At 61.4% G+C, this 57,671-nt stretch carries 44 protein-coding genes (2 of these 44 only partly in view); 21 read left to right on the plus strand and 23 right to left on the minus strand.

Going from position 1 to position 57,671, the window contains the following annotated elements; all coding sequences use genetic code 11:
- Together ACVWVP_RS06015 and ACVWVP_RS06020 are read left to right on the plus strand one after the other, a co-directional pair.
- Positions 1–706 carry the 3' portion of a PP2C family protein-serine/threonine phosphatase gene (locus ACVWVP_RS06015; protein ID WP_178922408.1) on the plus strand. It extends 11 nt beyond the left edge of the window, so the window shows 706 of its 717 coding nt (coding positions 12–717); the start codon falls outside the window, past its left edge; it ends in the stop codon at positions 704–706.
- Entirely contained in the window at positions 703–1,542 is an 840-nt protein-coding gene (locus ACVWVP_RS06020; RefSeq protein ID WP_457404707.1) for a serine/threonine-protein kinase, read from the plus strand. Before ACVWVP_RS06015 ends, ACVWVP_RS06020 begins: the two co-directional genes overlap by 4 nt.
- Here the strand turns inward: ACVWVP_RS06020 and ACVWVP_RS06025 are convergent.
- The gene (locus tag ACVWVP_RS06025; RefSeq protein ID WP_178922418.1) at positions 1,535–1,867 is read right to left on the minus strand and encodes a DUF6388 family protein; all 333 of its coding nucleotides are present in this window, start codon (positions 1,865–1,867) and stop codon (positions 1,535–1,537) included. The genes ACVWVP_RS06020 and ACVWVP_RS06025 overlap by 8 nt on opposite strands.
- Positions 1,868–2,135: 268 nt before the next feature.
- On the opposite strand from ACVWVP_RS06025, the gene ACVWVP_RS06030 reads away from it, so the two are divergent.
- Positions 2,136–4,208, plus strand: a complete 2,073-nt coding sequence (locus ACVWVP_RS06030) for a PTS sugar transporter subunit IIC/EAL domain-containing protein (RefSeq protein ID WP_178922420.1) — start codon at positions 2,136–2,138, stop codon at positions 4,206–4,208.
- Here the strand turns inward: ACVWVP_RS06030 and ACVWVP_RS06035 are convergent.
- The 3 genes from ACVWVP_RS06035 to ACVWVP_RS06045 are packed head-to-tail and all read right to left on the minus strand — an operon-like array spanning position 4,205 to position 7,494.
- Positions 4,205–5,053: a metal-dependent hydrolase gene (locus tag ACVWVP_RS06035; protein ID WP_457404711.1), complete on the minus strand. Its 849-nt coding sequence runs from the start codon at positions 5,051–5,053 to the stop codon at positions 4,205–4,207. The two genes, ACVWVP_RS06030 and ACVWVP_RS06035, sit on opposite strands and share 4 nt — an antisense overlap.
- Before the next feature lie 15 nt (positions 5,054–5,068).
- Entirely contained in the window at positions 5,069–5,959 is an 891-nt protein-coding gene (locus ACVWVP_RS06040) for an SDR family NAD(P)-dependent oxidoreductase (RefSeq protein ID WP_457404713.1), read from the minus strand.
- Positions 5,956–7,494, minus strand: a complete 1,539-nt coding sequence (locus tag ACVWVP_RS06045; RefSeq protein WP_178922426.1) for a flavin-containing monooxygenase — start codon at positions 7,492–7,494, stop codon at positions 5,956–5,958. The genes ACVWVP_RS06040 and ACVWVP_RS06045 overlap by 4 nt, the downstream gene beginning before the upstream one ends.
- A gap of 277 nt (positions 7,495–7,771) precedes the next feature.
- Here ACVWVP_RS06045 and ACVWVP_RS06050 point away from each other — a divergent pair, with 277 nt between their 5' ends.
- From ACVWVP_RS06050 to ACVWVP_RS06100, 11 genes are all read left to right on the plus strand, one after another.
- A complete protein-coding gene (locus tag ACVWVP_RS06050; RefSeq protein ID WP_178922428.1) occupies positions 7,772–8,770 on the plus strand; it encodes an alpha/beta fold hydrolase in 999 nt (332 codons plus the stop codon).
- Positions 8,771–9,088: 318 nt separating this feature from the next.
- Positions 9,089–10,369 (plus strand): alkane 1-monooxygenase, encoded by a 1,281-nt coding sequence (locus ACVWVP_RS06055; RefSeq protein WP_178922430.1) that lies wholly within the window; start codon positions 9,089–9,091, stop codon positions 10,367–10,369.
- A gap of 133 nt (positions 10,370–10,502) precedes the next feature.
- On the plus strand, positions 10,503–10,997 hold the full coding sequence (praA, locus tag ACVWVP_RS06060; protein WP_176995769.1) for an alkane oxidation protein activator PraA: 495 nt from the start codon (positions 10,503–10,505) through the stop codon (positions 10,995–10,997).
- Positions 10,998–11,133: 136 nt separating this feature from the next.
- A complete protein-coding gene (gene praB / locus ACVWVP_RS06065) occupies positions 11,134–11,640 on the plus strand; it encodes an alkane oxidation protein activator PraB (RefSeq protein WP_178922432.1) in 507 nt (168 codons plus the stop codon).
- 140 nt (positions 11,641–11,780) lie between these two features.
- On the plus strand, positions 11,781–12,299 hold the full coding sequence (gene praB / locus ACVWVP_RS06070) for an alkane oxidation protein activator PraB (RefSeq protein WP_457404717.1): 519 nt from the start codon (positions 11,781–11,783) through the stop codon (positions 12,297–12,299).
- Between the two features lie 107 nt (positions 12,300–12,406).
- The gene (locus ACVWVP_RS06075) at positions 12,407–13,864 is read left to right on the plus strand and encodes an outer membrane protein transport protein (protein WP_178922436.1); all 1,458 of its coding nucleotides are present in this window, start codon (positions 12,407–12,409) and stop codon (positions 13,862–13,864) included.
- A 279-nt stretch (positions 13,865–14,143) separates the two neighbouring features.
- Positions 14,144–16,669 carry an acyl-CoA dehydrogenase gene (locus tag ACVWVP_RS06080; RefSeq protein WP_259171644.1) on the plus strand — a complete coding sequence of 842 codons (2,526 nt, stop codon included), beginning with the start codon at positions 14,144–14,146 and terminating at the stop codon, positions 16,667–16,669.
- Between the two features lie 73 nt (positions 16,670–16,742).
- On the plus strand, positions 16,743–18,086 hold the full coding sequence (locus ACVWVP_RS06085; protein WP_259171643.1) for a 3-oxoacyl-ACP reductase: 1,344 nt from the start codon (positions 16,743–16,745) through the stop codon (positions 18,084–18,086).
- Between the two features lie 3 nt (positions 18,087–18,089).
- Positions 18,090–18,980 carry a MaoC/PaaZ C-terminal domain-containing protein gene (locus ACVWVP_RS06090; protein WP_457404719.1) on the plus strand — a complete coding sequence of 297 codons (891 nt, stop codon included), beginning with the start codon at positions 18,090–18,092 and terminating at the stop codon, positions 18,978–18,980.
- The gene (locus ACVWVP_RS06095) at positions 18,977–20,275 is read left to right on the plus strand and encodes an acetyl-CoA C-acetyltransferase (RefSeq protein ID WP_457404721.1); all 1,299 of its coding nucleotides are present in this window, start codon (positions 18,977–18,979) and stop codon (positions 20,273–20,275) included. The genes ACVWVP_RS06090 and ACVWVP_RS06095 overlap by 4 nt, the downstream gene beginning before the upstream one ends.
- Before the next feature lie 31 nt (positions 20,276–20,306).
- Positions 20,307–22,010: an AMP-binding protein gene (locus ACVWVP_RS06100; RefSeq protein WP_178922446.1), complete on the plus strand. Its 1,704-nt coding sequence runs from the start codon at positions 20,307–20,309 to the stop codon at positions 22,008–22,010.
- Positions 22,011–22,059: 49 nt separating this feature from the next.
- Here the strand turns inward: ACVWVP_RS06100 and ACVWVP_RS06105 are convergent, their stop codons facing one another.
- Together ACVWVP_RS06105 and ACVWVP_RS06110 are read right to left on the minus strand one after the other, a co-directional pair.
- Positions 22,060–26,871 (minus strand): dermonecrotic toxin domain-containing protein, encoded by a 4,812-nt coding sequence (locus tag ACVWVP_RS06105; RefSeq protein ID WP_457404724.1) that lies wholly within the window; start codon positions 26,869–26,871, stop codon positions 22,060–22,062.
- Positions 26,872–27,016: 145 nt separating this feature from the next.
- Positions 27,017–28,132 (minus strand): Gfo/Idh/MocA family protein, encoded by a 1,116-nt coding sequence (locus ACVWVP_RS06110; RefSeq protein WP_259171638.1) that lies wholly within the window; start codon positions 28,130–28,132, stop codon positions 27,017–27,019.
- 306 nt (positions 28,133–28,438) lie between these two features.
- Between ACVWVP_RS06110 and ACVWVP_RS06115 the strand changes: the two genes are divergently transcribed.
- The 5 genes from ACVWVP_RS06115 to ACVWVP_RS06135 all read left to right on the plus strand — a co-directional run bounded on the left by ACVWVP_RS06115 (position 28,439) and on the right by ACVWVP_RS06135 (position 33,744).
- Entirely contained in the window at positions 28,439–29,479 is a 1,041-nt protein-coding gene (locus ACVWVP_RS06115; protein WP_457404781.1) for a WD40/YVTN/BNR-like repeat-containing protein, read from the plus strand.
- Between the two features lie 15 nt (positions 29,480–29,494).
- Positions 29,495–31,870, plus strand: a complete 2,376-nt coding sequence (locus ACVWVP_RS06120) for an efflux RND transporter permease subunit (protein ID WP_457404726.1) — start codon at positions 29,495–29,497, stop codon at positions 31,868–31,870.
- Between the two features lie 79 nt (positions 31,871–31,949).
- Positions 31,950–32,246 (plus strand): DUF5629 family protein, encoded by a 297-nt coding sequence (locus tag ACVWVP_RS06125; RefSeq protein ID WP_259171637.1) that lies wholly within the window; start codon positions 31,950–31,952, stop codon positions 32,244–32,246.
- Positions 32,233–33,408: a lactonase family protein gene (locus ACVWVP_RS06130; RefSeq protein ID WP_457404729.1), complete on the plus strand. Its 1,176-nt coding sequence runs from the start codon at positions 32,233–32,235 to the stop codon at positions 33,406–33,408. The genes ACVWVP_RS06125 and ACVWVP_RS06130 overlap by 14 nt, the downstream gene beginning before the upstream one ends.
- A 156-nt stretch (positions 33,409–33,564) precedes the next feature.
- Positions 33,565–33,744 carry a hypothetical protein gene (locus ACVWVP_RS06135; RefSeq protein WP_010210027.1) on the plus strand — a complete coding sequence of 60 codons (180 nt, stop codon included), beginning with the start codon at positions 33,565–33,567 and terminating at the stop codon, positions 33,742–33,744.
- Between the two features lie 128 nt (positions 33,745–33,872).
- On the opposite strand, the gene ACVWVP_RS06140 is transcribed toward ACVWVP_RS06135, so the two are convergent.
- From ACVWVP_RS06140 to ACVWVP_RS06190, 11 genes are all read right to left on the minus strand, one after another.
- Entirely contained in the window at positions 33,873–34,466 is a 594-nt protein-coding gene (locus ACVWVP_RS06140) for a glutathione S-transferase (RefSeq protein ID WP_178922458.1), read from the minus strand.
- Complete coding sequence (locus ACVWVP_RS06145; protein WP_457404731.1) at positions 34,463–38,101, minus strand: AAA family ATPase; 3,639 nt, start codon at positions 38,099–38,101, stop codon at positions 34,463–34,465. The genes ACVWVP_RS06140 and ACVWVP_RS06145 overlap by 4 nt, the downstream gene beginning before the upstream one ends.
- Positions 38,098–39,339: an exonuclease SbcCD subunit D C-terminal domain-containing protein gene (locus ACVWVP_RS06150; RefSeq protein ID WP_178922462.1), complete on the minus strand. Its 1,242-nt coding sequence runs from the start codon at positions 39,337–39,339 to the stop codon at positions 38,098–38,100. The genes ACVWVP_RS06145 and ACVWVP_RS06150 overlap by 4 nt, the downstream gene beginning before the upstream one ends.
- A 137-nt stretch (positions 39,340–39,476) precedes the next feature.
- On the minus strand, positions 39,477–39,692 hold the full coding sequence (locus tag ACVWVP_RS06155) for a DUF6124 family protein (protein WP_457404735.1): 216 nt from the start codon (positions 39,690–39,692) through the stop codon (positions 39,477–39,479).
- A 149-nt stretch (positions 39,693–39,841) separates the two neighbouring features.
- The gene (locus tag ACVWVP_RS06160; RefSeq protein ID WP_178922464.1) at positions 39,842–41,482 is read right to left on the minus strand and encodes a BatD family protein; all 1,641 of its coding nucleotides are present in this window, start codon (positions 41,480–41,482) and stop codon (positions 39,842–39,844) included.
- A complete protein-coding gene (locus ACVWVP_RS06165) occupies positions 41,479–43,218 on the minus strand; it encodes a tetratricopeptide repeat protein (protein WP_178922466.1) in 1,740 nt (579 codons plus the stop codon). Before ACVWVP_RS06165 ends, ACVWVP_RS06160 begins: the two co-directional genes overlap by 4 nt.
- Complete coding sequence (locus ACVWVP_RS06170; RefSeq protein ID WP_457404739.1) at positions 43,215–44,303, minus strand: vWA domain-containing protein; 1,089 nt, start codon at positions 44,301–44,303, stop codon at positions 43,215–43,217. The genes ACVWVP_RS06165 and ACVWVP_RS06170 overlap by 4 nt, the downstream gene beginning before the upstream one ends.
- Positions 44,296–44,790 (minus strand): DUF4381 domain-containing protein, encoded by a 495-nt coding sequence (locus tag ACVWVP_RS06175; protein WP_178922472.1) that lies wholly within the window; start codon positions 44,788–44,790, stop codon positions 44,296–44,298. Before ACVWVP_RS06175 ends, ACVWVP_RS06170 begins: the two co-directional genes overlap by 8 nt.
- Positions 44,787–45,719 (minus strand): DUF58 domain-containing protein, encoded by a 933-nt coding sequence (locus tag ACVWVP_RS06180; RefSeq protein WP_178922474.1) that lies wholly within the window; start codon positions 45,717–45,719, stop codon positions 44,787–44,789. Before ACVWVP_RS06180 ends, ACVWVP_RS06175 begins: the two co-directional genes overlap by 4 nt.
- A gap of 5 nt (positions 45,720–45,724) precedes the next feature.
- Complete coding sequence (locus ACVWVP_RS06185) at positions 45,725–46,684, minus strand: AAA family ATPase (protein WP_123718598.1); 960 nt, start codon at positions 46,682–46,684, stop codon at positions 45,725–45,727.
- A gap of 301 nt (positions 46,685–46,985) precedes the next feature.
- Complete coding sequence (locus ACVWVP_RS06190; protein WP_178922476.1) at positions 46,986–47,339, minus strand: hypothetical protein; 354 nt, start codon at positions 47,337–47,339, stop codon at positions 46,986–46,988.
- A gap of 481 nt (positions 47,340–47,820) precedes the next feature.
- Between ACVWVP_RS06190 and ACVWVP_RS06195 the strand changes: the two genes are divergently transcribed.
- On the plus strand, positions 47,821–52,680 hold the full coding sequence (locus ACVWVP_RS06195) for an NAD-glutamate dehydrogenase (protein ID WP_259171629.1): 4,860 nt from the start codon (positions 47,821–47,823) through the stop codon (positions 52,678–52,680).
- Positions 52,681–52,888: 208 nt separating this feature from the next.
- On the opposite strand, the gene ACVWVP_RS06200 is transcribed toward ACVWVP_RS06195, so the two are convergent.
- From ACVWVP_RS06200 to ACVWVP_RS06210, 3 genes are all read right to left on the minus strand, one after another.
- Positions 52,889–53,575, minus strand: coding sequence for a GntR family transcriptional regulator (locus ACVWVP_RS06200; RefSeq protein WP_259171628.1), 687 nt, complete (start codon positions 53,573–53,575; stop codon positions 52,889–52,891).
- Between the two features lie 17 nt (positions 53,576–53,592).
- Positions 53,593–54,294 carry a FadR/GntR family transcriptional regulator gene (locus ACVWVP_RS06205; protein WP_178922481.1) on the minus strand — a complete coding sequence of 234 codons (702 nt, stop codon included), beginning with the start codon at positions 54,292–54,294 and terminating at the stop codon, positions 53,593–53,595.
- 109 nt (positions 54,295–54,403) lie between these two features.
- Entirely contained in the window at positions 54,404–55,729 is a 1,326-nt protein-coding gene (locus ACVWVP_RS06210) for a C4-dicarboxylate transporter DctA (protein ID WP_178922494.1), read from the minus strand.
- Positions 55,730–55,946: 217 nt separating this feature from the next.
- Between ACVWVP_RS06210 and ACVWVP_RS06215 the strand changes: the two genes are divergently transcribed.
- On the plus strand, positions 55,947–56,576 hold the full coding sequence (locus ACVWVP_RS06215; protein WP_178922483.1) for a DNA-3-methyladenine glycosylase I: 630 nt from the start codon (positions 55,947–55,949) through the stop codon (positions 56,574–56,576).
- Between the two features lie 124 nt (positions 56,577–56,700).
- On the opposite strand, the gene ACVWVP_RS06220 is transcribed toward ACVWVP_RS06215, so the two are convergent.
- The 3 genes from ACVWVP_RS06220 to pdxR form a co-directional block, all read right to left on the minus strand.
- Positions 56,701–57,102 (minus strand): cupin domain-containing protein, encoded by a 402-nt coding sequence (locus tag ACVWVP_RS06220; RefSeq protein ID WP_259171627.1) that lies wholly within the window; start codon positions 57,100–57,102, stop codon positions 56,701–56,703.
- Between the two features lie 96 nt (positions 57,103–57,198).
- On the minus strand, positions 57,199–57,480 hold the full coding sequence (locus tag ACVWVP_RS06225) for a putative quinol monooxygenase (protein WP_259171626.1): 282 nt from the start codon (positions 57,478–57,480) through the stop codon (positions 57,199–57,201).
- An 85-nt stretch (positions 57,481–57,565) separates the two neighbouring features.
- A protein-coding gene (pdxR, locus tag ACVWVP_RS06230; RefSeq protein ID WP_457404746.1) for a MocR-like pyridoxine biosynthesis transcription factor PdxR crosses the window boundary here: on the minus strand, positions 57,566–57,671 show its final stretch. Its footprint extends 1,328 nt past the window's final position; the window shows 106 of its 1,434 coding nt (coding positions 1,329–1,434); its start codon lies beyond the right edge, outside the window — the gene reads right to left on this strand; the stop codon is at positions 57,566–57,568.

Here is a 57,671-nt window from a genome sequence, read left to right on the forward strand (position 1 = left end):
CGAACAGGCCTGGCACAGTGCTGCACGCACTGAGCAAGGCAAGGGGCGGGCGCGCAACGAAGATGCGTTCCTTGACCGTGGGCAAAGCGGTTGTTGGGCGGTGGCGGATGGAATGGGAGGGCATGGGGCCGGGCATGTGGCCAGTCGCTCGGTGGTCGACAGCCTTGCTGCGCTGCCCGGCGAGGGCAATCTTGACCAACGGATAGACGCTGTCCGACGGTGTTTGCAACGGTTGAACCGGCGCCTGAGCGACTGCGACGCGCACGATGTCATGGGCAGCACCGTGATGGTGTTGTTGCTCGATGACCGTCGTGCGGCGTGCCTGTGGGCGGGGGATAGCCGTTGCTACCTGTGGCGTGGGCAACGCCTGTACCAGTTGTCGCAGGACCACTCCCTGCTGCGCCAATTGATGGAAGAGCAACGGATGAGCCAAGAGCAGGCCCAGGCCCATCCAGATGCCAGGGCCCTGACCCGCGCTGTGGGGGCAGGGCACTCGCTGCGTCTTGAGGTGCTGGAGCTCAGCACCCGGCCGGGTGATGTGTTTCTACTGTGCAGCGATGGCGTTTACCAGGGGCTTAGCCATGCTGAACTGGGCAACGCCCTGGGCAGGGGCACGCCGCACCAGGTGCTGGATCAGTTGTTTGCAGCCGCCTTGCGCGGGCCTTGTCGGGACGACCTGACGGCCGTGGTGGTGCAGCCGCGATGACGGCTGCCGAGACACCGGCGCTGCTGGCTGGGCGTTACTACCTGGAACGTGTATTGGGCTCGGGCGGGATGGGGGTGGTTTACCGCGCGCGCGACCTGTTGCACGAACAGTTTGGTGAGCCAAACTCGGCGGTGGCCCTCAAGGTGTTGGGCGAGCCCCTCTCCCAGGTGCCCGACGCACCTGCATTGCTCTACAGTGAATTTGCCCTGACGCGTGGGTTGCTGCACCCGCATGTCGTGCGGGTGTTTTCGTTTGAAGTCGACACCCGCAACCAAACCGCATTTTTCACCATGGAATTGATGCACGGGCTCACACTCGACCAACTGTTGAAGGAACGTTCAGGCGGCCTGCCCTGGCAAGCCTTGCAACCGATCGCAGTGCAATTGCTCGATGCGTTGGCCTATGTCCATCGACAAGGCGTACTGCATGGCGATGTAAAACCGGTGAACATCATGATGGGCGAAGGCGGGGTGCGTTTGTTCGATTTTGGCCTCGGCCATTGCCAGGCGCAGGCCGAGGCCGGGTTGCCGTGTTTGAGCCGTGATCGCCTCAACGCCTGGACCCCGGCCTACGCGGCCCCGGAGTTGCTGGCCGGAAGTGCCTTGACGGCCAGTGCCGACCTTTACGCCGTCGCCTGTGTGTTGTTCGAGTTGGCCCACGGCAAGCGCCTGGGCGAGCGTCGACCGACCGAGCGGCTGCCTCGGCCCCGGCAATTGCCCAGGCATTGTTGGGCTGCGTTACGTTCGGCATTGGCCGTGGACCCCGGGCAGCGAACCCTCTGTGTGGCGGAGCTGGGAGAGGCCATGGCGCGTTCCGGGCGGCGCTGGTTCAGGTAGCGGGCAGGTCATGCAATTGGCAGTATTCGGCCCAACTCAAGCCGGCCATCTGTGCGACTTCCCTGTGCACTTCAAGGCGTTGGGCCTCGAAGGCGTGTGGCGATTCCGCGGTGAGCTTGAGAGTCAGCTCCCAGGCGAACAACCCCTGGCTCTCGGCTTCGGCTTCAAAGGCTTCATGCAGGCGTTCGGCACGGTAGTGTGCCAGGGTTTCGCCTTTGGCCTGGGCGGCCAAGGGGTTCAGCGAGTCCAGTTCGGTGGCAACGTCCGGGTGCTCTTTAAGGAATCTGTCGAGGGCCAGTTGGTGGTTATCGCCAGGTGGGGTCAAAGGTAGGCTCCAAGTAGTGTTAAGGGCATTGTTTAAGCGCTGGATGATGCCTGTTGAGGTTAGCCCACGAAGCGCCGCGAATCACGAAATCTGAAGAGGGGCAGCCCCCAGGCCCTGAGGCGGGCAACCAAACAGGCGCCGGCTATTGAAAAATTGCCTGTGGCGCGGCAAAAGCCTTTCGCTCCTGGTGCCAGGACGTGTAGCGTTACCCAGGATTTGCGGGGGGAGTGCCTGATGGGGCACAGAGCGATGGGCAGAGGGATGGGTCATGGCGAAAACGCTGTTCAAACTGTTCCTGACTCAACGCCTGGCGGCCTTGGCCAGCACGGAGTCGCTGCGCGCTATCCGTGAGGGGCTGTTGTGGATCTTGCCCTGCCTGCTGGTGTCGGCCGGTTTTCTGATCCTGTCCGAGTGCGCCAAGGTCCTGGGTTTCGACCCGCAGGTGGTGGCGTTCCTGGCCGGGCTGCACAACCAGATCAGTTCGGTGATTCCGCTGCTGGTGGCGGCTTCGATTGGCTACATGCTCGCGATTCAACACCGCCTGCCGCAGTTGCCGGTCGCCTTTCTGTGCCTGGCCCATGTGGTGGTCGCCACCTTTGTATTGCGTGAATACCCCCGGGCCTCGGCCACCTTCGTGTTGTTTATCGCCATTGCCTCGCCGCTGATCAATGTGCCGGCGGTTGCCTGGCTGCACCGCTTTCGCTGGACTCGCCTGGTCAACGAAGACCTGGTAGGGCACAACTTGCGGGGCACCATCAACATGGTGGTGCCGGGTGCGATCACCGCGTTGTGCCTGGTGATGGTGTTGTCGATGCTGTTGCAGATTCCGTATGTGGCGCAACTGCAGGGGCCGCAGGTGCTTGATGCGCTGCAAGCGCCCTATGGCAGTGGTTTGTTCGTGACCCTGATGAACTCGCTGCTGTGGTTTTTTGGCATCCACGGCGTGTATGCCATGCAGCCGTTGTTCGATGTGCTGGACCAGGCCGTGGTGCTCAACGGTGCGTCGTTGGCGGCGGGTGAACCGATCAAGTACCTGCTCAACAGTGGCCTGCTGGGCTGTTTCGCCTTCATTGGTGGCTCGGGCGGCGCGTTGTGCCTGTTGCTGGCGATCCTGCTGTTTTCAAAGAGCCAATCCATGCGCCTGATGGCGATGGCCAGCCTGCCGCTGTCGTTGTTCAACGTCAGCGAAGTGCTGCTGTTTGGCTTGCCCATCATCCTGAACCCGCGGTTGTTCATCCCGTTTCTGTTGGTGCCGGCGATCAACGCCATGGTGGCGCTGACGGTGGTGCAGTTGGGCTGGGTGTCGCCTGCGGTGGCAAGTGTGCCGTTCACCGCGCCGGTGTTGCTAAACGCGTATTTGAGCACTCATGGGGACGTGGCTGCAGTGGTGCTGCAAATGGCGCTCCTGGGCGTCGGCACGTTGGTTTACGCCCCCTACGTTAGAGCGATTCACCGCCAATCCACCGAAGGCGGCACGGTGTACCTCAAGTCACTGGACATGACCTTCCGCGGTCTCGAAGAGAAAGGTCGCCTGTTGGAGTTGGACCCGGTGTTGGCGTCCCACAAGACCCTGGCGCGCCAGGCGGTGGAGCTGAGCCGCATCCAGCAGATCAGCGATTACGAGTTCTACCTCGAATTCCAGCCTCAGGTTTCCACGCGTACTGGCCTGTGCACCGGCTGCGAAGCGTTGATGCGTGCCCGTGACAACCAGGGCACGGTGCACTCACCCTGGGAGTTCCTGCAATGGCTGGCCCAGGCCCGGTTGATGCCCGATGTGGATGTGTGGGTGGCGTCCCAGGCGGTGCGCCAATACCAGAAGTGGCAGAAGATCGGCTTTGCCTTGCCGATGACCATCAACATCTCCAGCGCCACCCTGACGGACGCCGCTTATGGGGATCGCCTGGTGGAAATCCTCACCCAGGCCCACGGCCAAGTGTCGGTGGAAATCACCGAAGACGCGCTGGTCAGCGACATCCAGGTCACGCGCCGGACCATCCAGAAACTGCAGGCGATTGGCGCCAAGGTGTATATCGATGACTTTGGCACTGGGTTCTCCGCCTTGAGCTACTTGCACCAATTTCCGGTGGACTTCATCAAGATCGACCGCAGCTTTGTGGTGGCACAGCACGACCCCAAGGGCGCCCAGGTGCTCACCGGCATGCTGCGCTTTTGTGAGGCGCTGAACCTGGGCGTGGTGGTCGAGGGCGTGGAGACGGCCGAGCAGTTGGCGTTCCTCAATACCGGCACTGAGCTCTTCATCCAGGGCTGGTATTTCAGCAAGGCACTGCCCGGCGATCAGTTGCAGGGGTTTGTGCGTGCGCGTGCGGCGGCGCAGGCTTAGGCCTGGGCCGACGCGTAGTCGCGCTGGGTCTGTTCGATTTCTTCGACCAGCCCATCGATGCGCGCCAGGCGTGCGCGGTTGTCGTGGTCCCACGGGTGAAAGCCCGGTTTGAAGTAGTGCAGCCAGGGGCGCAGCATGCGTGGGAACACGCCTTTGGGGCCATACAGGAACTTGAGCATGCGCCAGAAGCCCTTCAGAAACCCGACCGATTTGCGGTCGGCAATCAACAACCGCACGTGAAAGTCGAACACCACCAGCCAGAAGAACACCGTGGTGGTCAGCATGGTGCCGGTGCGCAGCAGATAGCGCTTTGGCCCGGGCGCGATCACCGTGTTCCACACATCGAAGGCCACGGCTTTGTGCTCGGTTTCTTCGAGGGCATGCCAGTACCACATTTGCTGGTAGCCCTTGAGCGAATCGCCGAAACGCGACGGGTCGCTGAGCAGGATTTCCGCGAGCATGGCGGTGTAGTGCTCAAGGGCGATGGTCACCGCCAGGTTGAACGACGGCGGCAGGTGTTTTTTCTGCAGGTCGAGGATGAACTTGAGGCGCCGGTCCAGGGTGTGCGCCGGCAAGCCCGCCGCTTGCAGCAGGTCGTTGTAGGCCACGTGTTCGCGGCTGTGCATGGCCTCCTGGCCGATGAAACCCTGAATCTCCTTTTTCAATTGCGGGTCGTCGATGCGCTGGCGGTAGTGGCGCACGCTGTCCATGAAAAACAGCTCGCCCTGGGGAAACAACAGTGACAAGGCGTTGAAGAAATGCGTGATGAACGGGCCCTGTTCGTGCCAGTTCTTGATGCGCTCGGCGGGCAAGGCAAAACGAATATCGCGACGGATCGGCAGCATGGCGCGTGCTCCTGTTCAGAGACGGGGTTCGTCGTTGGTTTCAAACACCGGCGTGCGTTGTTTGGGCGCCATGCGCTTGCTGGCGAACACCACCAGGACTTGATACGCAGCGGGCAGGCAACGGGCGAGCAGGTCGAGGAAATAGGCATCGCGGCCGATCAACACGCGGCGTTTGTTTTTGCGCACGCCTTGCAGGATGACCTTGGCGGCTCTGTCGGCATCGGTGATGAACAGCTTTTCGAAGTCGGCGCGGGCCTGTTGCTCGCTGTGGATCAGAAACCCGGTCATGTTCGCGTCGATACGGCTGCTGCGACAGATATCGGTGCGAATGCCACCGGGGTGTACGCAGGTGGCCGAGACACCGCTGCGTTGCAGGTCGAGTTCCTGGCGCAGGGATTCGGTGAAGCCGCGCACGGCAAACTTGGTGGCGTTGTAGCCGCTCATGCCCGGTTGGGCGAACAGCCCGAACACGCTGGAGGTGTTGACCACATGGCCTTCGCCACTGGCTTTGAGGTAGGGCAGGAACGCCTTGGTACCGTGCACCACCCCCCAGAAATTGATGCCGACGATCCATTCGAGGTCGGCGTACTCCACACCTTCCACGGTACTCGACAGCGCCACGCCAGCATTGTTGAAGATCAGGTTGACGCGACCGTGGTCGGCCACACAGCGTGCGGCCCAGGCTTCCATGGCCTGGCGATCGGACACGTCCAGCACCTGGGTGGTGATGGTGACCGGCGACAGCGTCGAGGTCTTGATCAAGTCGAGTGTCTGCTCCAGCCCCTGGCTGTTCTTGTCGGCCAGGGCCAGGTGGCAACCTTCCCGCGCCAGGGCCAATGCCAGGGCACGGCCCATGCCGGACGCCGCACCGGTAATCGCCGCCACGCGGCCGTTGAATGACTTCATGACAGGCTGCCTTCTGTGGTGGAGTGGGGCGCCGGGGCAGGGCGTGGGGCCGGGCTGACGGGCAGCAGGTCTGCCACATAGTCTTTGAGCGCGAACTGCCGGGTGACCTGTTTGAAGCGCCAGGTGGAGCCGGGCCACAGGGTGGTGTTCTTGCCGGTGCGCGGGTCGAGGTACCAGCTCTGGCAACCCCCGGTGTTCCAGATGGTGCGCTTGAGTTTGTCTTGCAGTTGCCGGTTGTAGGCCAGCTCAACGGCGGGTTTGACGTCTACGGTGGCGATGCGGTGCCGCTGCATCTGCTGCAGTGCATCGAGGATGTAGGTGACTTGGGCTTCGATCATCAAGATCATCGAGTTGTGCCCCAGGCCCGTGTTGGGGCCGACGATCAGGAACAGGTTCGGGTACCCCGGCACCGTGGTGCCTTTATAGGCATGGGCGCCGTCGTGCCAGGTGTCCATCAGGTCGATACCGTCGCGCCCGATGATGCAGTCCCGGGGCAGTGGGTCGGTGGCCTGGAAGCCGGTGCCGAAGATCAGGCAGTCGGCCGGGTGCTTGATGCCATCGGCGGTAATCACGCCATCGGCCTCGATGCGCAGTACCTTGTCGGTCACCACCTCCACATTGCTGCGCGAGAGGGCCGGGTAATAGTCGTTGGAGATCAGCACGCGTTTGCAGCCGATGGTGTAGTCCGGCGTCAGGGTCTTGCGCAGGGAAGGCCGGGCCACCTGTTTATGCAGATGGCGTTGGGCAATCTTTTGCACCATTTTCATCAGGCGAGGGTGCAGGGCAAAGCCCACCACACGGCCTTCCAACGCCCAATAGAAAGCGCCGCGCACCAGGCGCTGGGTGAACGGCAGGTGTTTGAAAGCCCAGCGTTCAAAAGACGAAATCGGCCGGTCGGGCTTGGGCATGATCCAAGGCGGCGTGCGCTGGAACAGATCCAGGTGCGCCACCTGCGGTGCAATCTGCGGCACGAACTGGATGGCGCTGGCACCGGTGCCGATCACCGCCACGCGTTTGCCTTTCAGTGAATAGTCATGGTCCCACTGCTGGGAATGGAAGCGCTTGCCCTTGAAGGTGTCGAGCCCCGGAATATCCGGCAGTGCCGGGCGCGACAGCCCGCCCATGCCCGACACCAGCACCCGCGCACTGACCTGGCGGCCATTGTTGAAGGTCAGTTGCCAACGCTGTTGCAGCTCATCGAACACCGCGCGCTGCAAGCCCATGCCGAAACGCAGGAAGGGGGCCAGCCCGAAACGCGCCGCACATTGCTCAAGGTAGGCGCGGATCTCCGCCTGCGGTGCGAACTGCCGGGTCCAGTTCGGGTTGGGCGCAAACGAAAACGAATACACGTGGGATTGCACGTCGCAGGCACAACCTGGGTAGTGGTTGTCTCGCCACGTGCCGCCGAGGCTGTCGGCCTGTTCGGCAATGAAGAAGTCGGTGAGGCCGGCTTCCTTGAGTTTGATCGCCATGCACAGGCCGGCAAAGCCTGAGCCGATGATGGCGATGTCGATTGAATCACTGTGGGCATTCATAGGCTGTCCTTCGTGGGCATCAGATGTGCTCCTGTTTTTTGTTTTGTCTTTTAGATAGAACACCATTGCAAAGGAAAATTGAATTATTTATTTTAAAAAAGATTTTAAATAATCTACCTGAAAATATCGCCTACGCTAGGACCTTGTTCCGCATGTGCGACTTGTCCGACGGACGAGCACGGTATGCATGAAGTTTAGGTCCAGGGTGTGGACGATGGCTGAGGCCTTGATCAATACCGATCAGGTCGCCAGCAGCAGGGAAGCAGAGGACCGAGCTATGGCTGTTGAATGGGTTATTGCTGCGGCTGTGTTGATAGGCGCGAGCGCCGTGTTGTGGGGCTTCAGTGCCTGGATGACACGGCGCATCGAAGCGGCTGTTGCGATCAACGGGCGTTTCGTCGAGGTCGATGGCGAGCGTTTTCATTATGTAGAAGAGGGCAAGGGCCCACCGCTGGTGATGATCCACGGGCTGATGGGCAGCAGTCGCAACCTGACGTATGCCTTGTCTGCCCAATTGCGCGAGCACTTCCGGGTGATCACGCTGGATCGTCCGGGCTCCGGCTATTCCACCCGGCATGCCGGCACGGCGGCGGACCTGCCCGCCCAGGCCCGGCAAATCGCCGCGTTCATCAAGACACTGGACCTGGACAAACCGCTGGTATTGGGACACTCCCTCGGTGGGGCAATCTCCCTGGCGCTGGCGCTTGATCACCCGCACGCCGTTTCCGGGTTGGTCCTGGTGGCGCCGCTGACTCACCCCCAGCGCATGCTCCCGCTGGTGTTCCTGTCTCTGGCGGTGCGCCCGGCCTGGCTACGGCGCTGGATGTCCCACACCTTGACCATGCCCGTCGGGCTGCTGACTAAAGGTTCGGTGGTCAAGGGCGTGTTCGCCCCCGATGCCGCGCCCGCCGACTTCGCCACCCGGGGTGGCGGGTTGCTCGGAATGCGGCCTGACAACTTCTATGCCGCCTCCACCGAGATCAACCTGGTCAACGATGCCTTGCCCGAGATGGTCAAGCGCTACCCCCAATTGACCCTGCCGATCGGCCTGATCTATGGGGCAAAAGACCGGGTGCTGGATTTCCAGAAACACGGCCAGGCTCTGGCCAGCAAGGTGCCAGGGTTGAAGATGCAGGTGGTGGAAGGGCGTGGGCATATGTTGCCGATCACTGCCACAGAGCGCGTCGCCGCGCTGGTGCAGCAGGTGGCCAAGCGTGCTCGGCCGCCTGAAAGCGCCACGGTGTTGCACCCGCCGTTTGCGTTGGCGAGTAAATAATTTTGTGGTTCGGTTCGCGGTTCAACGGCGTCGATGCCTGCTTTAGACACCTGACCAAACGGCTGAAAAAGAGACTGTTCGGTCACGTGAAAAAGGCTCCGAAAAAGTAGTTGACGACCTAACGATTCCGCGCTATTTATTTAAAAAAATTATTTGAATGTCTTATTTGAAATAATTTTTGAAATGCCTAAGAGCGAATAAAATAATGAAAAAAACGTCTTTTATCGCATGGTTGATTTCTCGGGGCAGTCAGCGCTCCGTGTACCTGTTTACTGCTCACATTCATTCCCTGCCAACCCGCTGCGTACGGTGGCTGCCATGAACCAGACCCTGGCCGCACCGCACGTCTGGACCGACGGCAAACGTCACCTCTGGTGGCTTGGCATCATGCCCCTGGCAACCCCGTTGCTCTCCGGCGCTCTGGCAATCACCACCGGCGTACAGCAACTGTGGTGGGTTGGTGTGCTGGTGATCTTCGGCTTGATCCCCTTGATCGATGGCCTGCTGGGCGAAGACGTCAGCAACCCGCCCGAGTCCGCTGTCAGCAACCTCGAATCCCAACGCTACTACCGCTGGATCGTCTACACCGGTGTGCTGTTCGTCATCTCTTCGGTGGTGATCACTGGCTGGTTGGCGGCAGGCGGCATCGACTGGATCATCAACGGTGGCCTGCTGCACGCCACGGCTGCGCTCGATCCTGCCAGCTGGGGGGCGAAAACCGCCGCCTTCATTACCGCCCGCACCGAACTGCACGGCGAAATCAGTTGGTTCACCTATCTGGGCATGGCCATGTCCACCGGAGCGGCTACGGGGATTGCCATCAACACTGCCCATGAACTGGGCCACAAGCCCAACCCGCTGGAAGTGTTCCTGGCCAAGGTCACCCTGGCGCCTACTTTCTACGGACACTTCTACACCGAACACAACCGGGGTCATCACGTACGTGTGGCCACGCCGGAAGATCCTGCCAGCTCGCGCCTGGGTGAGAGTTTCTGGGCGTTCCTGCCACGCTCGGTATGGTTCAGCGCACGCTCGGCCTGGAATCTGGAGCGCGAACGCCTGCGCAAACTCGGCCTGCCGGCCCTGCACTGGAAGAACGCCGTGCTCACCGCCTGGATGTACAGCGTGGTGTTGTGGGGCGCGATGATCCTGTGGCTGGGGGCGGCGGTGATTCCGTTCCTGATCATCCAGGGCATATACGGTTTCTCGCTGCTGGAAGTGGTCAACTATGTCGAGCACTACGGTCTCAAACGCCAGAAGTTGCCCAACGGTCGTTATGAACGTTGTTCGCCACGGCACTCCTGGAACAGCAACCGTATTGTCACCAATATCTTCCTGTTCCAACTGCAGCGGCACTCTGATCATCACGCAAACCCGACACGCAGTTATCAGTCGCTGCGTCACTTTGATGAATCGCCACAACTGCCGTATGGCTACGCGAGCATGATTGTCTGGGCCTATGTGCCGTACTTGTGGCGACGTCGCATGGACCACCGGGTGCTTAACCATTATGCCGGCGATATCACCCTGACCAATCTTCAGCCGTCACAACGTTTGAAGTACCTGGAGAAATACGGCAACAGCGCCAGGCCGTTCTGATGTGAATTTAAAAGTTGTGGGCGTACTCGGGGTCTGTGTATCGCGCAGGTCTCTTACGCCCAAGGTTTACCGGTTTCGTGGCAAGCAAGTTGTTTGACCCTACAACAATAATTTCAAGGGAAGGACGTACACCATGCAAAACCCTGCCAAGTTCACCACGCACATTGTATTGGCCGCCTTGGGCCTGATCGTTTACCACCAGGCCCAGGCTGCCCGTATCGAACCGGCCGGCAGTGCCTTCACCGCCCAGGGGCCGATCAGCTTTTCCAAGGGTGCCCTGATCAGCGCCGACTGCACCATCAAAGTGGCCGGCAAAGTGGCGGCCGATGGCTCATCGGTCAATGTCGATAAAGTTGAATTCGACGGTGGCCTTAAGTGCAGCCGGGTCGAAGCCACCAACTTGCCGTGGATATTAGTGGCCAAAGATACCAAGAGCGGTTCCATGTCGAAGATCAGCGTAGATGTTCACGCCTTCGGCCTGGGCGGCAAGTGCGGCCCTTCCACCGCTGACGGTACGTGGGATAACGCCACCGGCAAGTTGGAAGCGGCCAATGTACCGATTGGCGAAGACTGCAAGATCAAGACGGTGTCGATCAAGATGCCGCCTAACTTCAAAGTTGTCGAATAAGACTGTCCGACTGTTGTAAGCGGTAGTTGAATTGAGATTTGGCTGGAAAGGGAAGTTCTGCAGTTTCACCGTGACCTCTCGATCATGGCCATTACCCCTGGCGAAATGAATTCGCCATAACATGTGAGGAAAAACAATGAAAAGCTTGAAAACTCTCGTGTCGTTGACTGCTTTGGCTGTTTGCATGGGCGCTGCTTCCATGGCTTCCGCACAAAGTTTCAGCCCCGCTAACCAGTCGTTCACGACTAACTCGGGTGGCACGATTACAGTCAAGTCACCTTCTTCATTTGGTGCAGCGGTAACTTGTAATATCTCGTTCACCGGTAAAGTGCGTGCCGATGGTTCGGCGGCAGATATTACTGCTGCTACTGTCAGCGGCTCTAACCAACTCTGCTCCCTGCCTCACCTGACCAACTTGCCATGGGTGCTGTCGCCAGCCGGTACCGTGACCAATGTGGGTTACACCATTGCAGCCATTCCGCCACTGATCCCTGCCACCAACTGCGGTCCATCCACTATTGCCGTGGCGCTGTCCAACGTGACCGGTGGCGCAGCACTGAGCGCTACCAACCAACCGCTCTCGGGTAGCTGCACCGTGGTGACCCTGAGTGTCACCGCTCCAGGCGTCAGCATCGTTCCTTGATAGACGTACTCCGTAAAAAGGGCTGATCACCCGTTGCAGGGCAGGCGCCTCTGATGAGGCGCCTGTTTACGGCAGATGAGTTGGGCCTACGAGCTGAGGCTCCTGGCGAAATGGATCGCCATGAATGTGAGGAAGGAATAATGAAGCGCTTGAATGCCTTCGTTTTTATCGGCTCATTGGCGCTGTGCTTCGGTACTGCATCGATGGCCCATGCTGGAGTTTTCAGCCCTGGGGGAGTGGCATTTACCTCCAGTCCGGGCGGCACCGTTACGATCAAATCGCCCAGTACGTTTGGTGCGCCGATTACCTGCAATATTCAATTGTCCGGCCTGGTGCGCGGTGATGGTTCAGCTGCCGACGTTCTCAGCGCAACCCTTTCGGGCAGCAATGCTTTGTGCAGGCTGCCAACCCTGAATAACTTGCCTTGGGTGCTGACGCCTCCCGCTTCATCGGGTGGCACCGGAGGCCTGGCTAACGTGGGTTACACCATTGCGGCCAGTTCTCTTCCTGCTACGAATTGCGGCCCTTCATCGATTGTCGGTGTGTTGGCCAATGGCGCAGGCGGCGTCGACTTCTCTGCAGCGAACCAGCCGCTTTCCGGCTTTTGCACGGTGGTTTCGCTGAGTGCTCATATTCCCAACATCACCATTGTTCCTTGAGGTGCGTGTCGCACGGTAAGGAGTGTTTTTGCCTTTTAAAAGGCAAGCCAAGTCGCAAGACGAGCCGGCTGGGGCCGGTTCAGTGAGATAACAATAAGGAGTGCCGCATGAATAATAAAAAACAACAGGTACAGGTTCTGCTGGGCTTGGCATTAATGGGGGGGGTGATGATTGCCGCGCCGGTCCAGGCCGGTGGTTTTTCCACACCGACCTATGGCGCCCCGGGCTGGGGTCGTGCTTTTGGTGGTGGTTCGCTGTTCAAGAATGACCCCAGTTCGGCGTACAACAACCCGGCAGCGATGGCATTCGTAGAACACAATGTGGCGCAATTTACGGTCGACTATGCCCGTATCAAAATCAAGTACAAAGGCGAGGCGAACGATTATCTCGGGCAGCCGATTACCAATACACCGGTAGCGCCCGATGGGAGTTTCGATCCGGGTAACCGCATTGCCAACAACAATGACGGCGGCCAAGGTGGCTTCACGGCGTGGTTGCCGACGGGGTTCATGGTGATGCCACTGGGCGACAGGTTTGCTTTCGGGTTGTCGCAGGTTGTGCCACAGGGCATGCGCTCAACCTGGAATGAAGACTCCAAGCTGCGGGATTTTGCCGTCGATACCAAAATTGAAACCGTGGGGCTGACAGGGTCGCTTTCGTTCAAGGTCCGCGACGACTTCTCCATTGGTGGCGGGATCATCGTTCAGCACAGTAAGGGTTTTGTCAGCCAGAACATCGATTTGCTGTCTGCCGCGTCCAACTCGCAATCGCCGCTGCTGGGGAGCATCGATTTCCCATCGGGGGTGGGTGGCGCGCTGATGCGGGTCAAGGTCGACAATATCTCCACGGGCTGGTTTACCGGTGTCGTCTGGAAACCGACCGCGCAAGACAGTCTTGGCCTCAATTACCACGCCAAGATCAAAAACAAAATGACCGGCAAGTACAACATCCGTGCCGATCAGTTCTCCTACAACCTGATGACTCAGCCCAGCCCATTCGGTGGCAGCGGGACCCTTGTAGAAGAAGCCTACCCTGGACTGAAACTGTTCCCGGACGGAGCACATGCCAGCACCCAATTGGATATCCCGGCCACTGCGGCCTTTGACTGGGTCCACCAGTTCAATGACCGTTTCACACTCGGTGTCAGTGCTGTGTGGACTCAATGGTCATCCTTCAAGGATCTGACGCTCAAGTCCGGTGACATTCAGATCGTCTCCATTCCCTACAACTATCGTGATTCCTGGATGTATTCGGTGGGCGGTGACTTCAAAGCCACCGACGAGTTGACGTTGCGAGCCGGTGTCGCTTCCGACCAGACGCCAACCCGCAACTCCACCCGGGACCCACGGATTCCGGACGGTGATCGCTACTTCCTGTCGCTGGGTGCAGGTTATGAGGTCAAGGCCATTCCTGGCTTGTCGCTCGATCTCGCGTACTCCCATCAATTTGTGCAGGAGGTCAACTTGAAGACCAAGAACGTGGATCGACTCGGTGGCGCCAGCCTGAACGGCAAAGCTGAGTCGTCGGGGGATGTGGTGGCTGTTTCGGCGACCTACGCGTTCTGAACCAATAACGCACTATCGAGGATGAAGCGCTAAGCGCATCTTGGCGCTTTTATCCGCGTTTACCTGCGCCGACGGGGCGCTCCGCGTCCCGTCATTCTCCTTTTCAACGTGATGAGCAAGGCTGACCGGGTCGGCCAACTTTTTTGCCTACGCATTAAATAAAAATTTCAAAACAAAATTTGAATTTAGTTTTCCAAGTTTGTAGTGTGGCTTTACACCGCAGCGCATTTCGATCTGCCTGCGCATTGGCCGTACCCTGAATCGAGTAGAGGTATCCCCATGGTTATCTGGTTATTGGTGGGTTTCGCAGCCGCGATTGCCCTGGCGTATCGACAAGCAGCCGCCACCCTGTGGCTGGGCGCTGGCCTGATCTGGCTGGCGGTGGGCTATCTGTTCAATGTGATCGCCACGCTTGGCATCACGCTAACGGCGGTGCTGGTCATCGCACCGGCCTTGTTGATGGCCATCAAGCCCCTGCGCCGTGCGTTGGTGACGAGCAAGGCGTTGGGCCTGTTTCGCACCATCATGCCGGCCATGTCCGACACCGAACGCGCGGCCATCGAGTCCGGCACCGTGTGGTGGGACGCCGAGCTGTTCAGCGGCAAGCCCGATTGGCAGCGCCTGTTGCAAGCGGCTCCGGCCAGCCTCAGCGCCGAAGAGCAAGCCTTCCTCGACAACGAAGTGGAAACCCTGTGCGACATCGCCAACGACTGGGAAACCACCCAGGTCTGGCAGGACATGTCCCCCGAGGGCTGGCAGTACACCAAGGACGCCGGTTTCCTCGGCATGATCATTCCCAAGCAGTACGGCGGCAAAGGCTTCTCCCACTACGCGCACTCCCAAGTGGTGATGAAGCTGTCGACGCGCTGCTCGGCGGCGGCGATTTCGGTGATGGTGCCCAACTCCCTGGGCCCGGCCGAGTTGCTGTTGCACTACGGCACCGATGCCCAGCGTAACTATTACTTGCCGCGCCTGGCCCGGGGTGAAGACATCCCGTGCTTTGCCTTGACCAGCCCGTATGCCGGCTCGGATGCGGGCGCGATCCCGGACCTGGGCATCGTCTGCAAAGGCACCCACGAAGGCGAAGAAGTGCTGGGCTTCAAGGTGACCTGGGACAAGCGCTACATCACCCTCGGTCCGATTGCCACGGTGCTCGGCCTGGCCTTCCGTGCCGAAGACCCGGACGGTTTGCTTGGCGCACCCGGTTCACTGGGCATCACCTGCGCGCTGATTCCAACGTCCCATCCGGGCGTCAACAGCGGCCGTCGTCATTGGCCACTGAATGCGGTGTTCCAGAACGGCCCGACCACCGGCAAGGATGTGTTCATTCCGTTGGAATGGGTGATCGGTGGCCGTGAACAGGTGGGCAACGGCTGGCGCATGCTGATGGAATGCCTGGCGGCGGGCCGCGCGATTTCCCTGCCATCGGCCAACGTCGGCCTGGGCAAGGTGGCGGTACGCGGGACCACGGCCTACGCAGCGATGCGTAAGCAGTTCGGCCTGCCCATCGGCAAGTTCGAAGGGGTACAGGCGCCGCTGGCGCGCATGGCCGGGCATTTGTACGCCTGCGACGCGGTGCGCAAGGTGTCGGTGGCGTCCCTGGATGCCGGTGAAAAACCGTCGGTGATCTCGGCGATCGCCAAGTACCACGTCACGGAACGCGCGCGCATCATCGTCAATGACGGCATGGACATCGTTGCCGGCAAAGGCATTTGCATGGGGCCCAACAACTTCCTGGCCCGTGCCTACCAGCAAAGCCCCATCGCGATCACGGTGGAAGGCGCGAACATCATGACCCGCTGCCTGATCATCTTTGGCCAGGGCCTGATCCGTTGCCATCCCTATGTGTTCCGCGAAATGGAAGCGGCGCGCAACCCGGATCGGCGCAAGGCGCTGGAAGCCTTCGACAGTGCGATGTTCGGCCACGTGAGCTTTGTGCTGGCCAATACCGTCCGCGCTGCGGTGCATTCGCTGACCGGTGGGCGGCTGATTTCGGCACCGGCCAAGACCGACCCGGCGCTGGCGTCCTACTACCGCCAGGCCAATCGGCTGTCGGTGGTGCTGGCATTGATCTCGGACGTGTCCATGGGCGTGCTGGGCGGTGCGCTTAAGCGCAAGGAAAGTATCACCGGACGGCTGGGGGACATTCTGTCACAGCTGTACATTGTGTCCTGCGTGCTCAAGCGTTTTGAAGATGACGGCCGGCCCCAGGCCGACCTGCCGCTGGTGCACTGGTCGGCCCAGGATGCGCTGTTGCGTGCCCATGAAGCCTTGGCCGAAGTACTCGACAACTACCCTTCGAAAGCCGCAGCAGCGGTGGTGCGCGGCTTGAGCTTCCCGCTGGGTATTCCCCTGCGCAAACCGTCGGACCGCTTGCTGGCCCAGGTGGCGGACGTGGTGCAGACCCCGGGTGAGACCCGCGACCGCCTGCTGGCCAATTCCTACATCCCGCGTCCGGAAATCGACAAGCTGGCTTACGGCGAATTGGGTTTCCGCCTGCTGCCGCAGGTGGAACTGATCGACGCGCGGCTCAAGTCTGCCGTGAAGCAGGGCCTGATCGAACCGATGCCGATTTCCGCCACTGCGTTTACCGCCTGGCGCGTCAAGGCGCGGGCGCTGGACCTGATCAGCGACGACGAAGACGCCTTGCTGGGGCGCTACGTGGAGTACGCCGACCATGGCATCCAGGTCGACGACTTCCCGCAGGATTTCGGTTTGCTGGAAGCGTTGCAGCAGCGCAAGCAAGCCTTGGAACCAGCGGTAAAACGTCGCAACAGCCAGAGCGAAAATGCCTCGGTCAATTGAGTGGTACTGAATGAACACGGTCACTGTGGGACCGGGTTTACATGGTCAGCATGCGTTGTGAGTGAATGTCTTTATGAGTGACAGCTACCTTTCCTTCGTCAATTCCCCCTGGGGCCGACGCCTGGCCCAGGCCGTGGGCCTGCCGCAACCGCTGCCGCTGCAACGCCATCGCAGCGGCCAGCAAGGGCTGGTCAACCCGGTGATCATCGCCGGGGCAGGGCGCCTGGTCGATCAGGTACAACAGGTGTTCAAGGCCACCGACACCGTGGCCGCCACCCCGGCGACCCTCAAGGCGCCGTCCACGGTCAAGGTGCAGGGCGCGGTGTTCGATGCCAGTGGCGTCACCGATTTGCAGCAACTCGACGAGCTCTACGTGTTCTTCCACGCCAACGCCAAGCGAATTGGCCACCATGGACGTGTGGTAGTGCTCGGCACGGCGCCGGAACAGTGCAAGGATTTGCCCCAAGCCATCGCACAGCGCGCCCTGGAAGGCTTGGTGCGGTCGCTGGCCAAGGAACTGCGCCGGGCGATCACCGTGCAATTGATCTACGTGGCGCCGGGCGCCGAATCAGCGCTGGACAGCAGCCTGCGCTTCTTCCTGTCGCGCCGTTCGGCCTACGTGTCCGGGCAAGTGGTGCGCCTGGAAAAAGCCGTGGACGGCAACAGCGCGATCAACTGGGAAAAACCCTTTGTCGGTCGCCGTGCCTTGGTCACGGGTGCGTCCCGTGGCATCGGCCTGGCCATCGCCCAGGTGCTGGCACGCGAGGGTGCCCACGTGGTCTGTGTGGACGTGCCCCAAGCCCAAGAGGCCTTGCAGCAGGCGGCCAGCAGTGTCGGCGGTTCGGCGTTGCCGCTGGACATCACCGCCGCCGACGCGGCTTCGCTGCTGCAAGCCCATGTCAGCCAATACGGCGCGTTTGATGTGGTGGTGCACAATGCGGGTATCACCCGTGACAAGACCATCGCCAAAATGACCGAAGCGGCCTGGCGCAGCGTGCTGGCGGTGAACCTGGAGGCGCCGCTGCACTTGAGCAACGCCTTGCTGGACAGCCAGGGGCTGAACCCGGGTGGGCGCATCGTGTGCGTATCGTCGATTTCCGGTATCGCCGGCAACCTGGGGCAAAGCAACTACGCCACCTCCAAGGCCGGCGTGATCGGCCTGGTGCAAGGCCTGGCGCCGAAGGCGGCCGCGCAGCAGGTGACGGTCAACGCGGTGGCGCCCGGGTTTATCGAGACCCAGATGACCGCGAAGATCCCGCTGATGATCCGCGAGGCGGGGCGGCGCATGAACTCGCTGTCCCAGGGTGGCCAGCCGATCGACGTGGCCGAGACCATCGCCTGGTTGGCGCACCCGGCGTCCGGCGGAGTCAATGGCCAAGTCGTACGCGTATGCGGCCAAAGCCTGCTGGGAGCCTGAGCCATGGACTACGTGACCCAGATCATCGACCCACCGCCGTCGCGAACGCGCTTGCTGCTTGATGGTGTACGCGCCCTGCGCAAGCCCAAGCTCGACGGTGCACCGGTATTGCCTAAGGAGCGCCTGGTGCGTTCGGCGGTGGAGCTGTCATCTGGCGATATTGCCGCCTATGGCCGCGCTTGCGGGTTTCGCCGCGAGCAGGGCGTGCCGCTGTCCTATCCCCATGTGTTGGCGTTCCCGCTGCACTTGATGTTGCTCACTTGCCCGAGCTTTCCGTACCCGGCCAGCGGCATGGTGCACCTGGCCAATCGGATTCGGCAGCACCAGCGTTTGCACGAAGGCCAGACGTTGCGCCTGGAGGTGTATTGCGAGCGCTGGGTTGCCCATCCGAAGGGGCAGGCATTGAGCATCGCCACCCGAGCCTACGGCGCTGACGCCCTGGTGTGGGAAAGCGACAGCCTGTACCTGCGCCGTGACGTCAAGGCGCCGGTCGGCGAGCCGTGGGACGACGTGTTGCCGTTGCAGGAGGAGGGCCTGTTGCGCACCCAGCGCTGGGTGCTGCCGGCCGACCTGGGCCGGCGCTTTGCCAAGGTGTCGGGGGATTTCAACCCGATCCACACCTCGGTGATCGGCGCCAAGATCTTCGGCTTTCGCCGCGCCATCGCCCACGGCATGTGGACTCTGGGCCGCGCACTCGCCGCCCAGCAACCCCCCGGCGGGCTGGAGCAGGCCGAGGCTCATTGCGACTTCAAGCTGCCGATCTTCCTGCCCGGCCAGGTGGCGCTTTGGAGCCGCCCCGTGACGGGCCCGCGCCGCGAGTTCGAAGTGCGCAATTTTGCTGGCGACAAACCCCATATGCGCGGCCTCTTTATCTGGAATGAGACCTGTCGATGAGTGACTACAGCTTCAACCCGGCCCCGGTGCGTCGCGTCGCGATTATCGGCGGCAACCGTATTCCCTTTGCCCGCTCCAACACGGTGTATGCGAACGACAGCAACCAGGATCTGCTGGTGGCGGCCTTGCAGGGCCTGGTCGACCGCTACAACCTGCATGGCCAACGCCTGGGGGAATTTGCCGCGGGTGCGGTGATCAAGCACTCGCGGGATTTCAACCTGGCGCGAGAATCCCTGCTGTCGACCACCTTGTCTCCCGATACACCCGCCTACGATGTGCAACAAGCCTGCGGCACGGGGTTGGAAGCCGCGTTGCTGGTGGCCAACAAAATCGCCCTGGGCCAGATCGACGTGGGCATCGCCGGCGGTTCCGATACCACCTCCGATGCACCCATCGGAATCAACGAATCCCTGCGCCATACGTTGCTGTCGGCCAACCGTGCCAAGGGCATGGGCGACAAGTTGAAGGCACTGCTGAAGGTGCGTCCCGGGATGTTTTTCAAACCGCTGCTGCCGCGCAACGGTGAGCCACGTACCGGCCTGTCCATGGGCGAGCACTGCGAAGAAATGGCCAAGCGCTGGAAAATCAAGCGCCTGGCCCAGGATGAGCTGACCCTCACCAGCCACCAACGCCTGGCAGCGGCCTACGCCCGGGGTTTCTTTGATGACTTGATCAGCCCCCATCGCGGCCTGGCCCGTGACAATAACCTGCGTGCCGACGCCAGCCTGGAAAAGCTCGCCGGCTTGTCCCCGGCCTATGACCGGCAGAACGGCACGCTCACTGCGGGCAATTCCACGCCGCTGACCGATGGCGCGTCAGTGGTGCTGTTGGCCAGCGAAGAGTGGGCGGCCGAGAACGGCTGGCCGGTGCTGGCCTACCTGCGCACGGGCGAAACGGCGGCAGTGAACTTCGTCGACGGCACCGAAGGCCTGTTAATGGCCCCGGCCTATGCGGTGCCGCGCATGCTCAAGCGCGAAGGCCTGAGCTTTGCGGATTTTGATTTCTTCGAGATCCATGAAGCGTTTGCCGCGCAGGTGCTGTGCACGCTCAAGGCCTGGGAAGACGCCGATTATTGCCGGGAGCGTCTAGGCTTGGACGCACCCCTGGGCGCTATCGAGCGCAGCAAGATGAACGTCAACGGGGGCTCGCTCGGTTGCGGCCATCCCTTTGCTGCCACCGGTGGCCGGCAATTGGCTGCCTTGGCCAAGACCATCCACGAGAACGGCGGTGGCCGTGGCCTGATTTCAATTTGCGCGGCCGGCGGCTTGGGCATTACCGCCATCGTCGAAAAGTAGCTCTATCAAAAACAACAACAAGGAGACTGCCATGAACGCTGTAAGCCTGGAACAAACCGAACGGATCTGGTTGAACGCTTACTTGCCAGGCGTTCCGGCCGACATTGATGCCGGTATCGAGGACTACCCGTCGTTGCGCGAGGTGTTCCTGGAGCACCTGGAGAAGTTTCGCGAGCGGGTCGCCTACGTCAGCATCGGCACCGAAATGACCTACGCCGACTGGAAAGTGCAGGGCGTTGCCTTTGCTGCCTGGCTGCAGGGCCAGGGCGTGAAGAAGGGCGACCGTGTGGCGTTGATGATGCCCAACTGCTTGCAGTACCCAATCTGCCTGTTGGGCACGATCATGGCCGGTGCGGTGGTGGTCAACGTCAACCCGTTGTACACCGCCCATGAGCTCAAGCATTTGCTCAAGGACAGCGGTGCCGAAACGGTGGTGATCTTCGAGAACTTCGCGCACACCCTGGAAAAAGTCGTGGCCGGCAGCAGCGTCAAGCGCGTGGTGGTGGCGGCCATCGGCGACTTGCTGGGCACCTTCAAGGGCGCGGCGATGAACTTCATCCTGCGCCGGGTGCAAAAGCAGGTGCCGGCCTTCAACCTGCGCGGTTCGGTGCGCTTCAATCAGGTACTGAAAGAGGGGCGCGCGCTCAACCATTTTCCGGTGGCCATGGCCCTGGATGACCTGGCCTTCTTGCAATACACCGGCGGCACCACCGGCGATGCCAAGGGGGTGATGCTCAGCCACCGCAACATCATCGCCAACCTGCTGCAAGCCAAGGCCTGGGTCGGTGACCAACTGGACCAGGACCAGCAGGAAACCAACGTCACCTTACTGCCGCTGTACCACATCTTTTCCCTGACGGTGAATTGCCTGATGTTCATGTGCCTGGGCGGGCGCAACATCCTGATCGCCAATCCGCGAGACGTGAAGCGCGTACAGATGATCCTGCGCAAGGAACGCTTCAACGGCATCGCCGGGGTCAACACCTTGTTCAACGGGCTGCTGGAAAACAAGGAATTCTGTGCGCGGGACTTTTCGGCGTTGCGCATGGTCATCGCGGGCGGCATGGCGACCCACACGGCAGTGGCCAAGCGTTGGAAGGAAGTCACGGGGTTGCCGATCATCGAAGGCTACGGCCTCACCGAGTGCTCGCCTGTGGTGAGCATCAGCCCGATCAACATTGCGCGCATGCGCGAGATGGAATTCACCGGCAGCATTGGCGTGCCCTTGCCGTCGACCTGGGTGCGCTTTGTGCGCGAGGACGGCGAACTGGCCGAGATTGGCGAGCAGGGCGAGCTGCAAGTGCGTGGCCCGCAGGTGATGCAGGGCTACTGGAAACGCCCGGAAGCCACCGCCGAGGTGCTGGATGCCGAGGGCTGGTTGTCCACGGGGGATATCGGGGTGATGGACGAGCGCGGGTTCATTCGCCTGGTGGACCGCAAGAAGGACATGATCCTGGTCTCCGGTTTCAACGTGTACCCCAACGAGATCGAAGACGTGGTGGCGTTGCACCCGGGGGTGGGTGAAGTGGCGGCGATTGGCGTGGAAGATGCGGTGACCGGCGAGAAGGTCAAGATTATCGTGGTGCGCAAGGACCCGAACCTGACCCAGGAACAGATCCTCGCCCATTGTCGGGAATACCTGACAGGGTACAAGTTGCCCAAGTATGTGGAGTTTCGCACGACCGAGTTGCCCAAGACGACCGTGGGCAAGGTGTTGAGAAGAGCCCTGCGCTGATAGACCGCGTCAATGTCTCGAGAGATTGACGCGGCGTTGCCCACGGGTATCAGTCCCTATAAAAGAACAACCTGTGGGCCATGGCGGATGGGATTTTGCTTCGCCAGACGGCGATCACCTTGGCGCTGTTGTTCCGGTATTGCGCCAACTGTGCCTTGAACCCGATATTACGTTGATCGGCGCGTTTCAAATGCCCACTGGTATAGGCGGTTTTTGCAACCGTCAAGCTGGTGTAGTGAAAGTGGGCATACCACAGCACGTATCCGGTATCGCTGTCGCGGATTGCATATTCGCTGAGAAAGTCTTTGGCGTTTGTCGGTTCGCGTTCCTTTACCAGCCCGATGTTCACCGCTTTTTCGTGCCACAAATAGTCCACGATAGCCACCGTAGGCGCCTGCTTTTTGTAGCCCGTGATGCGGTATTGCTTGCCGGCAGCCTTCATTTGCACTGCTAGGGTTCGCCATTGATTGGCCGTAAGGGTCGTTTGATTGGAGGGGGCGGTGTGTTCCAGTTCTGTGGCCAGCGCCTCAAGCTTATCTGCCTCTGTCGTCAGCATGAATTCCCAATCTTTCGGCACCTTTTCGTCCCGCAGGATTTCGTCACGGTCCATTTGATTGAGTTCACGCTGTATCGTGCTTTCAATGCTCTCGCGCTTGGCTGCGACATCCTGTGCTGCGCTGGTGATTGCCCTGGCCGAACGAGCCAGTCTGGGCGGCGGCGTTTGAGTCGGGCCCTCTTCGATTTCCACGTAAACACCTTCTTCGGCATGTTCGTGGAATCGCTCGATCACTTCGCCGTTGGAGGGGTCGACAATTTCGATGAGTTGCGCGGTATCTCCTGGTGCAGCCTCTCGCAGATCGCCGACCAACGTGCCGCGGCTGCGCGTTTTGAATACCCGCTTGGTGGCGGGCTTTTGCCTGATGGCTTTGGGCGGTTGGTAGATAACCTTGTCTTCTTCGCTGTCTATGATCAGTGTTTTCAGGTCATTTTCGGCGCTTGCTCGGCCTTGCGTGATGTTGTCCAGAAAATCATCCAGGTACTGCGTACGAATGCAGGTCGGGTTCAGCCGCTTGAGGTTCTGCCCAATATGCTCGGCAGCGGTATAGCGGTCCACGACGGACCCGAGCACATCGATTCGCTCGGTCGTGCTGTAGCCGCGGCTGGTGGTCATCTCTATGTGAGCCGAAATGGTCGGGCGTAAGCGTATTTGCTCAAATAGATGGAAGAACAACGCTTCGATACTGTTTTGTGCGAGAGGAACACTGCGGTCAAGGCTGAGTTCTTGAACAATATCGATGCCCATTAAGCGTGTATTGTCCGGCAGATATTTTTCCGGCTGCGATAGCCGTGCAACCAGGTCGTCCCGGAAGCTCTTGCCGAAGGCTGATGCTCGGGCCATCTCGTCGAGGAGTTGTTCCTGGATGATTGACACGGCAACGATTTGATCATGGTAGGCGCGTGAGGTTTTCAGATCTTCCATCAACGCCTTGTAGTCTTCAGGCTCTCCCTGTTCGAGTTTGTCGTAAGCGATCGTGAATCGTTGTGTTGCGCTCATTCCACGACTGAACACCCCCGAACCCAGGCCGAAATGGGCCAGTTGGGTTCGCAGCGTGTCTTGCTGATCCCACAGGGCAAAAAAGTGAGTCGTGTGCTCGCGGTCATTGTTGGTTTGATGGTCGACAGCCTTGATGTCGTTAATCACACTGATGACGTCCCTGTACGCCTGGGTCGCCTTGGCCGACTTCTCCCGGTAATTGATCAGGCTGATGCTGTAGAACGATCGCTGTTCCTGTGTCCTGTTCAGCTCCAACTGATAAGTGGGCGCTATCCGGGATTTCTGCTCAGTGGTTGCCGCATTCCAGATCGCCCAAGTACGCGTCAGCTTGCCGTTTTGTGTGGTGTATTGGGTTCTCGCGGTGTTTAAGGTGGCCAACGCGACAGTTTCATCGGTCACGCATTGCACAAGTGTTTGTTGCAGCTCGGCCTTACGGCTATTCAGCGCAGCGACCCTTTCGGCGTTGGCCTTACGCGCCTCGGCCACGCGGTTCTTTCGTCCACCGCCTATCAGTCGCAACCCTTCGTCGAGCGTCCAGTGCCCTTGGCCGTCGGTCCTAAGCTTGATCCCCGGGCGGTCAGAGTGCTCAGGGTGAACCACATACGCCTCGCCAAAACCGGGCACCACACTGACTTGAAACAGCCGGCCCCTGACGCTGGCGTGCCAGGTTGCGCCGATACGGTAAAGGCCTTTGAACGGACCGGTTGCTGTCGGCGGGGGTGGGTTTTCGGGCCAGTTGACGCGTATCTTGAGCAACTGCTCAAACAGCCGCGCTCGTGAGGCTTCGCGGGCGGTGGACAGGTTGAAGTCAATCAGCGTGTGACCACTGCCGGGTGGCTGTGAAGGCAGGCCGACAGAACCTTGCCGAACACGGGGTGGCGTGGCCTGCTGCGTTTGCGAGGTGCGGCGCAGGGGGGCAAGTGCCACCGGGCGTTGTCGGGTCTCACTCAGAGGGCGACTCGTTACGCTCGCGCCGGCATGTACCAACACCAGGCCGAGATTCAATAAAAGGTCGACCCATGCGAGTTCCCGCGCTTGCGGATCACTGCTTTCCAACGCCGGAATATCCTGCGCCAGCCCTGAGGCGATTTGCAGCATCCAACCCACCAGCATGGCGGGGCCCCTCAATAAAGGCAGCAGCAACGTATTGAACAGTAGGCCGGCGCCTTCCAGGAGGCTGGCCCAGCGGCTTTCGCGGTTGGACACCGATTGGCGGTCAGCCACTTCAACCAAGGTCCTGGCGTAGCTGCCGAACAGATACTGCATCAGGTTTCCCCTGCTCAGCGATTGCAACACCTCGGACTGCGTCCCGCATTTTGCCAAGGTCACAGGCTCGGGGATTTCCGGGGTATCGAACTCCATGCCGATGCCGATTCGCACGTAATGGGGTTGCTGAAACCCGCCGTTGTCGTACACCGCCCGGGCACCGTCCGATAGCCACGTCAGCGCGCTTGCCTGCAGTGCTCCGGGTAAGGCGATGGCTTGCATCAACGCCTCGCGGGTGCTGAATTGCATGAGTACCGGTAAATACTGTGGGCGATAGAGAATCACCGGGCCGGTGGTACAGCCTTGCTCTTCGATCAAGAACATATCGGTCACGTGATCGGGCGCCGCGCCTGGCTTTCTCAAGAACCCCAGCGTGTGGATGACGATGTCTTTGTCGTCCACTCTACGGTCCGCCGCCGTGCTTTTGACCACCGCCGCCACCCTTCGATAACCTTCCCATGTCATCCCCGACTGCTGCCTTACGGCCAACTCCAGCGCGGTCATCGGCAAGTGAACGCGCAGCTGTTGGGCAAACAGGTTTTCGCGCTCACGCGACTCCTTTTCGTCGTTAAAAAATAGACGTTCAAGCAAGGCCGGGTAGACCGCTCCGATGTCAGCCCGAGTAACCAGGCCTTCGACATACTCGGGCGTGAGCCACGTAGCGAGTGCCTGGCCGTCCAGACTGCGCAGGGTCAGGCGACCGTTGGGTTTTCCTGACAGATTTTTCAGTGCCAGGTCCGTCAGCGTCATCCTCACGTGTTCGATGTAGCTGCTACCGATGTCTCCCACCGGTACCGCATAGGTCAGCTCCAACGCGTCAACGTTGTAGGTTGGCCCGGCGGGGTGATCCGCAACCATCAACGCCTGCAGCGTTTTGGCCGCAAAGGAACGAAGCCCGTCAATGCCCTCGAGGAAGCTGCGACCGTGGGTGCGCTTCTTGATGTTGGCTAATTCCACCAGATGACGGGAGTACGCACTGCGTTCGGCGGGTGTACCTTGCGCAAGCCAGTCGGGTAACGCCGCTTGCAGTTGGGTGAGTGGCAGCGATGCACCGATAGGTACATTGAGTAATAGCGGGGCGGGGTCCATGACTCGGTCGTAAAGCGCCTCCAGTGCCTCTATGCCAACCTTGGCCGGCAGCTGCAGGGCTGTCAGGTTTTCAAGTTGCTGATTTAAAATCAGTGCTGCTTGGGTGTCGAAAATATTGCCGTCAGGTTCGAAGCGTTTCCACACGATCTGTTCAGCTTGATAGCGGCTTTTTATGGCGTTCGACCAGGCGCCGCCGAATGCATCGACGGTCGGGTAGGTACGGATGTTGCCTGATACGCCGCAAGAAACTACGCAGGTGCCTTGGACGAGCAGCAATTCGCTTGCCTGAACGCTGACCCGCAGGTCGCCCTGAATAAGCGTGGTTTCCAGGGTGTACGCATGAATGGTTTCACCCGATAGGTTGAGCGTGCCGCGCTCGCGATTGTCGGGGTAATCCAGCACGTTGTTGAGGAGTTGCAGGTGTTCGTCGGTCAGGTCACTGCTGCGCTGGACGCTGTTGCGCAATGAGGTGCGCAGCAGGTCGCCCATCCACTGCCAGCGACTGATTCCTGTGCTGCCGTTTTGTTGCCAGAAGTCCGCCAGCGCGCTCTGCAATTCAATGAATAGAACGACGGGGAGTTCGTTGATCAGCGCGCCGATCACGTGGATGTCGATTGGCACGTTGTTGACGGTGATGCGTTTTTGCGGTGTGCCGCTGTTGCACAGGTAATACTCAGACGCGTGCTTGTCCGAGAAATCGGCGGGCACACCGGTTGCCAGAAAATCAAGGGCAACGTCGATCAAAGGTTTGAGGTTCCAGGCTCCAGGGCGGCTGGGTTCCGCCACGCGCAAGGTGGCGGTGTCTACTGGCAGGGCCGGGAATTTTTCCTGAATACTCTCGTGCAACCGCTGGGACACGACTGAGCGAAGCGTCGGTCGCGCGGTGAATTGGGTATTGACCGCTTGGGCCAGTACCTTGCTCCAAAGGAGCGGGGAGGGAATGGTAGCCACAGGTTTAGTCCTTCTGAGGGAGGTGTTCAGGCCATGCCTGATCGCACCCTCAGAAAACCCTATGTTCGTACCCGGGAGGCGGTACTGGAGTAGTTCGTCTTGCCGGCGCACTCAAATGCTTTCAAGTGCGCCAAAGCAAGCGCGTTTAGAGCGAGTCCACGCTGACCCAGCGCTCTTCCTTCGCGGCGACACGAATCGCCGTCGCCAATCGCTCCACCGCCCAGGCGACTTCAAAGTCAGTGCCATCCCTGCCTTGCCCCGCCAGCGCCATGATCAATTCCTGAACCTCCAGGGTCTTCAATTCGTTGTAACCCAACTGATGCCCCGCCGCCGGGCTGAACGCCGCGTAGCCGGGCAGGGCGGGACCGGCGAGCAGGCGCTGGAAGCCGTCTTGGCCGACACGGCACAGGCGCAGTTCATTCAAGCGCTCCTGATCGAAGGCCAAGGTGCCCCGGGTGCCGCTGATCTCGAAACTCAGGTGGTTCTTGTAGCCATGCTTGAGCCAACTGCTGCTCACCGTGCCGCGGGCGCCATTGGCGAAGCGCAGCAAGGCGTGCACTTGGTCGTCCACGGCGATGGACTTAAGCTCGGCGCTGCCTTTAACGGCCGGGCGTTGGGCATGCACGGTTTGTGTATCGGCGCACACGCTGACCACATCTCCCACCAGGTAACGCGCCATCGACAGTAAGTGGCTGCCCAAGTCTGCAAGAGCGCCGCCGGCGTGTCCGACTTCGCAACGCCACGACCAAGGTGAGGCAGGGTCGGCCATGAAGTCTTCGCTGAACTCACCCTGGAAGCTGATGATTTCGCCCAGGTCGCCGTTGGCGATCATTTGCTTGGCCAATACGATCATCGGGTTGTGCTGATAGTTGTAACCCACCCGCGTGACCACCCCGGCTGCGCTGGCGGCGCGGCGCATGGCGTCGGCTTGTTCCAGGCTGACGGCCAGGGGTTTTTCGCAGTACACCGCTTTGCCCGCGGCAATGGCGGCCATGGCCATGGGGTAGTGCAAATGGTTGGGCGTGGTAATGGCCACGACGTCTACAGTAGGGTCGTTGACCAACGCTTGCCAGTCGCCATGGGCCTGGGCAAACCCCCAGGCTGTGGCGCAGCGCTGGGCGCGCTCGGTGTCGGCATCGGCCAGGGCGGCCAGCCTGAGGGATACTGGCAGTTCGAACACCGCCCGGGCGTTGTTGAACGCCAACGCATGGGCGCGGCCCATGAAGCCTGTACCGATCAGGCCGATTCCGAGTTCACGCATAGCCGTGGTCCTTTGAATTATTGTTTTCAAGAACGCTATTAATGGAATAAAAATTCCCATAATTCAATAGATAGAATAAAAATTCATTTGTGTGCGCTGATCAGCGTGACGAATGCCGCTATATTCAGCTGCGGATGAATTGCCATCAGTTAACAAAAGATAACGTAGCGCCGATTGTCAGACGATTCCAAAGCCCGATAGGATGGCCGCAGCTTCCTCCAGGCGCTCTAGGTTGCAGGTTTCACGGCCCAGGAAGGCAGGCAATAACAATAATAAATGGGAGAAAGGTCTATGAGTGAGCCTGTCATGGGTTGGGTTGTTTGCCGCCCACGCGCCGCACGCAGGGTTGCGTTGCTGGCCACAGCGCTCTCGCTGCTTGGCGCCGTCGCGTTGCCGACCGCCGTCCAGGCCGCCAGCGATACCCCCGCCGCAGCTGTGTTTGCGATTGAATCCCCCAAGGCCGCCAAGGGCCTGATGATCGACGTGGTCCACGCAGGCAAGCGCCTGGTGGCGGTCGGTGATCGCGGGCATATCCTCTATTCCGATGACCAGGGCGCTACCTGGACCCAAGCCAAGGTGCCCACCCGCCAACTGCTCACCGCCGTGTTCTTTGTCGATGACAAACAAGGCTGGGCCGTGGGCCATGATGCGCAAATCCTTGCCAGCACCGACGGCGGCGCCACCTGGACCCAGCAATACCAAGACCTCAAGCGCGAAGCCCCCTTGCTCGATGTCTGGTTCAACGATGCCAGCCATGGCCTGGCGGTCGGCGCCTACGGTGCGTTGATCGAAACCACCGATGGCGGCAAGACCTGGGAAGACGTCAGCGACCGCCTCGACAACGAAGACCAGTTCCACCTCAACGCCATCGCTCACATCAAGGACGCCGGCCTGTTTATCGTGGGCGAGCAGGGCAGCATGTTCCGCTCCCGCGACGACGGCCAGACCTGGGAAAAACTCGAAGGCCCCTACGAGGGCTCGTTGTTTGGCGTGATCGGCACGGCGCAAGCGCAAACCCTGCTGGCGTATGGCTTGCGCGGCAACCTCTACCGTTCCACGGATTTCGGCAGCACCTGGGAGCAAGTTGAGCTGAACGCGGCGCGGGGAGCGCTGGAGTTTGGCTTGTCGGGCGCCACGTTGTTGGATGACGGCGCCATTGTCGTCGTCGGCAACGGCGGCAGTGTGGTGGTCAGCCACGACGACGGGGTGACGTTCAGCGTGTTCAACCGGCCGGACCGCATTTCACTTTCGTCCGTTACGGCGGCAGGCAATGGCAACTTGATTCTGGCCGGGCAGGGTGGCGTTCGCGTGGCCACGCCGACCGGCGCCGAACCGACAAAACAATAAGAAGGCGGGGAAAGAATGAGCAGTCATCACAACGATAAAGCGACCTTTCTTGAGCGCCTGATCTTCAACAACCGCCCGGCAGTGATCGTGATCTGCCTGCTGGTGAGTATCTTTCTGTTCTGGCAGGCGACGTTGATTCGCCCGTCCACCAGCTTTGAAAAGATGATCCCCCTCAAGCACCCCTTCATCGAGAAGATGATGGAGCACCGCAATGACCTGGCGAACCTGGGCAACACCGTGCGCATCTCGGTGGAGGCCAAGGACGGCGACATCTTCACCAAGGAGTACATGGAGACCCTGCGTCAGATCAACGACGAGGTGTTCTACATCAACGGCGTCGACCGCTCGGGTCTCAAGTCACTGTGGAGCCCCAGCGTGCGCTGGACCGAAGTGACCGAAGAAGGCTTCGCGGGTGGCGAGGTGATCCCGCAGAGCTACAACGGTTCGCCGGAAAGCCTCGATCAACTGCGCAACAACGTGCTTAAGTCCGGCCAGGTCGGGCGCCTGGTGGCCAACGACTTCAAGTCGAGCATCGTCGATATCCCACTGCTGGAGTCCTACCCGGACCCGCAGGACCAGGGCAAGTTGCTCGCCCTGGACTATCAGAAGTTTTCCCACGAGCTTGAGGACAAGATCCGCACCAAGTTCCAGGAACAGAACCCCAACGTACAGATCCACATCGTCGGTTTTGCCAAGAAAGTCGGCGACCTGATCGATGGCCTGATCATGGTGGTGCTGTTTTTTGGCGTTGCTTTCGTGATCACCCTGGTGCTGCTGTACTGGTTCACCTGGTGCATCCGCAGCACCATCGCCGTATTGATCACCACACTGGTGGCGGTGGTCTGGCAACTGGGGCTGATGCACGCTGCCGGTTTCGGGCTGGACCCGTACTCGATGCTGGTGCCGTTCCTGATCTTCGCCATCGGTATCTCCCACGGCGTGCAGAAGATCAACGGTATCGCCCTGCAATCCAGTGACGCCGATAACGCGTTGACGGCTGCGCGGCGCACATTCCGCCAGTTGTTCCTGCCCGGGATGATCGCGATCCTGGCCGATGCCGTGGGTTTTATCACCCTGCTGATCATCGACATCGGCGTGATCCGCGAACTGGCCATCGGCGCCTCCATCGGTGTGGCGGTGATCGTGTTCACCAACCTGATCCTGCTGCCAGTGGCGATTTCCTACGTCGGCATCAGCAAACGCGCCATCGAGCGCAGCAAGAAGGACGCACACCGCGAACACGGCTTCTGGCGCCTGTTGTCGAAGTTTGCCAGCCCGAAAGTCGCCCCGGTCTCGATCCTCCTGGCCCTGATCGCTTTCGGCGGCGGCCTCTGGTACAGCCAGAACCTCAAGATCGGCGACCTCGACCAGGGCGCGCCGGAACTGCGCCCGGACTCGCGCTACAACAAGGACAACAACTTCATCATCAGCAACTACTCCACCAGTTCCGACGTGCTGGTGGTGATGGTCAAGACCAAGGCTGAAGGCTGCTCGCGCTATGAGGCCATGGCGCCCATCGATCAGTTGATGTGGAAGATGCAGAACACCGAGGGTGTGCAGTCGGCCATCTCGCTGGTGACCGTGTCCAAGCAGATGATCAAGGGCATGAACGAGGGCAACCTGAAATGGGAAACGCTGTCGCGCAACCCTGATGTGCTGAACAACTCCATCGCTCGCGCTGACGGCCTTTACAACAACAATTGTTCGCTGGCGCCGGTGCTGGTGTTCCTCAACGACCACAAGGCCGAAACCCTCGACCGCGCGGTGCACGCGGTGCAGGACTTCGCCAAGGAGAACAACAAGGACGGCCTGGAATTCATCCTGGCTGCCGGCAACGCCGGGATTGAAGCGGCCACCAACGAGGTGATCAAGGAATCGGAACTGACCATTCTGATCCTGGTGTACCTGTGCGTGGCCACCATGTGCATGATCACCTTCCGTTCCTGGGCGGCCACCCTGTGCATCGTGCTGCCATTGGTGCTGACCTCGGTGCTGGGCAACGCACTGATGGCGTTCATGGGCATCGGCGTCAAGGTGGCGACCTTGCCGGTGGTGGCCCTGGGCGTGGGGATTGGCGTGGACTACGGCATCTACATCTACAGTCGCCTGGAAAGCTTCCTGCGTGCCGGTCTGCCGCTGCAAGAGGCGTACTACCAGACGCTCAAGTCCACCGGTAAAGCCGTATTGTTCACGGGCCTGTGCCTGGCGATCGGCGTGTGCACCTGGATCTTCTCGGCCATCAAGTTCCAGGCTGACATGGGCCTGATGCTGACCTTCATGTTGCTGTGGAACATGTTCGGTGCGCTGTGGCTGCTGCCGGCACTGGCGCGGTTCCTGATCAAGCCGGAGAAGTTGGCGGGGCAGAAGGGCAATTCGCTCTTCGCGCACTGATCGATTTAGACCATTGCCGCAAGGCACGGCGGGGGAATTGACCTATCATGTGTCTTTTCCCCCGCAGTGACTTCACATCATGACCGACGCAGCACCAGACCTGAGCAAAGCCCTCAACGACAGCGACATGCTGATCATCAACGGGCTGCACGCCTTCGACTTCACGTTTGACCAGCATCTGCTGATCGAAAGCATGGATGGCCGGGAACTCAAGCGTTGGAAGTTCAGTCCAGAACAACTGAATGCCGCCACCTTTGACGACAGCTTGCAGAGCTGGCTCTTGAACAACGAAGACGGGGAGCACCGTCTAGTCTGTTTGAGCGCGATCAAGGGCGACAATAACAACGACGAGGACGAAGCGGATGATGATGCGTAAATTCTGGCCCCTGCTGATGGCGGGCAGTGTCGGTGCCATGTCGGTGCAAGCAGCCCCGGCTGACACCTACGAATTGCTGGTAGGCAGCTACACCGCCGGTACCAGCGAAGGGATCTACCGCCTGCAATTCGACAGCCGCACCGGGCAGTTCAGCGGCAAGCCGGTGCTGGCGGCCAAGGCGGCCAACCCGTCGTGGCTGACGATCTCCAAGGACCAGAAGCACCTGTTTGTGGTCAACGAGAACGGCCCGGGCCAGAAAGACCCGGTGGGGCGCGTCAGCAGTTACAGCATCGACCCGCAGAACCACCAACTCACCTTGATCAACCAGGTGCAGAGCCTGGGCAACGAACCGACGCACTCCAGCGTGGCTCCCGATGGGCGTTACCTGTTCGTCGCCAACTATTCGGTACTGGAAGACCCGGGCGGCAGCCTGGCGATCCTGCCGCTCGACGCCAATGGCAAGTTGTCGGCGCCGGTGCAGTTGAGCGGGCACCCGGCCAGCCGCGTGAACCCTGAGCGCCAGGCGTCCAACCATGTGCACTCGGTGGTGTCTTCGCCAGACGGCAAGTACGTGTTTGTGCAGGACCTGGGCGCGGACAAGGTGTTTGCCTACCGTTACGACCCCAAGGCCAACCATGAACTGCCGCTGACCCCGGCCAACCCGGCGTCGGTTCAACTGCCTCCAGGCAGCGGCCCTCGTCATCTGTTGTTCAGCGCCGATGGCAAGCATGCCTGGTTGACCACCGAGATGAGCGCGCAGGTGGCGGTGTTCGACTACAACGACGGCAAGCTCAGCCAGACCCAACTGGTGGACTTCGCCGCTGGCCAGCCGGTGTCCGACAAGGCCGGTGCGGCGTTGCATGCCTCCAGTGACGGCAAGTTCCTGTACGTGAGCAACCGTGGCACCGCCAACCAGATGCTGGTGTTCAGTATCGATCCGGCCACTGGGCACCTCAAGGAGCTGCAGCGCCGCACCGTGGAAGGCGACCACCCGCGCGAGTTCAGCCTGGACCCGAGCGGCAAGTTTTTGCTGATCGCCAACCAGAAAAGCAATGAAATCGTGGTGGTCGAACGTGACCCCAAGACCGGCTTGCTCGGCAAAACCGTGCAGAAATTGGCCATCGATGCGCCCAGCGACCTCAAGTTCCTGGTGCGTCAGTAAGCCGCAGGCCCCGTATTGCGGGGCCTGACCCTTTCTATTAATTCCATTAATAGCGGCTACTGTTTCAAAGCATTTCTAAGGTTCAACCCTCGGGCGTAAGTTTGGTTCCAAGGCCTTCACCGGCCACTCAACCAGACGAACACAAGGGTTACCGACATGAATTTGAACCTCTTCTCGATCATCGCCGCTTCCGCCGTTTCCGCCACTGTTGCTCTGCCTGCCGCCGCCAGCGTGGAAGTCACCGGTAAAAAATCCAGCACCAGCGCCTACACCCAGAAATACCTGCAACAAAGTGCCAACTTCTACGCTGCCCTGGATCACAAAACCCAGCAGTGAGCTAAACATCACCTGAATCAAAAGTGGGAGCTGGCTTGTCGGATCGCCGCACCGCTGCGATGCAGACAGCTCGGTGTGTCAGTCATACCGAGGTGGGGCCATAGCAGGCAAGCCAGCTCCCACAGTTGTCAGGGTTTAGCCATTACCGCCATGAACAATGGCGACGTCAGAAAGCGCTCAAGCCAAACCTGTAACCGCTTATACGAAGTTCCGGCAAACCACACTCGATCCACATGGGCATACTGACGCACGAAGGGCGCCAGTGCAGCATCCGCCAGGGTCAGGTGGTTGGCCACCAGGTAATCCCGCTCAGCCAGCAAGCCCTCCAGCTTTTGCAAGAACACCTCGCCCCCGGCCCGATAATGTTCCATCGGCTGCTCGGGGTAGCGCTCGGCGTACTTGTATCGATTCAAGTAATACTTGAAGTGCTGGTCGTTCTCGGCGATCAACGCCAATATCGCCGGGTCGCCTTGCAGCAACCAGTTATCCGGATCGTGCTGGGCCAAGGCCCACTGCATGATCTCCAGGCTTTCTTCGATCACTCGCCCGTCGACGCTCAACACCGGCACCGTGCCCTTGGGCGACAGCGCCAGCATCTCGGCCGGCTTGGCCTTGAGGCTCACCTCGACGATACGCACCGGCACGCCCGAGTAACGCAAGGCCAGCCGCGCGCGCATCGCATAGGGGCAGCGCCGGAACGAATACAGCAGCGCCTCGCTCACTTGACCTCCAGGGTGCTCAGGCCATTGCCTTGGCGTTTGACCTGGATCTGCACCGGGATGCGCTCGTGCATTTCCTGCACATGGGAAATCACCGCGACCTTGCGGCCCTGGGCCTGCAAACCGTCCAGCGCGTCCATGGCCAACTGCAGCGATTCCGGGTCCAGGCTGCCGAAGCCTTCATCGATAAACAGCGACTCGATCTTCAACGTGCTCGACGCCATCGACGCCAGGCCCAGGGCCAGCGCCAGCGACACCAGGAAGGTTTCACCGCCGGACAGCGAATGCACCGAGCGCAGTTCATCGCCCATCTCCGTGTCCATCACCAACAAACCGAGCATGCTGCCGCCGCGCTTGAGGCGGTAGCGCCGTACCAGTTGGCGCAGTTGTACGTTGGCGTGGTGCACCAGCAGGTCGAGGTTGTAGGCCTGGGCGATCTTGCGGAACGTATCGCCGGTGGCTGAACCGATCAACGCATTCAGGCGTGCCCAGCGTTGCCACTCGTCGTAGGCCTGGGTGATCTGTTCGGCGAAGGCCTGGTTGGCATCCTGGCGGCGCTGGTCTTCGGATTGGCGCGCGCGCAGCTCGGCAACGAGTTTTTCGCTGTCGGCCAACTGCTGGTTGAGGCTGGCCAGGGCGCTGTCCAGTACCTCGGCGTCGAGGTTGCCATTGTGCTGGGCCTGATGCTGAGCCAGCAGATATTCGCGTTCTTGCAGCAGGACCTTGGCCTGCTCGACGGTTTTTTCGCTGTGTTGCAGTTGCTGGCGCAACTGGCTCACCTGGGTGTCGTCGTAGGCCAGCAAGCGGTCCAGGCCGGCGTCGTCGAGTTCCGGATGCAGGGCTCGCCACTCGCTGAGGCGGCTGGCGAGGGTGTGTTGTTCGGCTTGCAAACCCTGCTCACGCTCCTGCTGGGCCTTGAGGTCGGCCGCCAGTTGGATCAGGGCGTTGTGGATCTCTTGCAGCTGTTTACTGGCATCGGTTTCGCTTTGGCGTGAGCCGGTGACGGCCTGATCCAGCTGGTGTTGCCACTGTTCGGCACTGGCGTGCTCGCCGAGCAACCCGCTGAGCGTAGCCTGCGCTGCCTGTTGCTCGGCTGCCAGGTCGCTGACCTGTTGAACCAGCGTGTCGCGTAGCTGTTGGCGATGCTGTTGGTGGGTCTGTTCTTTCTCGATGGCCTGCTGGCGTTCTTGCCGCTCGGCCAGCTCGTCGCGTTGGTGGCCCAGCTGTTCAAGGCGCTGTCTGACCTGCTGGTCCAACTGCATGAAGGTCGCGGCCGGCTCGGTGCGCAAGCCTTCCAGGGTGTGCGCAGGCAGCAGGCTGGCGAAGGCGTTCAGTTCCTCGTCCAGGCGTTCGCGGTCGTTGGCCAATTCGCGTTGCTGGTCCACCAGCAATTGGCGCGCCTGTTGGCTGGCTTCCTGGGCGGCCTGCAGTTGTTGCTGCAGGCGGCCAGCGTTCTGTTGCAGGTTGAGCAGGGCACCTTGGCGTTGTTCGTCCTGGGTGATGCGCTGGGTCAGTTGGCCCAGTTGCTGGTCCAGCCAGGCGCTGCGTTTGGCTGCGTCCTGGTCGAACAAGGCCGCGGACAACGGGTGCGCATCCAGGCTTGGCTTGAGGGCTTGCTGTTGCGTCGCCAGCTGTTCCTGTTGTTGCAGGTATTCCTTTTGCTGGGCGATCAGACCGCCCACTTCACCGCGCAGCTCGGTGAGTTTTTCCTTGAGAATGTCGACGGCCTTCTGCGCCGAGGCCTCTTCGGTTTCGTCATGACGATCCAGGCTTTGCAACAGGGCTTCGGGCTGGTGGTACGGGTGCTCGTGGCTGCCGCACACCGGGCACGGCTGGTCGTCCTGCAACTGTTCGCGCAATTCTTCGACGCTGGCGCTGCGAGCCAGGCGCTGGCGTTCCAGCAGCTGTTTGGTCACGCTCAGCGTTTGTTCGGCAACGGCCAATTCGGCTTTGGTTTGCAGGCCGGTCTGGTTCAGTTGCTCACGCTGCTGTTGGGCATCGGTGAGTTTTTGCGTCAGCGTGGCGCCTTGCTGGTCCAGCTGTTGCTGGCTGTCCCACAGGCGCGTCAGGTCTTCGAAGGCGCGCTGCTGTTTGCGATTGTCCTGCAACAGGCTGGCGAGCAATTGGATCTGCTCGGCCACCGCATGGGGTTCAGCGCCGGCTTCCTGGTACAGCAAGTCCAGGGCTTCGCGTTGCGCGGTGAACTGCTCGGCGGCGCGGGTGGCGCGTTCTTCCAGTTGCGGCAGTTCGGCGTGGCCTTTGTTCAGGCGATTGCCGATCAACATCAGCTGTTGCAGGCGGTCGCGGTAAGCGCTCCAGGCATCGCTCAGCGGGGCGAGTTCGGCGCTGTGCTCTAGCTCAGTCGCCAGGCGTTGCAAGCGTTCTGCGACCTGGTTCTGTTTGTCCAGCAGGCCTGTGAGCTGAGCCTGACCTTCGGTGCAGGCGTTTTCCTGCTGCTGTTTTTCTTCGGAGCGCTTGGCTAATTCGGTGGTTAAGCGGGTGAGGGTGCTTTGCTCTTCAAATGCCTGGCGCAGCAAAGGCCCTGCATCGGTCTGGTTTTTCAGGGCTGCGGCCAAGGCGGTTTGCGCGTTGGCTTGTTGTTGCTGAGCCTGTTCCTGTGCGGTATGCAGTTCAGCTTGTTGCTGGATGTGCGATTGAATCTGCACGGCCAACGGGGCGAGTAAGCCGCCGAGTTCTGCCTGGCGCGCAAACTGGTGGCGTTGCGGCGCCAACTGGTCCAGGCGGGTCAGGTCTTCGCGTTGCTGGCCCTGGTTCTCCCATTCGGCTTGCGCGCGCTGCAGTTGTTCGGTGGCAGCCAGCTGGCGTTCCTGCCAGTCGCGCAATTCCTTGAGCCAGGTGTGTTGAAGCTCCAGCTGTTTGAGCTGGGCTTGCTGGGTCTTGAGCTGCTGCTGCGCGGCGTCAAACTGCTGATCCAACTCGGCGCGTGCTTCGGGTGCCAGGGGAACCACGCCAACCGCCTGGTCCTGCAACTGCTTGTGTACGTCACGGGCCTCTTTAGCCTTGTCGAAGGCACGCCGGCCGAGCTGAGTGTAAAGGGCGGTGTCAGTGAGCTTCTCCAGCAGTTCGCTGCGCTCGTTGTCGTTGGCCTTGAGGAAGGCACTGAACTCGCTTTGCGCCAGCAACACCGCACGGGTGAATTGCTCGAAATTCAGCCCCAGGGCCAATTCCAGCTGGGTCTTGTATTCGGTTTTCTGGCTGGCCAGCAGTTGCTCGCTGTCCAGGTCGATCAGGCTCTGGCGGCTGTTCTGCAACTTGCCGCTGGCCTTGTCACGGGCGCGGTTGGCTTCCCAGCGTGCGCGGTAGCGCTTGCCGCTGACACCGACAAAATCCACCTCGGCATACCCGCCACCGGTGCCACGACGCAGCAACGTACGTGGGTCGCCGATGGAAATATCGCTGTCGGCATCCGGCATTTTCGCCTGGCCGGTATCGCCCAGGCGCGGCACAGCGCCGAACAGCGCCAGGCACAGGGCGTCCAGCAGGGTACTTTTGCCCGCGCCGGTCGGCCCGGTAATGGCAAACAACCCGGCACTGGCCAGGGGCTCGGCGGTGAAGTCGATCTCGAACGGGCCGGCCAGGGAGGCGAGGTTCTTCAGACGGATGGCGAGGATCTTCATGGCTGTTCGCCCTCCTGTTGCACTTCCTGGAGCAGCACGGCGAAGTCCTTCAAGGTCTGTTCGTCCACTTCGCTGCCGTAGCTGTCCTGCCAGGCACGGCTGAACAGTTCCTGGGGCGTGAGCTGGTCAAGTTCGACCAGGCGATCTTCGCCTTCCTCCTCACGGCTGCCCTTGCCGGCGTACTCGGCCGCGATGCGCACCAGGCGCACCGCCTTGCCTTGCAGGGCGGTTTCGATCTGCTGGCGCAGGTCGGGTTGCGGCTCGTCGAGGCGCACACGCACTTCCAGCCAGGGGTGACGCTGGGTTTCGGCGAGCAGGTCGATGTCCGGCAACTCGGCAAGCTGCGCGAGAATTTCCGCCAGGGGCGCGGCCTCCAGGCGTTGCAGGTCGACCGAGCGCGGGATCAAAATCGGTTCGACACCCACCAGGGCTTGGCCCTGGAACGTCACGTCAAGAATCTGATGCTTGTAGCCGATTTCGGAAAAAGACAGCGGGATTGGCGAGCCGCTGTAACGAATGCGCTCTTCGCCGTTGACCTTTTGCGGCTTGTGCAAATGGCCGAGGGCAACGTACGCCACGCTTCTGTCGAACAGCTTGGCGGGCAGTGCCTCGGCATTGCCGATGACCAGGCTGCGCTCGGAGTCTTCCGACACCGACCCTCCGGCCATGTGCGCATGGCTGATGGCAATCAGCGCCTGGCCTTTCTTGCGCTTGGCGTTGGCGGCCGCGATCAGCCATTCATGCACCTGGCCGATACCCTGCAGGTAGTCGTCACCCAGCTGAGCACCGGTGACCTCTGCCGGGCGCAAAAAGGGCAGCGCCAGGCACCAGGCGGCGATCTTGCCCTTGGCATCCGGCAGGGGAATCAGCAGGCGCTCGGCATCCAGTTGGCCGTCATCCAGCCACAACACACGGCCCAGCGCGTGGGTGCGCAGGCGGCGCATCAGCGGCGCGGGCAGTTCAATGCGGGAGCCGGAATCGTGGTTGCCGGCGATCATCACGATGGTCAGCTTGGGGTTCTGTTCGTGGGCGCTGATGATGAAGTCATACAGCCGCTCCTGGGCTTTGAGCGGCGGGTTGACCGTGTCAAAGATATCGCCGGCGATCAGCAGCACATCCGGCAGCTGGGCCTTGAGCTGGCCCAGCAGCCATTCGAGAAAACAGGCGTGTTCGAAGTCGCGTTCCTGGCCGTGAAGATTTTGGCCCAGGTGCCAGTCGGAGGTGTGAAACAGACGCAAGGCGAACTCCGTGGAATAGATGAAAAGGAGGGGAGTTTACCTGTGTGGGAGCTGGCTTGCCTGCGATGGTGGTGTGTCAGTCGAAAAATCTGCTGGATGACACACCGCTATCGCAGGCAAGCCAGCTCCCACAGGGGTTACGCGGTGTGCAGGCAGTCCAGTGCGCGATCTGCAAGGGTTTTGGCGTTGATGATCAAATGCTCGGAGGCACCTGCCAGGTGGCGCTGGTCGCCCGTAAGCCCCTGAGTGACAGCACCCGCGGTGGCCGCTGCGCAGCGCAAGAGGTCGCAGATTTGGGTCAGGGCGTCTTCGAAGCTGAGGTTTGGATGATATGGATTGCTGGCCTTTAACAACGCATTTTGCCCAAGCGATGGTAATCCAATGTGGGAGCGGGCTTGCTCGCGAAGGCGGTGGTTCAGTCAGTTCATCTTTATCTGACACACCGCCTTCGCGAGCAAGCCCGCTCCCACATGTTGATTGTGTGGTGTCAGGGATATCGTGGTTATTTGGGGTACAGCGGCGGCAAGCTGGTGGTGTCGGTGGCCGGGTCTGCTTCGCGTTCGGCCATGGGAATGGCTTTTACCGCGCGCCACAGCTCTTCGCCCAACCAGTACTGGCCGCTTTCGCTGTACAGCGCGCCGTTGAGCCCATCCAGCGCATCCGACAGCGGCACAAACCGCGCCGCCATGTCGGCCAGGGTTTCCGGTTGCTGGCGGGCCCAGGCATCCAGGGCTTGGCGTGTCGCCTGAGGGTCGTTGGCCTGGGTGGCGCGTTTGAGGTCGTCGAGCAGCGTGCGTGGGCTCGGGCCGGTCTGCGCGGCACGTTGCACGGCCGGTTGCCGGCGCGCACGCCACCACAGGCCGAAACCCAGCAGCGTGGTGCAGGCCAGGATCAACGTGCTCAGTTGCCACAGCCACAGGCGCTCATCGTCCGGCGCAGTGATCACCGTGGGCGTGGCGGGGGTGTCCACCACCAGGCTCGGGTTGGTGGCCACTTGCAGCGTACGGGCGGGCAGGGTGGTGCGTTCGAGGTGGTCTTCATGGGTGTTCCACCACACCACTTCCACGGCCGGCAGTTCAACTGCACCCGCCCGGGTCGGCACCAGGGCTTCACGCTCTTCGCGGCTGCCGATCAAGCCACGGTCATTGTTCTGGTTACCCAGCACCGGCTGGTCCGGGTAGCGGCGCAGGCCATTGATGTCGCTGCTGGGCAGGGCCGGCAACTGCGCACTGGACAGCCCCTCGGCCTTGACCGTGAGGCTGCGGGTCAGCGAGTCACCGACCTGCACATGTTCAGGCTCCGGGTTCCAGCCTTCGGTGAGGCTCAGGCTGCGCGCCGGCAGCCAAGGCGCGTCGGCCGGGTAGAGGGCCGGCTTGGGTTTGACCGTCAACGCCAGTTCGGCAGAACTCACGTGGATCAGCTTGCCTGGCTTGGTCCCTTGCAGCGTGTTCTCCTGAGGCGGGCGCGACTCCACCAGCGTCGCGCTGAAGGTCTGCGCCGGAATCACCAGGGCCCCGCTGTGTTGCGGGTAGATCGCGTAGCGGGTTTCGATCACGCCGTGGCGGATGCTGTTGATGACTTTCTCGTAGGTGCGCGACTCACCCAATTGCTCGATGCGCGCATCGGGGATCTGCAGCGGCGTCAGGCTGCTGTCGTCATACAGCGACACCGAGTGATACACACGCACGGTCAGCAGCGCCTGGGCTTGCACGTACACCGAGCTTTGGTCGAGGTTGGCCTCGATGAACACCGGGGCCAGTTCGGCGGCGGTGTCCTGGCTGGTGGTCTCTACCACTTGCAGGGTGATGGGCTGGGTCTTGAGTTCGCCGACTTGCAGCGGCGGGATCACCACGCTGCCGTTTTCCTTGGGCAGCAGGGTGATGATCCAGCGCGTGGTCGCGTGGTTGTCGCCGCCCAGGGTGGTGAGCTGGTTGATCTGGCGCGTGCCGCTGACTTCAAACTGCGCGTCCAGGGGCGTCAGATCCGGTTTGCCGAACTGGGTCACGTCGCTGGATTCCACCGTCAGCTCCACCGTTTCCCCTGAATTGAGGCGGCTGCGGTCGACGCTGGCGACCAGGTTCGCCGCCTGGGCGTGGCCTGCCGTTAACGCGAGCAGAAGCAGAAGGGTGGGGCGGCGCATCATCGAGTCTTGTCCTGATGTTGTTGCTGTTCGTACCAGAATTTGCGGCGCAGCAGTTCGCCAGGGTTGTCCGGGATCTCCCGCAGCCATTGTTCCAGGGCCTGGCGGTGTTCGCCGTCGATGCTGGCATCGGCAGGGCGCAGGGGCGGGGTGGTGGTTTGCTCATCGCCCAACTCGCTGCCGGGTACTTCGTTACCGCCTGCCTGGGGTGTGGCGTTCGTCTGGGTGTCGCCGGCCTGCGCTTCGTCCTGGCCCTGTGATGACGGTTCTGCGCCAGTGGCACTTTGCCCGGTTGCGCCGGGTTGCGCAGTTTGGCCGGGTTGCGTGGTTTCGTCATCCTCGTTTTTTGCAGGCGTGGGCGGCTCGGGTTGCGCCTGTTCCTGCAGCAGGGTTTCCACCAACGCCTTGTTTTTCAGGGCCGGTTGCAGGTCGGGCTGGGCTTCCAGGGCTTGCTCGTAAGCATCGATGGCGGCCTCCAGCTCACCGGCCTTGGCCAGGGCATTACCCCGATTGTAGTGGGAATAGGCGTCGTTGCCCTCGGCAAAGCGTTTGATCGCCTCGGCGTAGTTGCCCGCTTCGTACAGCGCCACGCCCTGCCATTGCGGGTCCTCGAAGTGCTCGGCCGCTTCGGCCGGGCGTTTTTGCTTGAGCAGGTACTGGCCTTGCTGGTCCGGGCGCAGCCACAGGTCTTGCAGCTCAAAGGCATAGCTGGGTTGCGGCGCGCCGAGCAGCAGCAACGGCAGGCAGAACAACCAGCCCCGGCGCCCGGCGCACGCGGCCAGCAGCAACAGTGGCAGCAGCAGCCAATAGCCTTGGTCGGCCCAGGTGTCCAGGTGCAGCAACTGGCCGTCGTTGCGCAGGCTTTGCGGACCGTCGAGCATGCCAAGTTGGCGCAGGTCTTTGTCGTCCAGGCGTGCTGCTCGGTAGCGACCGCCCATCTCACTGGCGAAGGCCTTGAGGGTCGGGCTGTCGAGGCGTGGCACCAGAATCGCGCCTTGTTCGTCCTTGAGGAATTCGCCGCTTTCCTGGGTGACGGGCGTGCCTTCGCGGCTGCCGATGCCGAGGATCGACAGGCTTGGCGCTTGGCCACTTTGCAGCAGCAGGCGAATGCCCTGGCGTTCCTGTTTGGACAGCGACGAGCCCACCAGCAACAAGCGCCCCTGGCCCAGGCCGCCTTGCTTGAGCAGGCCCAGGGCTTTCTCGACGGCCAGGTCGGCACGATGGCCAGGCTGCGGCATGATTGAGGGGCGCAGGGCTTCGAGCAGGTTGCGGCTGGTGGCCAGGTCGTCCGACAGCGGCACCAGGGTGTGAGCGCTGCCGGCGTACACCACGATGGCGGTGGGGGCGTTGTCCCGCGCCTGCAGCAAGTCATACAGTTTGCGTCGCGCTTGTTCCAGACGGTTGGGCGGGCTGTCGGTGGCGAGCATTTCCGGGGTCAGTTCCAGCAGCACCACCAACGGGTCTGAAGGTTTCTGGCTGGACTGTTCCACCCGTTGCCAGCTCGGCCCGAGCAGCGCCAGCACGGCCAGCAGCCACGCGATACCCAGCACCACCCACGGCGATTTGCTTTCGCGGCCGTTGCCACCACTGAGCAATACCGCGTGAAAGGCCGGTGGCAGGATCATCTGCCAGCGCCCGGCGCGTTTCTGCCGGTGCCACAGTTGCCACAGCAGCCAGCCGAGCAAGGGCAGCAGCAACAGCCACCAAGGGCGGAACAGGTGCGGCCACAGGTCGATCATCGACGCCTCCGCAAGCGCAGGCGTTTGAGGCGTTGGCGCCATTCCGGGTGCTGTTGCAGAAAATGGCCCTTGCTCGAAAGTTTGTTGAACAGCCGTTGCAGCGCGTTGTTCGGCCAGCGCTCCTGGATCACCAACAGCATGCTCAGCACCAACGCCAGGGCCAGTGGTGCGCTGTACAGCGCCTGGGCCGGGCGGGCCTGGGTGGGTTGCTGGGCGACGGGTTCGAGCTTGTCGAGGGTTTCCTTGATCTGCTGCAGTTCCTCGCCGTCACGGGCACGGAAGTAACGCCCGCCCGTGGCGTCGGCAATGGCCTTCAAAGCGGGTTCGTCGAGGTCCAGGCTCGGGTTCACGCCAAGGATACCCAGGGAACCGGTCTGCTCGGGGTCGGCGCCGATGCCGATCGGGTAGATCTTCACGCCTTCTTCAGCCGCCAGGCGGGCGGCGGTCAGTGGGTCGATCTGCCCGGCATTGTTGGCGCCGTCGGTGACCAGGATCAACACCCGGCTCTGCGCCGGACGCTGGCGCAGGCGTTTCAGGGCCAGGCCGATGGCATCACCGATGGCGGTGTTCTTGCCGGCGATGCCGATGCGCGCTTCGTCCAACCAGGCGCGCACGGTGCGGCGGTCGAAGGTCAACGGGGCTTGCAGGTAGGCCTGGCTGCCAAACAGGATCAGGCCTACGCGATCACCTTCGCGCTCTTCGAGGAAGTCGCCCAGAAAGTGCTTGACCAGCGACAGGCGGCTCACATCGTCGTCCTGCCAGTGCATGTCGGGGAAATCCATGGAGCCGGACACGTCCACCGCCACCAGCAAGTCGCGGCCACTGGCGGCAATCGGCAGGGGTTCACCGAGCCATTCCGGGCGCGCTGCGGCGGTCAACAGCAGCAGCCACAGCACCACAAACGGTGCCTGTTGGCGCCAGCCGGGCAGGTTCACGCGGGCGCGGCGGCGGGCCAGGCCTTCGAGGTCGCTGAGGTAGCTGACTTTCAGCGCCGGTTCGCCGCTGTCGGCCACCGGCAGCACGAGCCGCATCAACCACGGCAAGGGCAACAGGACGAAGATCCACGGCCAGGCGAACTCAAACATGTTTGCGAATCCAGGTGTCGACGGCCTGGGTGAGGCCGGCGATGGCCTTGTCGTCCAGTTTGCATTCGGGTTTGTAGGCGCCTTCCACCAGCACCATCCAGCGCGTCAGGCCCGCCGCCGGGCAGCGGTTGTCGAGGAAGGCCAGCCATTTACGCCCGTTGAGGGTATGGCTCTGGCTGTAAGGGTAGTCATTGCGACACAAGCGCTTGAGCAGGCCGTTGAGTTGCTGCAGCCACGCGCCGGCGGGCGCGCCATCGTAAGGCTTGGGCATCAGCGCCAGCTCGGCGAGGGCAGCGATGCGCAACGGGTCCAGGGGCTGTTCGGCGCGGGCCACTGGGCGCCGGGATGGCAGGAAGCGGCGCAGCGACCACAGGCCCCAACCCAACAGCGGGATCACCAGCAGCAACAGCCACCAGCCCGGCGCAGGCGGCCAGAAGCCGATGGCCGGCGGCGCGATCAGCGGCTGCAGTTGGTCGAGGCTGCTCATTGCTTTTTAACCGGACGTTGCGGGTTGAGGTATTCGCGCAGTTGCTCGACCATTTCGCTCTGGGTGCTCAAGGGCATCAGCAGGACTCGCAGTTTCTGCGCAAGCAGTTCCCAGCGTGCAATGCGTGCTTCGGCCTGGGCCTTGTAGGCCTGGCGCAAATCGAAGTTCAGCGTGTCCAGTTCCAGCTGTGCGCCTCTTTCCGCGAAGCGAAGCAGCCCGGCGGCGGGGAGGGCGTGGTCCAGCGGGTCGGAGATGGGCAGCAGCAACAGGTCGCAATGGCGTGACAAAAGACTCAGCTGTTGCTCGGCACCTTCGGTGAGGGCGCGCTCATCACAGATCACAATCACCAGGCTGCCCGGGCGCAGCACTTCGCGGCCCCGGCGCAAGGCCATGCCCAGCGCGTCGGCTTCGGGGCGGCTCTCGGTGTTCAGGCTCTGGTTCACGCGCACCAGGCGGTTGAGCAGTTGCAGCAGGCTTTGCTTACTGCGCCGGGGTTTGATTTCGTAGTGCTCGCTGTCGCCGAACACCAGCCCGCCGACGCGGTCGTTATGCCCCAGGGCAGCCCAGCCGATCAGGCTGGCGGCCTGGGCGGCGAGCACCGACTTGAACATCTGCCCGGAGCCGAAAAACAGCCGGCAGCTTTGTTCCACCATGATGAAGATCGGCCGTTCGCGCTCTTCGTGGAACAGCTTGGTGTGGGGCTCCTGGGTGCGTGCGGTGACGCGCCAGTCGATGGTGCGCACGTCGTCCCCGGCCTGGTAGACCCGCACCTGGTCAAAGTCGACGCCGCGCCCGCGCAGTTTGGAGTGGTGCAGGCCGATCAACGGGCTGCGTTGGCTTGGGGTGGAAAACAGCTGCACTTCGCGCACGCGATGGCGCATCTCGATCAATTCGCTGAGGGTGACGCGGATACCATCGCTTGCGTTCATGGGGATCAAGCGACGGCAACGACGTCGAGAATGCGCTGCACCACACGGTCCTGGTCAACACCGGCCGCTTCGGCCTCGAACGACAGAATGATGCGGTGACGCAGCACGTCGAACAGCACCGCCTGGATGTCTTCCGGGCTAACAAAATCGCGACCGGCCAGCCACGCGTGGGCGCGGGCGCAGCGGTCGAGGGCGATGGAACCCCGTGGGCTGGCGCCGTAGGCAATCCACTCGGCCATTTCCGGGTCGAACTTGGCCGGCGTGCGGGTGGCCATGACCAGTTGCACCAGGTATTCCTCCACCGCGTCAGCCATGTACAGGCCAAGGATTTCCTTGCGGGCGGCGAAGATGGCTTGCTGGCTGACGCGGCGCTCGGGCTTGGTTTCACCGTTGAGGGCTTCACCACGGGCCTGTTGCAGGATGCGTCGCTCGACGGCAGCGTCCGGGAAGCCGATTTTCACGTGCATCAGGAAACGGTCGAGCTGGGCTTCGGGCAGTGGGTAGGTGCCTTCCTGCTCGATAGGGTTTTGCGTGGCCATCACCAGGAACAGCGGTGACAGGTCGTAAGTGCTGCGCCCCACGCTGACCTGACGCTCAGCCATGGCTTCGAGCAACGCGGATTGCACCTTGGCGGGGGCGCGGTTGATTTCGTCCGCCAACACCAGGTTGTGGAAGATCGGCCCTTGCTGGAATACGAAGCTGCCGGTTTCCGGGCGGTAGATCTCGGTGCCGGTAATGTCGGCGGGCAACAGGTCGGGGGTGAACTGGATACGATGGAACTGCGCTTCAATGCCTTCGGCCAACTCTTTGATGGCCTTGGTCTTGGCCAGGCCCGGGGCGCCTTCGACCAGCATGTGGCCGTCGGCGAGCAGGGCGATCAACAGGCGATCGATGAGTTTTTCCTGGCCGAGAATCTGCGTAGAAAGAAAGGTTCGCAGCGCAAGCAGCGCTTCACGATGTTCCATCGATGACGGTTCCTGGAGAGATGAGCCCGGGTGTCGATCAAAAACACCGGGCTTGGGAGGCTTACTTTAATGCATCGAAGGGGGTGGCGACTAACGGCGCGCGGAGTATTTTTAGGAAAAATTGTAGGAATAGTGTGTGGGCACCCGCAATTGTTGTAGTGAGCGGGCTCGCCCCGCGCCAGCAGCGCCGCGATCCAAAACCCCACACCTCGGTCTCCCTCAAACACCGCAACGCCCCAATTGGGGCGGCTTCGCCACCCGGCGCGGGGCAAGCCCGTTCACTACAGGCAATGGGGGCGCGTCAGGTGCGAATGTAGGTGCCGGTGCCCTTGAGGATGTTTTGCAGGGTTTCTTCCACTTCGGCCAGGTCCGAGGCAGCGGTGGCATGGGTGATCTCCAACCGGTCCTTGCCGCCCAGTGCGTCGGCATCGCCGGCTGCCAGTTCTACCAGCAGTGTTGTGGTGCTCAGGGTGATCTTCAGCCCGTCCAGGGTCGACGGCTCGTAGTCCCAGGTCAGCTCCACTTCTTCTTCGTCCGGGTAACGGCTCAGCATGAACATCTCGCCGTTCTTGCCATGGCAGCAGAGCATGGCCATGTTGTCTTCTTCGTCGTCGCATGGGGTGGCCATCAGGGCGTCGGTTTTCAGTTGCAGCATGGGCAATCCTGTCTGGGATAAGGCGTAATGCGGGCGATTGTGCCATTGGCGCGAATTTTGTGCTGCATCCTGTGTCAGACCTCTGGCATGACCTTAAGGTGACTATCAGTCATTTTCGGTACTCGTGGCCGTGAAAGATGCCAGTTTTTTCACCACAAATTCAGGGTTGCGAGAGTCGCAACCCCAAGCCTGCGTACCGATGACCGAATATGTCGCAGCGTCGCAAGCAGCTGTCTTCCTACACTCGTTAAGCTGCGCAACGGATGTGCTCTGTGCCGGGAGTCTGACCTGCCCGTCGTACCGTCGCCTGGCGTGGGGTGCATCTCATGGAAGTTGTATGTGACCTGACTGTCTTGTCCAGCTTCACCCACCTGTCACTCCGATTCGCTATGGTTAACGTGCGAACAGAGCTGACGGTCTCCCCGCAAGGGGATAACACGCGACGCTTCCATCAATAACAAGCCCAAGCGGAGTACCACAGATGGCGTTCTTCACCGCAGCCAGCAAGGCCGACTTCCAGCATCAACTGCAAGCGGCACTGGCGCAGCACATCAGTGAACAGGCACTGCCACAAGTGGCGCTGTTCGCTGAACAATTCTTCGGCATCATTTCCCTCGACGAACTGACCCAACGTCGCCTTTCCGACCTGGCCGGTTGCACCCTCTCTGCGTGGCGCCTGCTTGAGCGCTTTGATCACACCCAACCGCAAGTGCGGGTCTACAACCCCGATTACGAACGTCATGGCTGGCAGTCGACCCACACCGCGGTCGAAGTGCTGCACCATGACCTGCCATTCCTGGTGGACTCGGTGCGTACCGAGCTGAACCGTCGCGGCTACAGCATCCACACCCTGCAAACCACCGTGCTCAGCGTGCGCCGTGGCGCCAAGGGCGAGTTGCTGGAAATCCTGCCAAAAGGCACCCAGGGCGAGGGCATCCAGCAAGAATCGCTGATGTACCTGGAAATCGACCGCTGCGCCAACGCCGCCGAATTGAACGTGCTGAGCAAAGAGCTTGAGCAGGTACTGGGCGAAGTGCGCGTGGCCGTGGCCGATTTCGAACCGATGAAAGCCAAGGTCCAGGACCTGCTGGCCGGTATCGACGCCAGCCAGTTCGCCATCGACGGCGAAGAAAAAGCCGAGATCAAGAGCTTCCTGGAATGGCTGGTGGGCAACCACTTCACCTTCCTCGGCTATGAAGAGTTTGTGGTACGTGACGAGGCGGATGGCGGTCATATCGAATATGACGCCGGTTCGTTCCTCGGCCTGACCAAGTTGCTGCGTGCCGGCCTCACCGCCGAAGACACCCGCATCGAAGACTACGCCGTGGCTTACCTGCGTGAACCGACCGTGCTGTCGTTCGCCAAGGCTGCGCACCCAAGCCGCGTCCACCGCCCGGCGTATCCAGACTACGTGTCGATCCGTGAGATCAGCGCCGACGGCAAGGTCATCAAGGAACACCGTTTCATGGGCCTTTACACCTCCTCGGTGTATGGCGAAAGCGTGCGAGTGATCCCGTACATCCGTCGCAAGGTCGCGGAAATCGAGCGCCGCTCGGGCTTCCAGGCCAAGGCTCACCTGGGCAAGGAACTGGCGCAGGTGGTTGAAGTACTGCCACGTGACGACCTGTTCCAGACCCCGGTCGACGAGCTGTTCAGCACCGTGATGTCGATCGTGCAGATCCAGGAGCGCAACAAGATCCGCGTGTTCCTGCGCAAGGACCCGTACGGCCGTTTCTGCTACTGCCTGGCCTACGTGCCACGCGACATCTACTCCACCGAAGTGCGCCAGAAGATCCAGCAAGTGCTGATGGATCGCCTGAAGGCGTCGGACTGCGAGTTCTGGACCTTCTTCTCCGAGTCCGTGCTGGCCCGTGTGCAACTGATTCTGCGGGTCGACCCGAAGAACCGCCTCGACATCGACCCGCTGCAGCTGGAAAAAGAAGTGGTGCAGGCCTGCCGCAGCTGGCAGGACGACTACTCGAGCCTGGTGATTGAAAGCTTCGGCGAAGCCCAGGGCACCAACGTGCTGGCCGACTTCCCGAAAGGTTTCCCAGCCGGCTACCGCGAGCGCTTCGCCGCGCATTCGGCCGTGGTCGACATGCAGCACCTCAACAGCCTGACCGAAGCCAACCCGTTGGTGATGAGCTTCTACCAGCCGCTGGGCCAGGTCTCCGGCCAGCGCGAGCTGCATTGCAAGCTTTACCACGCCGACACCCCGCTGGCCTTGTCCGACGTGCTGCCGATCCTGGAAAACCTCGGCCTGCGTGTGCTGGGTGAGTTCCCGTATCGCCTGCGTCACGCCAATGGCCGTGAGTTCTGGATCCATGACTTTGCGTTCATCGCCGCCGAAGGCGTGAACCTGGATATCCAGCAGCTCAACGACACCCTGCAGGACGCGTTCGTGCACATCGTGCATGGCGACGCCGAGAACGATGCGTTCAACCGCCTGGTACTCACCGCCGGCCTGCCGTGGCGCGACGTGGCGCTGCTGCGTGCCTACGCCCGTTACCTCAAGCAGATCCGCCTGGGCTTCGACCTGGGTTACATCGCCAGCACCCTGAACAACCACACCGACATCGCCCGCGAGTTGACCCGGTTGTTCAAGACCCGTTTCTACCTGGCGCGCAAGCTCACCAGCGAAGACCTGGAAGACAAGCAGCAGCGCCTGGAGCAAGCGATCCTCACGGCACTGGACGACGTTCAGGTGCTCAACGAAGACCGCATCCTGCGTCGCTACCTGGACCTGATCAAGGCCACCCTGCGCACCAACTTCTACCAGACCGACGCCAACGGTCAGAACAAGTCGTACTTCAGCTTCAAGTTCGACCCGCGCGCCATCCCCGAGCTGCCTAAGCCAGTGCCGAAGTTTGAAATCTTCGTCTACTCGCCACGTGTCGAAGGCGTGCACCTGCGTTTCGGCAACGTTGCCCGTGGCGGCCTGCGCTGGTCCGACCGTGAAGAAGACTTCCGTACCGAAGTGCTCGGCCTGGTAAAAGCCCAGCAAGTGAAGAACTCGGTCATCGTGCCAGTAGGTGCGAAGGGCGGCTTCCTGCCGCGTCGCCTGCCTCTGGGCGGCAGCCGGGACGAGATCGCGGCCGAGGGCATCGCCTGCTACCGCATCTTCATCTCTGGCCTGTTGGACATCACCGACAACCTGAAGGACGGCGCCCTGGTGCCACCGGCCAACGTCGTGCGTCATGACGACGATGACCCGTACCTGGTCGTCGCGGCGGACAAGGGCACCGCAACCTTCTCCGACATCGCCAACGGCATTGCCATCGACTACGGCTTCTGGCTGGGTGATGCGTTCGCTTCCGGTGGTTCGGCCGGTTACGACCACAAGAAAATGGGCATCACCGCCAAGGGCGCGTGGGTCGGCGTGCAGCGTCACTTCCGTGAGCGCGGTATCAACGTGCAGGAAGACAGCATCACCGTGGTGGGCGTCGGCGACATGGCCGGTGACGTGTTCGGTAACGGCCTGTTGATGTCCGACAAGCTGCAACTGGTCGCGGCCTTCAACCACCTGCACATCTTCATCGACCCGAACCCGAACCCGGCCACCAGCTTCGTCGAGCGCCAGCGCATGTTCGAGCTTCCGCGTTCGGCCTGGACCGACTACGACACCAGCATCATGTCCGAAGGCGGCGGTATCTTCTCGCGCAGCGCGAAGAGCATTGCCATCTCGCCGCAGATGAAAGAGCGCTTCGACATCTCGGCCGACAAGCTGACCCCGACCGAACTGCTGAACGCCTTGCTCAAGGCACCGGTGGACCTGTTGTGGAACGGCGGTATCGGTACCTACGTCAAGGCCAGCAGCGAAAGCCATGCCGACGTGGGCGACAAGGCCAACGACGCCCTGCGCGTCAATGGCAACGAGCTGCGCTGCAAGGTGGTGGGCGAGGGCGGTAACCTCGGCATGACCCAACTGGGTCGTGTGGAGTTCGGCCTCAATGGCGGCGGTTCCAACACCGACTTCATCGACAACGCCGGTGGCGTGGACTGCTCCGACCACGAAGTGAACATCAAGATCCTGCTCAACGAAGTGGTGCAGGCCGGTGACATGACCGACAAGCAACGCAACCAGTTGCTGGCGAGCATGACCGACGAAGTCGGCAACCTGGTGTTGGGCAACAACTACAAGCAGACCCAGGCACTGTCCCTGGCGGCGCGCCGTGCCTACGAGCGTGCGGCCGAGTACAAGCGCCTGATGAGCGACCTGGAAGGCCGTGGCAAGCTGGACCGCGCCATCGAGTACCTGCCGACCGAGGAGCAGCTCACCGAGCGCGCCGCGACCGGCAAGGGCCTGACCCGTCCGGAACTGTCGGTGCTGATCTCGTACAGCAAGATCGACCTCAAGGAAGCGCTGCTCAAGTCGCTGGTGCCGGATGACGACTACCTGACCCGTGACATGGAGACCGCGTTCCCACCGAGCCTGGTGGCCAAGTTCGGCGAGGCCATGCGTCGTCACCGTCTGAAACGCGAGATCGTCAGCACCCAGATCGCTAACGACCTGGTCAACCACATGGGCATCACCTTCGTTCAACGGCTCAAAGAGTCGACCGGCATGAGCCCGGCGAACGTGGCGGGTGCCTATGTGATCGTGCGCGACATCTTCCACCTCCCGCACTGGTTCCGTCAGATCGAAGCCCTGGACCACCAGGTTTCCGCTGACGTTCAACTGGAGCTGATGGACGAGCTGATGCGCCTGGGCCGTCGTGCTACGCGCTGGTTCCTGCGCAGCCGCCGCAACGAGCAGGACGCTGGCCGTGACACCGCGCACTTCGGTCCGCACCTGGCAGCGTTGGGCCTCAAGCTCGACGAGCTGCTGGAAGGCCCGACCCGCGAAGGCTGGCAGAATCGCTACGGCAAATACACCGAAGCCGGTGTGCCTGAGCTGTTGGCACGCATGGTTGCCGGTACCACGCACCTGTACACCTTGCTGCCGATCATCGAGGCCGCTGACGTGACCGGGCACGACGCCGCCGAAGTGGCCAAGGCCTACTTCGCCGTGGGCAGCGCCCTGGACTTGCCATGGTACCTGCAGCAGATCAGCGATCTGCCAGTGGCCAACAACTGGCAGGCCCAGGCTCGCGAAGCCTTCCGCGACGACGTGGACTGGCAGCAACGCGCGATCACCATCTCCGTGCTGCAAATGGCCGATGCGCCGCAAGACATGGAAGCCCGCGTGGCCCTGTGGCTGGAGCAGCACAAGGACATGGCGGAGCGTTGGGTGGCGATGATGGTGGAAATTCGTGCTGCGGTGGGCACGGACTACGCTATGTACGCAGTGGCCAACCGTGAGTTGCTGGACCTGGCGTTGAGCGGTCAGTCGGTGCTGTAACCGGTTTGATCCCTCGGTATAAAACAAAAGCCCCCGCCTCGTAAGATGCGGGGGCTTTTTGTTGGCGCGCTATTGATCAGGTAAAGAGGTGCACATGTGGGAGCGGGCTTGCTCGCGAATGCGGTGGGTCAGTCACGGATGTGTTGTCTGATCCGGCGCATTCGCGAGCAAGCCCGCTCCCACAGTTTGATCTCCATTTGTCAGGGGATCAGTGGTGTTTGAGCAATTTCGATTCCAGGTGGTCGAGGTGTTGGGTCATCAAGGTGACAGCGGCGGTGGCGTCGCGTTGCTCCAGTGCATCCACAATCGCCATGTGTTCCTGCCATGCACAGTAAGTGCAGGCTTTCGCCTCGTACTGGGCAATGACCAATGACGTCAACGGCACCAGGCTGTTGAGGAACTGTGCCAGCGGGGCATTCCGCGCCATCGCCGCCAGTTGCAGATGAAATTCCCCGGACAACCGAATCGCCGGGCCGCGCTGGTCCCGTTCGATGCACTCGCGCTCGCGGGCAATCAGCTCACGCAGCTGGCGCACCTGGGCGGGTGTGGCGTGCACGCAGGCCAATTGCACCACGGTGATTTCCGTCAGGCGCCGCGCTTCCAGAATTTGCCGGGTCTGCTGCGTATCCGGCGCCGCCACCTGGGCGCGCTGGTTGGGGCGCAGGATAATCACCTGCTGGTGGGACAGCTTTGCCAATACACGGCGGATCACACTGCGGCTCACGCCAAAAATCTCGCCCAGGCCTTCTTCGGTAAAACGGCTGGCCGGCGCGATGCGTTGTTCGAGGATGGCGTCAAACAGGCGCGGGTAGATGTCATCCACCGACGGCTTTTTACCGGCGATCAAGCGCAGGGCAGGGAAGATAGGGTCGCGTTGCAACGCGTAAGCAGTCATGGCCAGTCTCCAATAAATCAGCTGCCCAGATGGTCGTCCGGGATGTTCAAGCGGATGCCCATGCGCAGGCCTTCCTGAAGGATGTGCCGCCGCATCTCGGCGCTGGCCAGGGCGCTGTTCTTGTTGCGGATGGCGCGCACCACGGCTTCGTTTTCCTGCAAGCGTTCCGCCAGGTGTTCGGGGGAGTTGCGCAGCACCTGGGCGCTTTGCTTGAGGGCGTTGCTGGTCTGTTGCACTACGTTCTGGAAGATCGGGTTGGAGGTCAGGGCAAACAGTTCCTCGTGAAAGTCGATATAGGCATTCATGCCGGCTTCGGCGTCTTCAGCATCGAGGGCTTCGCGCATGTCCATGAGCGTGAGGCGCAACTGGCCGACTTCCTTGCTGCTGATGGACTGGGCCACCAGGCCGACGATGAAGGGCTCAAGGGTGTAGCGCAGTTGCAGGATGTCTTCGAGGCTGGCGTCAGCGACGGCGTCGCTCGATTGCGGCTCGTTGACGCTGGTTTCCAGCACCACCACGCCTTTGCCTGGCATGGAGCGCACCAGGCCGAGGGTTTCCAGCACGATCACGGCTTCGCGCAGGCTCGGGCGGCTGATGCCCATCTGTTCGGCCAGTTCGCGCTGGCCGGGCAGCATTTCGCCACGCCGCCACTGGCCACGCGCCAAGGCGGCGCGCAGTTTTTCTACCACTGAATTGACGACGGTTGAGGTGCTGATCACGTCTATGGCTCCTAGCTATATGCCTTACATGTGTAGGCGCCGGCTTGCCGACGATGGCGGTCTCAAGGGCCCATCGCTGGCAAGCCAGCGCCTACAGGTGGTGTACCGATCAGAACTCCTGGTGGGCCGGCAGTACCGGTTTCTTGGCCTGGAAGGCATAGCCTTGTTGGCCGTCGAGTACCTTGTTGGCCCGCTGGATATCGATGTCTTTTTCCCAGCGTGCGATCGCCACGGTGGCTACGCAGTTGCCGATCAGGTTGGTCAGCGCGCGACCGATGCCCATGAACCAATCCACCGCCAGCACCAGCACCAGGCCTACCACCGGAATGGCCGGGATCGCCGTGAGCGTCGCCGCCAGGATCACCAGCGCCGAGCCAGGAATACCGTGGGCCCCTTTGGAGGTAATTAGCGACACCAGCAGGATCGTCAGCAAATCGGTCATCGACAGCGGCGTGCCGGTGGCGTTGGCAATGAACACAATGGCCAGGGTCAGGTAGATAGAGAACCCGTCGAGGTTGAACGAGTAGCCCGTTGGAATCACCAGGCCCACGGTGGAGCTGCCGATGCCCAGGTGCTCCAGTTTACGCATGATCTGTGGCAGCACGGCGTCGGAGGAGGCGGTGCCCATCACGATCAGCAGTTCTTCGCGCAGGTACTTGAGCAGCGGCAACATGCGCAGGCCCGACAGGCGCATCACCAGGCCCAGGATCAGCCCGACAAAGGCAAAGCAGGTCAGGTAGAACAGGCCCACCAGGCTGCCCAGGTGTTGCAGGGAGTCCAGGCCGTAGGTGCTGGTGGTGAAGGCGATCGCGCCGAACACGCCAATCGGCGCCAGGCGCACGATCATGCCCATGATGCGGAAGATGATATGGCTCAGTTCGTTGATCAGGCGCGAAATGCCCGATGCCGCTTCGCCCACCAGGTTCAGCGCGCTGCCGAACAGCACCGAGAACAACAGCACTTGCAGCACGTTGTTGTCGGCGAAGGCACCGATCACCGAGTTGGGGATCAGGTCCATCAGGAACTGGCTGGTGCCGCGGATGTGCTGGCCCTTGTCGGCCAGTTCATTGAGGCCTGCGGACGACAGCTGCTCCAGGTGGATATTGGCGCCTTGGCCGATGCCGGTGCTGAAGGCCATCACTAGGCCGATCACTAGGGCGACGGTGGTGAGCACTTCAAAGTAGATCACCGACTTGAGGCCGATACGCCCGACCTTTTTCAGGTCGCCAGCACCGGAAATGCCGCTGACCACCACGCAGAACACGATCAGGCCGATCAGCATCTTGATCAGCTTGATAAAGCCGTCACCCAGGGGTTTGAGTTGTGAGGAGAATTCGGGAAGGGCCAGGCCGCAGACTATGCCTAGCATCAGGCCAATCACGACTTGCAGGAAAATCGAACGCGAGCACCATCTGAGCATGGGAGGGATCTCTATTCGGTGCCCTGGTGGTTCCAGGGCTTAATTGTTGTGGTCTTACCGGTAAGTCCAGTGCGGGGCCAGTCTACGCCGGGTTTTTTTGAAATCACAAGTAAATATTCAGGGGTTGACCGGTCCCGGTCTGACCAGTTGGTCGGTGAGGGTGATGCTTGAGCGGTTGGCGGGCTCAAATTTTTTTCGCTTATCATCCACGGCTGAGCAGATGAGGTGATGGATGGACAAACCAGGGCTGACAACGGACGAAAACGGGCGCACCCATTGCACCTGGCGCACGGCGGCACCGCAGTACCCGCCATATCACGATCACGAGTGGGGCGTGCCGGTAGGGGACGACACCTTGTTGTACGAGAAGATCTGCCTGGAAGGCTTTCAGGCGGGCATGGCGTGGATCACCATCCTGCGCAAGCGCGAGCAATTCCGGGCGGCGTTCGACGGCTTTGATTTTCGCCGGGTGGCGCAGTACGGCGAGGCGGATATCGAACGCTTGATGAGAGACCCCGGCATCGTGCGCAACCGGGCCAAGATCGTGTCTACCATCAACAATGCGCGGCGGGCGTGTGAGCTGGTGGATGAGACGGGTTCGTTGGCGCGCTGGTTGTGGGCGTTCGAGCCCAGTGATGAGGAGCGTCCGGCCGTGGTGGACATGGCCTATTGGACGGGTAATCCGACGTCACCGGCCTCGGTGCGCCTCTCCAAAGCCTTGAAGAAACGCGGTTGGACCTATGTGGGCCCGACCACGATGTATGCGCTGATGCAGGCGATGGGCATGGTCAATGATCACCTCGAAGGCTGCGTGTGTCGCGAGCAGATCGAAAACCTGCGCCGCCAGTTCAAACGCCCCTGACAGCCCACGCTCAAACCTGTAGGAGCCCGGCTTACCGGCGATGGCGGTGTATCAGTGACAGAAGTTTCGGCTGATACACCGCTATCGCAGGCAAGCCAGTTCCCACAGGTTTGTGTGGGGCGGGTTATTTGGGCAGGGGCGTCAACACCTCGGCCTTGTCATCCAGCACCATCACCACCAGCAATTTCGCCGGTTGTGTCTGGCTGGCGTTGCTCGATTCAAAGTGCCGCGAGCCGGCGGGTTCATAGAAGGTTTCGCCAACCTGGTAGGTTTTTGCCGGCTCGTCATTCACCCGCGAGGTGATCGCGCCTTGCAGCACATACGCCACGGCAGTGCCGGTGTGGCTATGGGGCACAGTGGCCTGGCCGGGGGCGTAGTCGACGGTGAGCATGATGGTTTTCTTGCCCGGCACGTTAGTCAGGGCGTGCTCTTGCAAGACCTTGATCGACTCTTGGTTGTACACCGGTTCGTGGGCAAAGGCGCTGAGGGAGGCGAGCATCAGGGAGGCGGCGAGCAGTCGTTTCATGGCGAAGTTTCCGAGTGGTTCGAGACCTTTTCACCCTACGCCGCAAGGCCTGGGCGACCAATAACCAATCCAGGCTAAGAGTAGGAGACCATTGCTTCAGTGGTCGAAATCCAGGGAGCGGGCCAGGTGTTCACGGGTCAGTTCGATAAACCCTTGCAAGGCCGGTAACGCGAAGTGTGCGCTGAGCTGTTCGCCACTGATCCAGCGACCCGTGACGATCCACAGATCGGCGTCCATCAGGTCGCGCTGCACCCCGTAATCCAGGCAACCGGGGGCGGTGCGCACCGCGTCGGCTATCTGCTGCAGACGCTCGCCCAGTTCCGCTGAGCGCCCGGCGGCCGCACGGATATGGACGGTATTGAAGGCACAGGCTGGCATGGCGATGGTCTCCGAGGTCGGGGGTCAGTGCACAGGCTAGAGCCTGACGAAGCCAGGACCAATGACCAATCCGCCGGAAAATCCGCTAGCCAATCTGCTGGAGGATATCGCGCACCTTGTCCAGCGCCGGGTCGATGTCCAGGGTTTCGATGGCACCAAAGCCGATAATCAAACCTGGGCGTACCGGCGCA

The sequence above is a fragment of the Pseudomonas sp. TE24901 genome, from assembly GCF_054058375.1.

What these genes read in the sequence shown, in the direction of transcription:
- ACVWVP_RS06020 (WP_457404707.1), top strand. Translation starts at nt 703, where the DNA reads ATGACGGCTGCCGAGACACCGGCGCTGCTGGCTGGGCGTTACTACCTG.
- ACVWVP_RS06030 (WP_178922420.1), top strand. Translation starts at nt 2,136, where the DNA reads ATGGCGAAAACGCTGTTCAAACTGTTCCTGACTCAACGCCTGGCGGCC.
- ACVWVP_RS06035 (WP_457404711.1), bottom strand. Translation starts at nt 5,053, where the DNA reads ATGCTGCCGATCCGTCGCGATATTCGTTTTGCCTTGCCCGCCGAGCGC.
- ACVWVP_RS06040 (WP_457404713.1), bottom strand. Translation starts at nt 5,959, where the DNA reads ATGAAGTCATTCAACGGCCGCGTGGCGGCGATTACCGGTGCGGCGTCC.
- ACVWVP_RS06045 (WP_178922426.1), bottom strand. Translation starts at nt 7,494, where the DNA reads ATGAATGCCCACAGTGATTCAATCGACATCGCCATCATCGGCTCAGGC.
- ACVWVP_RS06050 (WP_178922428.1), top strand. Translation starts at nt 7,772, where the DNA reads ATGGCTGTTGAATGGGTTATTGCTGCGGCTGTGTTGATAGGCGCGAGC.
- ACVWVP_RS06055 (WP_178922430.1), top strand. Translation starts at nt 9,089, where the DNA reads ATGAACCAGACCCTGGCCGCACCGCACGTCTGGACCGACGGCAAACGT.
- praA (WP_176995769.1), top strand. Translation starts at nt 10,503, where the DNA reads ATGCAAAACCCTGCCAAGTTCACCACGCACATTGTATTGGCCGCCTTG.
- praB (WP_178922432.1), top strand. Translation starts at nt 11,134, where the DNA reads ATGAAAAGCTTGAAAACTCTCGTGTCGTTGACTGCTTTGGCTGTTTGC.
- praB (WP_457404717.1), top strand. Translation starts at nt 11,781, where the DNA reads ATGAAGCGCTTGAATGCCTTCGTTTTTATCGGCTCATTGGCGCTGTGC.
- ACVWVP_RS06075 (WP_178922436.1), top strand. Translation starts at nt 12,407, where the DNA reads ATGAATAATAAAAAACAACAGGTACAGGTTCTGCTGGGCTTGGCATTA.
- ACVWVP_RS06080 (WP_259171644.1), top strand. Translation starts at nt 14,144, where the DNA reads ATGGTTATCTGGTTATTGGTGGGTTTCGCAGCCGCGATTGCCCTGGCG.
- ACVWVP_RS06085 (WP_259171643.1), top strand. Translation starts at nt 16,743, where the DNA reads ATGAGTGACAGCTACCTTTCCTTCGTCAATTCCCCCTGGGGCCGACGC.
- ACVWVP_RS06090 (WP_457404719.1), top strand. Translation starts at nt 18,090, where the DNA reads ATGGACTACGTGACCCAGATCATCGACCCACCGCCGTCGCGAACGCGC.
- ACVWVP_RS06095 (WP_457404721.1), top strand. Translation starts at nt 18,977, where the DNA reads ATGAGTGACTACAGCTTCAACCCGGCCCCGGTGCGTCGCGTCGCGATT.
- ACVWVP_RS06100 (WP_178922446.1), top strand. Translation starts at nt 20,307, where the DNA reads ATGAACGCTGTAAGCCTGGAACAAACCGAACGGATCTGGTTGAACGCT.
- ACVWVP_RS06110 (WP_259171638.1), bottom strand. Translation starts at nt 28,132, where the DNA reads ATGCGTGAACTCGGAATCGGCCTGATCGGTACAGGCTTCATGGGCCGC.
- ACVWVP_RS06115 (WP_457404781.1), top strand. Translation starts at nt 28,439, where the DNA reads ATGGGTTGGGTTGTTTGCCGCCCACGCGCCGCACGCAGGGTTGCGTTG.
- ACVWVP_RS06120 (WP_457404726.1), top strand. Translation starts at nt 29,495, where the DNA reads ATGAGCAGTCATCACAACGATAAAGCGACCTTTCTTGAGCGCCTGATC.
- ACVWVP_RS06125 (WP_259171637.1), top strand. Translation starts at nt 31,950, where the DNA reads ATGACCGACGCAGCACCAGACCTGAGCAAAGCCCTCAACGACAGCGAC.
- ACVWVP_RS06130 (WP_457404729.1), top strand. Translation starts at nt 32,233, where the DNA reads ATGATGATGCGTAAATTCTGGCCCCTGCTGATGGCGGGCAGTGTCGGT.
- ACVWVP_RS06135 (WP_010210027.1), top strand. Translation starts at nt 33,565, where the DNA reads ATGAATTTGAACCTCTTCTCGATCATCGCCGCTTCCGCCGTTTCCGCC.
- ACVWVP_RS06145 (WP_457404731.1), bottom strand. Translation starts at nt 38,101, where the DNA reads ATGAAGATCCTCGCCATCCGTCTGAAGAACCTCGCCTCCCTGGCCGGC.
- ACVWVP_RS06160 (WP_178922464.1), bottom strand. Translation starts at nt 41,482, where the DNA reads ATGATGCGCCGCCCCACCCTTCTGCTTCTGCTCGCGTTAACGGCAGGC.
- ACVWVP_RS06165 (WP_178922466.1), bottom strand. Translation starts at nt 43,218, where the DNA reads ATGATCGACCTGTGGCCGCACCTGTTCCGCCCTTGGTGGCTGTTGCTG.
- ACVWVP_RS06170 (WP_457404739.1), bottom strand. Translation starts at nt 44,303, where the DNA reads ATGTTTGAGTTCGCCTGGCCGTGGATCTTCGTCCTGTTGCCCTTGCCG.
- ACVWVP_RS06175 (WP_178922472.1), bottom strand. Translation starts at nt 44,790, where the DNA reads ATGAGCAGCCTCGACCAACTGCAGCCGCTGATCGCGCCGCCGGCCATC.
- ACVWVP_RS06180 (WP_178922474.1), bottom strand. Translation starts at nt 45,719, where the DNA reads ATGAACGCAAGCGATGGTATCCGCGTCACCCTCAGCGAATTGATCGAG.
- ACVWVP_RS06185 (WP_123718598.1), bottom strand. Translation starts at nt 46,684, where the DNA reads ATGGAACATCGTGAAGCGCTGCTTGCGCTGCGAACCTTTCTTTCTACG.
- ACVWVP_RS06190 (WP_178922476.1), bottom strand. Translation starts at nt 47,339, where the DNA reads ATGCTGCAACTGAAAACCGACGCCCTGATGGCCACCCCATGCGACGAC.
- ACVWVP_RS06195 (WP_259171629.1), top strand. Translation starts at nt 47,821, where the DNA reads ATGGCGTTCTTCACCGCAGCCAGCAAGGCCGACTTCCAGCATCAACTG.
- ACVWVP_RS06200 (WP_259171628.1), bottom strand. Translation starts at nt 53,575, where the DNA reads ATGACTGCTTACGCGTTGCAACGCGACCCTATCTTCCCTGCCCTGCGC.
- ACVWVP_RS06215 (WP_178922483.1), top strand. Translation starts at nt 55,947, where the DNA reads ATGGACAAACCAGGGCTGACAACGGACGAAAACGGGCGCACCCATTGC.
- ACVWVP_RS06220 (WP_259171627.1), bottom strand. Translation starts at nt 57,102, where the DNA reads ATGAAACGACTGCTCGCCGCCTCCCTGATGCTCGCCTCCCTCAGCGCC.
- ACVWVP_RS06225 (WP_259171626.1), bottom strand. Translation starts at nt 57,480, where the DNA reads ATGCCAGCCTGTGCCTTCAATACCGTCCATATCCGTGCGGCCGCCGGG.